General features: G+C 40.9%; 46 protein-coding genes and 4 pseudogenes (1 of these 50 only partly in view). 27 read left to right on the top strand and 23 right to left on the bottom strand.

What is annotated here, in order from left to right; genetic code table 11:
• Nucleotides 1-65: 65 nt before the first annotated feature.
• The 3 genes from PNK_RS06200 to PNK_RS14090 form a co-directional block, all read right to left on the bottom strand.
• Nucleotides 66-1,106, bottom strand: a complete 1,041-nt coding sequence (locus tag PNK_RS06200) for a tetratricopeptide repeat protein (protein ID WP_059060981.1) — start codon at nt 1,104-1,106, stop codon at nt 66-68.
• A gap of 453 nt (nt 1,107-1,559) precedes the next feature.
• Nucleotides 1,560-2,360, bottom strand: coding sequence for an IS1 family transposase (locus tag PNK_RS06195; protein WP_269446530.1), 801 nt, complete (start codon nt 2,358-2,360; stop codon nt 1,560-1,562).
• A 13-nt stretch (nt 2,361-2,373) separates the two neighbouring features.
• Nucleotides 2,374-2,505, bottom strand: coding sequence for an IS1/IS1595 family N-terminal zinc-binding domain-containing protein (locus PNK_RS14090; protein ID WP_478209998.1), 132 nt, complete (start codon nt 2,503-2,505; stop codon nt 2,374-2,376).
• Between the two features lie 346 nt (nt 2,506-2,851).
• Between PNK_RS14090 and PNK_RS06190 the strand changes: the two genes are divergently transcribed.
• The 3 genes and pseudogenes from PNK_RS06190 to PNK_RS06180 all read left to right on the top strand — a co-directional run bounded on the left by PNK_RS06190 (nt 2,852) and on the right by PNK_RS06180 (nt 4,850).
• Nucleotides 2,852-3,397, top strand: coding sequence for a CPBP family intramembrane glutamic endopeptidase (locus tag PNK_RS06190; protein ID WP_059060979.1), 546 nt, complete (start codon nt 2,852-2,854; stop codon nt 3,395-3,397).
• A 271-nt stretch (nt 3,398-3,668) separates the two neighbouring features.
• Nucleotides 3,669-3,959, top strand: a pseudogene (locus PNK_RS13060) (IS1 family transposase); the annotation flags it as partial.
• Between the two features lie 246 nt (nt 3,960-4,205).
• Nucleotides 4,206-4,850 carry a hypothetical protein gene (locus tag PNK_RS06180; protein WP_059060977.1) on the top strand — a complete coding sequence of 215 codons (645 nt, stop codon included), beginning with the start codon at nt 4,206-4,208 and terminating at the stop codon, nt 4,848-4,850.
• 459 nt (nt 4,851-5,309) lie between these two features.
• Here the strand turns inward: PNK_RS06180 and PNK_RS13055 are convergent.
• Nucleotides 5,310-6,072 (bottom strand): annotated as a pseudogene (locus PNK_RS13055) (IS1 family transposase).
• 321 nt (nt 6,073-6,393) lie between these two features.
• A complete protein-coding gene (locus PNK_RS13385) occupies nt 6,394-6,561 on the bottom strand; it encodes a hypothetical protein (RefSeq protein WP_158021725.1) in 168 nt (55 codons plus the stop codon).
• 486 nt (nt 6,562-7,047) lie between these two features.
• Between PNK_RS13385 and PNK_RS06165 the strand changes: the two genes are divergently transcribed.
• Nucleotides 7,048-8,250, top strand: a complete 1,203-nt coding sequence (locus PNK_RS06165) for a hypothetical protein (RefSeq protein WP_059060976.1) — start codon at nt 7,048-7,050, stop codon at nt 8,248-8,250.
• Nucleotides 8,220-9,230 carry a hypothetical protein gene (locus tag PNK_RS06160; RefSeq protein ID WP_059060975.1) on the top strand — a complete coding sequence of 337 codons (1,011 nt, stop codon included), beginning with the start codon at nt 8,220-8,222 and terminating at the stop codon, nt 9,228-9,230. The genes PNK_RS06165 and PNK_RS06160 overlap by 31 nt, the downstream gene beginning before the upstream one ends.
• Before the next feature lie 90 nt (nt 9,231-9,320).
• Here PNK_RS06160 and PNK_RS06155 read toward each other — a convergent pair whose 3' ends face one another.
• A complete protein-coding gene (locus PNK_RS06155; RefSeq protein WP_032125641.1) occupies nt 9,321-9,503 on the bottom strand; it encodes a hypothetical protein in 183 nt (60 codons plus the stop codon).
• 312 nt (nt 9,504-9,815) lie between these two features.
• Between PNK_RS06155 and PNK_RS06150 the strand changes: the two genes are divergently transcribed.
• Complete coding sequence (locus PNK_RS06150) at nt 9,816-10,466, top strand: hypothetical protein (protein ID WP_059060974.1); 651 nt, start codon at nt 9,816-9,818, stop codon at nt 10,464-10,466.
• Nucleotides 10,467-10,592: 126 nt separating this feature from the next.
• Nucleotides 10,593-11,957: a magnesium transporter gene (gene mgtE, locus PNK_RS06145; protein WP_059060973.1), complete on the top strand. Its 1,365-nt coding sequence runs from the start codon at nt 10,593-10,595 to the stop codon at nt 11,955-11,957.
• Here mgtE and PNK_RS06140 read toward each other — a convergent pair.
• Together PNK_RS06140 and PNK_RS06135 are read right to left on the bottom strand one after the other, a co-directional pair.
• Complete coding sequence (locus tag PNK_RS06140; protein WP_162264036.1) at nt 11,912-13,042, bottom strand: hypothetical protein; 1,131 nt, start codon at nt 13,040-13,042, stop codon at nt 11,912-11,914. The genes mgtE and PNK_RS06140 overlap by 46 nt on opposite strands.
• A gap of 112 nt (nt 13,043-13,154) precedes the next feature.
• A complete protein-coding gene (locus tag PNK_RS06135) occupies nt 13,155-15,086 on the bottom strand; it encodes an MASE1 domain-containing protein (RefSeq protein ID WP_059060972.1) in 1,932 nt (643 codons plus the stop codon).
• Between the two features lie 431 nt (nt 15,087-15,517).
• Here PNK_RS06135 and PNK_RS06130 point away from each other — a divergent pair, with 431 nt between their 5' ends.
• The 12 genes from PNK_RS06130 to PNK_RS06075 all read left to right on the top strand — a co-directional run bounded on the left by PNK_RS06130 (nt 15,518) and on the right by PNK_RS06075 (nt 29,491).
• A complete protein-coding gene (locus PNK_RS06130) occupies nt 15,518-16,909 on the top strand; it encodes an L-serine ammonia-lyase (RefSeq protein ID WP_059060971.1) in 1,392 nt (463 codons plus the stop codon).
• Between the two features lie 148 nt (nt 16,910-17,057).
• The gene (locus tag PNK_RS06125) at nt 17,058-17,852 is read left to right on the top strand and encodes an alpha/beta hydrolase family protein (protein ID WP_032125635.1); all 795 of its coding nucleotides are present in this window, start codon (nt 17,058-17,060) and stop codon (nt 17,850-17,852) included.
• An 11-nt stretch (nt 17,853-17,863) separates the two neighbouring features.
• Nucleotides 17,864-19,534 (top strand): diphosphate--fructose-6-phosphate 1-phosphotransferase, encoded by a 1,671-nt coding sequence (locus PNK_RS06120; RefSeq protein ID WP_059060969.1) that lies wholly within the window; start codon nt 17,864-17,866, stop codon nt 19,532-19,534.
• 238 nt (nt 19,535-19,772) lie between these two features.
• Complete coding sequence (locus PNK_RS06115; protein ID WP_059060967.1) at nt 19,773-20,381, top strand: hypothetical protein; 609 nt, start codon at nt 19,773-19,775, stop codon at nt 20,379-20,381.
• A 152-nt stretch (nt 20,382-20,533) separates the two neighbouring features.
• Nucleotides 20,534-23,344 carry a 3-phosphoshikimate 1-carboxyvinyltransferase gene (gene aroA, locus PNK_RS13050; protein ID WP_079992833.1) on the top strand — a complete coding sequence of 937 codons (2,811 nt, stop codon included), beginning with the start codon at nt 20,534-20,536 and terminating at the stop codon, nt 23,342-23,344.
• Nucleotides 23,334-23,882: a shikimate kinase gene (locus tag PNK_RS06105; protein ID WP_059060965.1), complete on the top strand. Its 549-nt coding sequence runs from the start codon at nt 23,334-23,336 to the stop codon at nt 23,880-23,882. The genes aroA and PNK_RS06105 overlap by 11 nt, the downstream gene beginning before the upstream one ends.
• Before the next feature lie 13 nt (nt 23,883-23,895).
• Nucleotides 23,896-25,005: a chorismate synthase gene (aroC, locus tag PNK_RS06100; protein WP_059060963.1), complete on the top strand. Its 1,110-nt coding sequence runs from the start codon at nt 23,896-23,898 to the stop codon at nt 25,003-25,005.
• 210 nt (nt 25,006-25,215) lie between these two features.
• Complete coding sequence (locus PNK_RS06095; protein ID WP_059060961.1) at nt 25,216-25,968, top strand: caspase family protein; 753 nt, start codon at nt 25,216-25,218, stop codon at nt 25,966-25,968.
• A gap of 54 nt (nt 25,969-26,022) precedes the next feature.
• Nucleotides 26,023-26,724, top strand: coding sequence for a hypothetical protein (locus PNK_RS06090; RefSeq protein WP_059060959.1), 702 nt, complete (start codon nt 26,023-26,025; stop codon nt 26,722-26,724).
• Nucleotides 26,725-26,991: 267 nt separating this feature from the next.
• Nucleotides 26,992-27,402: a hypothetical protein gene (locus PNK_RS06085; RefSeq protein WP_059060955.1), complete on the top strand. Its 411-nt coding sequence runs from the start codon at nt 26,992-26,994 to the stop codon at nt 27,400-27,402.
• Nucleotides 27,403-27,685: 283 nt separating this feature from the next.
• Entirely contained in the window at nt 27,686-28,867 is a 1,182-nt protein-coding gene (locus PNK_RS06080) for a cation:dicarboxylate symporter family transporter (protein ID WP_079992832.1), read from the top strand.
• Between the two features lie 213 nt (nt 28,868-29,080).
• A complete protein-coding gene (locus PNK_RS06075) occupies nt 29,081-29,491 on the top strand; it encodes a hypothetical protein (RefSeq protein ID WP_059060953.1) in 411 nt (136 codons plus the stop codon).
• A 64-nt stretch (nt 29,492-29,555) separates the two neighbouring features.
• Here PNK_RS06075 and ribH read toward each other — a convergent pair whose 3' ends face one another.
• The 4 genes from ribH to mutM form a co-directional block, all read right to left on the bottom strand.
• A complete protein-coding gene (gene ribH / locus PNK_RS06070; RefSeq protein WP_059060952.1) occupies nt 29,556-30,098 on the bottom strand; it encodes a 6,7-dimethyl-8-ribityllumazine synthase in 543 nt (180 codons plus the stop codon).
• 26 nt (nt 30,099-30,124) lie between these two features.
• The gene (locus tag PNK_RS06065; protein ID WP_059060951.1) at nt 30,125-31,351 is read right to left on the bottom strand and encodes a bifunctional 3,4-dihydroxy-2-butanone-4-phosphate synthase/GTP cyclohydrolase II; all 1,227 of its coding nucleotides are present in this window, start codon (nt 31,349-31,351) and stop codon (nt 30,125-30,127) included.
• On the bottom strand, nt 31,348-31,971 hold the full coding sequence (locus tag PNK_RS06060; protein WP_032125626.1) for a riboflavin synthase: 624 nt from the start codon (nt 31,969-31,971) through the stop codon (nt 31,348-31,350). The genes PNK_RS06065 and PNK_RS06060 overlap by 4 nt, the downstream gene beginning before the upstream one ends.
• A gap of 215 nt (nt 31,972-32,186) precedes the next feature.
• A complete protein-coding gene (gene mutM, locus PNK_RS06055; RefSeq protein WP_059060950.1) occupies nt 32,187-33,044 on the bottom strand; it encodes a DNA-formamidopyrimidine glycosylase in 858 nt (285 codons plus the stop codon).
• A gap of 443 nt (nt 33,045-33,487) precedes the next feature.
• Between mutM and PNK_RS06050 the strand changes: the two genes are divergently transcribed.
• Complete coding sequence (locus tag PNK_RS06050; protein ID WP_059060949.1) at nt 33,488-33,814, top strand: RNA recognition motif domain-containing protein; 327 nt, start codon at nt 33,488-33,490, stop codon at nt 33,812-33,814.
• Between the two features lie 1,284 nt (nt 33,815-35,098).
• Here PNK_RS06050 and PNK_RS13985 read toward each other — a convergent pair.
• The gene (locus PNK_RS13985) at nt 35,099-35,323 is read right to left on the bottom strand and encodes a Tn3 family transposase (protein ID WP_420885360.1); all 225 of its coding nucleotides are present in this window, start codon (nt 35,321-35,323) and stop codon (nt 35,099-35,101) included.
• 107 nt (nt 35,324-35,430) lie between these two features.
• Between PNK_RS13985 and crcB the strand changes: the two genes are divergently transcribed.
• Nucleotides 35,431-35,820: a fluoride efflux transporter CrcB gene (gene crcB, locus PNK_RS06045; RefSeq protein ID WP_059060946.1), complete on the top strand. Its 390-nt coding sequence runs from the start codon at nt 35,431-35,433 to the stop codon at nt 35,818-35,820.
• Complete coding sequence (locus PNK_RS06040) at nt 35,821-36,144, top strand: DUF190 domain-containing protein (protein ID WP_059060944.1); 324 nt, start codon at nt 35,821-35,823, stop codon at nt 36,142-36,144. It begins immediately after the preceding gene.
• Between the two features lie 8 nt (nt 36,145-36,152).
• Here PNK_RS06040 and PNK_RS13045 read toward each other — a convergent pair.
• A pseudogene (locus PNK_RS13045) lies at nt 36,153-36,329 on the bottom strand (DUF4158 domain-containing protein); the annotation flags it as partial.
• Nucleotides 36,330-36,463: 134 nt separating this feature from the next.
• Between PNK_RS13045 and PNK_RS06035 the strand changes: the two are divergent.
• Nucleotides 36,464-36,682 (top strand): annotated as a pseudogene (locus PNK_RS06035) (DUF2608 domain-containing protein); the annotation flags it as partial.
• Nucleotides 36,683-37,080: 398 nt separating this feature from the next.
• The gene (locus PNK_RS06030; RefSeq protein WP_059060942.1) at nt 37,081-37,506 is read left to right on the top strand and encodes a hypothetical protein; all 426 of its coding nucleotides are present in this window, start codon (nt 37,081-37,083) and stop codon (nt 37,504-37,506) included.
• A gap of 65 nt (nt 37,507-37,571) precedes the next feature.
• Here PNK_RS06030 and PNK_RS06025 read toward each other — a convergent pair whose 3' ends face one another.
• The 6 genes from PNK_RS06025 to PNK_RS05995 form a co-directional block, all read right to left on the bottom strand.
• Nucleotides 37,572-41,597, bottom strand: a complete 4,026-nt coding sequence (locus PNK_RS06025; RefSeq protein ID WP_158021723.1) for a hypothetical protein — start codon at nt 41,595-41,597, stop codon at nt 37,572-37,574.
• A gap of 250 nt (nt 41,598-41,847) precedes the next feature.
• Entirely contained in the window at nt 41,848-42,231 is a 384-nt protein-coding gene (locus PNK_RS06020; RefSeq protein ID WP_032125619.1) for a hypothetical protein, read from the bottom strand.
• Between the two features lie 98 nt (nt 42,232-42,329).
• Nucleotides 42,330-42,623 carry a hypothetical protein gene (locus PNK_RS06015; RefSeq protein WP_059060937.1) on the bottom strand — a complete coding sequence of 98 codons (294 nt, stop codon included), beginning with the start codon at nt 42,621-42,623 and terminating at the stop codon, nt 42,330-42,332.
• A 459-nt stretch (nt 42,624-43,082) separates the two neighbouring features.
• Nucleotides 43,083-44,717, bottom strand: coding sequence for an efflux transporter outer membrane subunit (locus PNK_RS06005; protein WP_059060933.1), 1,635 nt, complete (start codon nt 44,715-44,717; stop codon nt 43,083-43,085).
• Between the two features lie 395 nt (nt 44,718-45,112).
• The gene (locus PNK_RS06000) at nt 45,113-46,528 is read right to left on the bottom strand and encodes an ATP-binding cassette domain-containing protein (protein WP_059060931.1); all 1,416 of its coding nucleotides are present in this window, start codon (nt 46,526-46,528) and stop codon (nt 45,113-45,115) included.
• Between the two features lie 295 nt (nt 46,529-46,823).
• A complete protein-coding gene (locus PNK_RS05995) occupies nt 46,824-48,830 on the bottom strand; it encodes a hypothetical protein (protein WP_059060929.1) in 2,007 nt (668 codons plus the stop codon).
• Between the two features lie 494 nt (nt 48,831-49,324).
• Here PNK_RS05995 and PNK_RS05990 point away from each other — a divergent pair, with 494 nt between their 5' ends.
• The gene (locus tag PNK_RS05990) at nt 49,325-50,956 is read left to right on the top strand and encodes a hypothetical protein (protein WP_059060926.1); all 1,632 of its coding nucleotides are present in this window, start codon (nt 49,325-49,327) and stop codon (nt 50,954-50,956) included.
• Between the two features lie 211 nt (nt 50,957-51,167).
• Here PNK_RS05990 and PNK_RS05985 read toward each other — a convergent pair whose 3' ends face one another.
• Nucleotides 51,168-52,499, bottom strand: coding sequence for a YihY/virulence factor BrkB family protein (locus tag PNK_RS05985; protein WP_051981977.1), 1,332 nt, complete (start codon nt 52,497-52,499; stop codon nt 51,168-51,170).
• Between the two features lie 187 nt (nt 52,500-52,686).
• Complete coding sequence (locus PNK_RS05980; RefSeq protein WP_059060925.1) at nt 52,687-55,263, bottom strand: hypothetical protein; 2,577 nt, start codon at nt 55,261-55,263, stop codon at nt 52,687-52,689.
• Nucleotides 55,264-55,576: 313 nt separating this feature from the next.
• Here PNK_RS05980 and PNK_RS05975 point away from each other — a divergent pair, with 313 nt between their 5' ends.
• Together PNK_RS05975 and PNK_RS05970 are read left to right on the top strand one after the other, a co-directional pair.
• Entirely contained in the window at nt 55,577-56,191 is a 615-nt protein-coding gene (locus tag PNK_RS05975; RefSeq protein ID WP_032125613.1) for a LemA family protein, read from the top strand.
• Nucleotides 56,192-56,290: 99 nt separating this feature from the next.
• Nucleotides 56,291-57,307, top strand: a complete 1,017-nt coding sequence (locus tag PNK_RS05970) for a M48 family metallopeptidase (protein WP_231909307.1) — start codon at nt 56,291-56,293, stop codon at nt 57,305-57,307.
• A 5-nt stretch (nt 57,308-57,312) separates the two neighbouring features.
• Here PNK_RS05970 and PNK_RS05965 read toward each other — a convergent pair whose 3' ends face one another.
• Nucleotides 57,313-57,671, bottom strand: the 3' portion of a protein-coding gene (locus PNK_RS05965; RefSeq protein WP_158021722.1) for a hypothetical protein. 52 nt of this gene lie beyond the right edge of the window; only the last 359 of its 411 coding nucleotides appear in the window; its start codon lies off the right edge, out of view; it ends in the stop codon at nt 57,313-57,315.

The raw sequence follows: 57,671 nt of genomic DNA, 5'->3' as shown, positions 1-57,671 counted from the left end.
ACTAGACCGTTATCTCTCGATAGGATTGGCCAAAAACGCCGATCCAAAGTTATCAGCGTGAAATGTTAGATAGCTTGTCCCCAATTCGGATCTTCGCATAAGTTATAGCCGTCCAGCGCTTCTTTATGGCTTGGTTCGATATCTAGCACAGCTTGAAATTTAACTCGCGCTCCAGGCAGACGACCTAGCATGCATAAGCATCTGGCAGCTCCTAGGAACCGGCTGATTTTTTGCGGTTCATCTGTCAAGGCTTTTTCAAAATGAGGAAGGGCCTCCTCTGGCCTATCCAGGCAACGAAGAGTTTCTGCGTATTCTCCTAATGTTTCTGAGTCCGGATCAAGGGCAACCGACTTCTCTAGCCAGACCAACGATTGAGCAAGCTTGCCTTCCAAACGAAAGAGCACACCATAGCCTGTCAGGGCAAATGTATTTTCTTCATTAAGCTGCAAGACTTCAGAAAACAGACGTGTAGCTTCTTGGATGTTGCCTTGATCCAAATGAACTTGTCCTAAGCAACCTAAGGCAAAATCGTCTTCTGGATCGAGTTTTAGGCAATGATTTAAAACATGGGCAGATTCGTCGAATTTTTTTTGGAATCGGAGAACATCCCCATATGAACTTAACGCAAAAGTGTTGTCAGGATAAAGCTCCAGGTGCTTTTTTAGGACTGCAGCGGCTTTATCAAATTGATACAACATGCGTAAAGAGTCACCATATGAGGCTAGCGCAAAGCGATGGGTAGGATCAATGCTTAGTACTTTTTCAAATACATCCGCCGCCTCAAATTGTTTCTTTTGATTTCTTAAAATGTCACCAAGCCAGCTTAAAATTTCCGCATCATCAGGTATGTTTTCTAAGTACTTTCTTAAAACGGCTGCGGCTTCAGCATTTTTATCCTGATTGCATAAGAGTTTCACATAATGAGTGACTGCAAAAAGTCTAGTGGGATTAATGTCCAGGGATTTCTCGAACTCTGCAGCCGCCTCATCTAACTTGCCTTGCATATGGAGGATTTGTGCATAGGAGGCTAAAACATAGTCATTTCTTGGATCGAGAGTTAAACATTCGTGAAAGACCTCTATTGACTGGTCTAATTTTCCTAGCACCCGAAGAGTTTCTCCGTAAATTCCTAATAATAGATTTCTAGAGTCGGTAGCCAAAGCTAACTCGATTTCTACTAATGCTTCTTCAGGCTTACCCTGTTTATTTAACTCGCTTGCTTTGTTCCATACATTTACGGCTTCGTTATTTGCAAGAGAGGGGAAAGGATTCTGGAGAAAATCTGGCTCAGATGTTTGACGTCTTTCAGCTTCGTTGCTTGGAGTGAAAGGTTGTAAACGGCTTGAAAGAGGCTGTTGGCTTAAAGTTGAATGTGAGAATAGCAGCCTTTAACTTGCGATAACAAAAGATGAGCCCATAAACTGCTGCTACACCTACAAGGGCAGTCGATGCAATCTGGCAGATTAATTTTTGCTGAGGACTTAGGGATTCAATTAATTTATCTTTAAATCCATGAAAGAATTGTGTGCTAAAAAAAATGGGAAATTTGCATGTAGCCTTTAAATTATGTTAAAATTAATATAAATTTTAAGATAATAAGTCTTTTTTTTTATTAATTGGAATATTAAAATTAATGACGTTTGAATGAAACTATCTCGATAATATTTTAAGCTTTGTTTTATCCAGAAGAAGATAAGACTAAAAGTTAAAAAGTCTTTCGAATAGCAAAGACGTCTTTCCCAGCAAACAACAAGTCGCCTAAATTTTCTTTGCAACCAAGAAATAGCCCTCTCAACTTTCCACCTAAATTTGGCTAAGCTGCAAATAATTTTCTCAGCTTTTTTTGCCGCGCCTATTCTTCTATAAGGGATAAAAGGAAAAATTTTTCTCTCAAGTAATTTATCTCTAAGCTCTTCAGCATCATATCCTTTATCTGTTTCAAAAATAGGAATCAATCCGTTTAGCACATATCTTTGTCTGAGAGAGTTATTAAATCTTTGAATGTAACTTGTCTCCCCAGACTCTTTCCCCACAGGAGAATGCTTGGTAAATGGAATAACTTGATAGTAAACTGAGAACCTATCTGTACAAAAGTCTGCTTTTTTTAGGTCTTTAGGGAGTTTATTCATCAATGCCTCTCCAGAAGCTTTATTTCTTTTTCCAACGTGAAATGCCAAAATTTGTCTGGTTCTTCTATGCATCACGAGCCACAGCCATTGATCATTTGTTTTATTCCCTACAAAACTCCACATCTCATCTACCTCAAGAATAACAGCTTCGAAAGTGTGCTGCATAAACTCAAGTAGCCATGGCATGCTTACATCAAAAATTCTACAAATACCATCTAGAGATACCCTTATCTATAAGAGATCTTCAAATTCTCTCTTTGGAGTCTTGTGAAATAATTTTATTTTGAGGATCTTCGACAAATTGCTTTAAACAAGAAGGACATTGAAATTTCTGTTTTCTTTGAGAAGTGGATCCATTTTTCGAGCTGTGAGTGATTGGCAGTGAGGACAGATAATCTTCATAAATGCTCCGATCGTAGAGCTATATTTTACGCGCCTAACGTCTTAAAATCACAACCTATTTAAGACTACCAAAAATTCTCACATCTTATCTTCATCCATTTACTCAAAATCAAGTTAATGATTCTATCAATCATTCCAGATTTACTGTTCTCAACAATATAACAATAAAAACTTTTATGGTTTTGTTAAAAATGAATGTTTTATTGTTTTGTTTATAAAAGAATGCTTATCTTTTTATAGTTAAAATGCTTTATAATATTTTTATATGGTGATGTTTTTAGTTTTGAAATACAACTAACTTTATAAAAATAGAGGTAATTATGTCACCTTTATCAGAGTCTCTTTCAAATGTTGCTTCGGTTGTGGGTGGTGGAGTTATTGGTGGTTTAGGAGCTCAAATTGGTAGCTTTTTAGCAAGACCTGTAACGGTACTAACAAGTCTCTTGGATAGAGCTCTTCCCAGAGATGCAGTGCAGTGGCCTCTTTATAATGCGGCTAAAGTTGTAGGTGGAATTTCTAACATTCTTCATGGTCCATTAGTTAATCGTGGTATCTTCACAGAGAAACAGTATTCAAATTTTGTAGCGCCAATTACAGAAGAAATTGTATTTAGAGCAATCATACAAGAAGGTTCATCCTATCTTTTACAATCGGCTGGAGTTCCTTCCACCTTATCCAAGGTCATCAGTATTGCAGCCACAACCTTTCTATTTGCTGAGGCTCATAACCCTATTATTGAATCAGAACAGTTTGCAAGTGTAGGTTTACAGGGAACTGCTTTTGGTATAACACAAGCAGTGGCTGGAACGCCGGCAGCAATAGTAGCACATGGAGTTAGCAATATAATAACAAACTCAAGGAATTGACTATAGAATCCTTCTGGAAAAATGTGCGTTGAAACGGATTCGTATCATTTCATTGATGAATAAAAGCTGTATTTGGTAAGCCTTGCTATTAACCTGAGTTTCGAGTGCATCTTTTAGAAAGAGAAGGTATCGTTTAGATTTACGCACTTAGTCTTCAAATCGATATCTTTGAAGAGTAAATGCTGGACAATTTCAAAGAGGTGAAGTCAAAATTCAGGTTAATAAGTAGGTCATTTTTGCAAGACCATTTAGAAAAATTACCTGAAGACCTAAAAAAGCCATCTTTTATACAGATAAATTCTCAGTGTATGACGAAGTCATTCCTTGGAAGCAACATCGCCCTGCCGGAAAGGAATCGAGAAAAATGAGTTGCATTGAAAGATTTAATAACACTCTCAGACAAAGATGCTCAAGACTTGTGAGAAAAACCCTTTCGTTCTCAAAGAAGTTAGCCAATCATATTGGAATGATAAAATATTTTATTTGTGACTATAACCAGAGGGGAGTATTACATGTTTATGACTACCGATATTTTCTGAATTATACAAACGAAAGTCGATAAATATTCTAATAGTTTTTTATATATTAAGTCATTAATGCTGAAATTCTGTTTCATAACATTTTACTGTTTGATATGCATAGATGAAAAAAGTAGGGTTTTGAAAGTTGGTAATTAATGATTAGGATAAATTATATTGTTAAATAACTTGGTTGTTTGATTAAATGTTTTAATGAGGTTGAGTGACACTCGACTGATAGGTCAATGTTTATTAATGTTGAAGTTAAAAACAAATTATAAGGAATGTAAATGAATTATTTATCTTTTTTATCCAATATAAATTTATTTAATCTTTTTACATCTAATCAAGTAGAAGATATTATGCAAGTTACTCCCTCTTTTGGTCCCACAGACTGGCAGAAACTGGGTGTGGAATTAAAATCTACTCCAGAAATTCCCGAAAAAATAAGCGATTATTTAGAAACAGCATGTCCTTTTTGGAATAATAAACTTGTCAAAGAAACACATTTTCTTTGTTTAGTCCCCGATACAGTGACATTAAGTAAATTATATGAACTAATGGGATTTAATTCTAATTCTCCTTATCTAACTGAAGCAAACGATTATGCTGAAAATCCATATTGGATTCTAATTACTAAAAAAGCAATACCGGATACCCGTGGCCAAAGTTTTGATAATCAAAAAAGCTTAATTTCTAACTATAATTATAAAATACCAAGTCCATTAGAAGCTGGAATAGCTGTTATATGCACAAAATTAAATGGTGTTTCAATTTATCCACGCCCAGGGCAATTTACTCGTTGTCAAACAGGTCAGGATCAAGCTACCATTTCAATTGGCAGCGATGGAAGAGCCCCATTTTCTATCACTTCAAACGACTGTAACGCACCCAATGGTGTAGCTGGTGTTTATAAATGTTCGGTGACTGATTAGGAGGTCTAGACAATTTCTAATTGCTAATGCCTGTCTCTAAATTCGAGTTCTTTTTTTTGGAACTCGAATTTAGGTTGCGCTCGACCCTTTATTTTTACCTACTTTTTAACCTCGGATTAACATATTTTGAAGCAAAAATGAGGTAGTGATGCAAGAATGACCCAGCCTTTCATTCTAATTACCAATTCATATATACCTGATTTTTAAGTTTCTCTTCTTGAAAGTGAGAGTTATTGCGCTTTAGGGTTCATTCATTTACTCTTCAAATTATATCAAATCGATATCTTTGAAGAGTAAATGAATGAAGGTAAGATGCGAGAATCTCTCACTTTCAAGAAGAGAAACTTAAAAATCAGGTTATATAAAGATTAAGTGATGTCTATCAACCGATCTTTAGTGTTTTAGGTTTGAGAGTGTAGTAAAATCGATGGGTTTTCTATGCATAAAATATTAATAAGTTCATGACATTGAATTAAATTGCTTTAATATATTAAAATCAGGTGATGCTTGTAGCATAAGATTATAATGGCAAATAAAATATTTGATCATTCCAATATGATTGGCTAACTTCTTTGAGAACGAAAGGGTTTTTCTCACAAGTTCTGAGCATCTTTCTCTGAGAATGTTATTAAATCTTTCAATGTAACTCGTTTTTCCCGATTCCTTTCCGACAGGGCGGTGTTGCTTCCAAGGAATGACTTCGTCATACACTGAGAATTTATCTGTATAAAAGATGGCTTTTTTTTAAGTCTTCAGGTAATTGTTCCAATAAACATTCTGCTCCTTGTTTTGTTCGCTTACCAATATGCACTCCCAAAATCTGCTGTTTTGCAGAATGAAAAACAAGCCATAACGATTGCTGATTATCTTTTTTTTCAACGTAACTCGATTGCTCATCTAACTCAACAACAGACACTTCAAACTCTTCAGCCCTTGTTATTGTCGCATTCAGATTTTCTGGCAGCTCTTCGACTATGTCATTAATAAACTGTAAAAGCCATGGCATACTAACATTAAAAATTCGACAGACGCCTTCAAGTGAAACCCGTTCAAGATGTCCTTGGCAAATTAGCGATCTCTTCTCTTCATTAATTACTTTATTTTAAGGGTCGATGACAAACTGTCGCCCACAATTAAGGCATTGATGATTTTGCTTTCCATTATGAATATGGCCATTTTTTTTGATAATCGATGAGCTGCACGTTAGGCACGTCAATGTCATTTCAGGTCTCCTTTGGGTAAAGCCCAATAAGAAAACCTAAAAGACCAGAAAAGTCAAATCAAAGTTTTTAGATAGCATTACATGTTTAGGACTACCGATTAATATAATGTTTTAGGTATTAGGTAGATATTTGGTTAATGATAATATTTTATTTTTGAATTAAAACAAATTAAAATCTTGTTTGTTTGAAACGATTTAATTTTTAGACAGATAAGAATTGAGGCGAGTAAATATGGGGAAAATTAAAACTGAGGATTAAGAAATTAAAGAAAGCGAACCTTAGAAATGATTAATTATTTTTAAGGTTCGCAACAGAAATGATTATTTACGGCGGCATTTTTTGCATTTATAATCGCAATCGCAATCCATGCTTGTTTGGACGGAAAAATGCTTGTCACCTTGACAAGGGCACTTTCCGATTAATGGAGTAGCAGCCAGAAAATTGGCAGCTAGTAAAGATGCGCCTAAAAAACCGAATAACGTTTTCATTTTAAATTCTCCTCTTTAGATGTTCTTTTTTTCATGTTCTGGAAATGGAAACATTCCCATGTTAAAAAACGATGTTATAAGTGCAAAATAATGAGCCTAAAGCCCATAGGTTGCTAATCTCTAAATTATAGGTCTCAGGCCTAAATGAAGGCGACAGTTTTTTGATTGTATTGTTAAGTCATTAATAATGAGTCGATAGAAATCGATTTTTTGGAAATGGCGAAGACGGGGTCAAGAATAATCAGCCATTAATCTCCACCACTAGATCGCAATGGCACAAATTTTTGCTTCTTATGACCTGCCACCCCTCTTGTATCTAAACTCACTCTACTTTGAATTTAAAATGAAAGTTAAAGCGGTATATTTGAATTTAAAAACAAATTAACGATTTATGATCATATTAACTTTCCTTATTGAGTCCTTAATAATTAAAAATTAAGTGTCATATAATATGGTGTAAATTAGTAATAAAGAAAAAGAGGTTATATGATTAATCCGTCAGCTAATCCAGTCCACAATCATTTCAAGCCGGGTATTGGAGAAAATGCACCAGACATGCAGGGAAATTCGAGTCTTCCCATCTTGAGAGAGTGGGGAGTGCAGCACAAGGTCAACAAGCATGAGGGAATTGGATTGCTAGCCCATCTAGTCCGTAAGGTTGGGTTGATTGCTAGCCTAGTGCTCGCTATTCCAATCGGATTAATTTTGGGAGCCTATAATTTGGCTGCTTCTATAAGAGAAAAATATATCATTCGTTATAAGCCGACTCATGTCTTGCCGGCTATCCGAGAGATGAAGCAGAAGGAAGAAACGGATAAATTGGATACGATGAAGCAGGTGCTGAGCGATCCTCGATTTGGTGGACTCGCAGAATTAACGGCTGCCGATGGCGCCAAGGAATTGGTAAAAGAGCTGGCTGTAAGGCTGCAAGATCCGGCCATTGCACAAAATAAGCGTGTACGCCTTATTTTGCGCGAATTAAGCCGTCAAGATGCTTTTGATCCAGCTTGGATTGAAGTGTTAAAAGATCCGGCTGTTATAGAATCTTTAATGCCTGAATCTGGAGCTGCTCCTGAAGATGCCTTTACAGTTGTTATTGAAGAGCGGTACCCTGAGCGGTTGGGAGATGTGGCTGTCCTGGATTGGGCAAAAATCAATGCCAAAATTGAAAAAGATTCGGTTCCGCAAGATGCAATTGAAAAAGAGGTAGTACGCTTTGAAAAATCCTTAAAAGAGCTGCTGGATATCTTAAAACAACCATCGAATCCAAGTACTGCTAATCCTCAATTCATCCAAGCGTTTAGAAGAACTTTGAATAGTCCCGTTTATCAAGCTCTTAAAGAAGATGTGTCCAATCCTTCGATTCAGTTGCTTCATCGTTTTGCAAGCGATATGTGGAATAAAGCCCCTTCGATGGATGCTTATCAGGCTGTTGGAACAAGCGTCCTCAATCAAATGGGCGAGCAGGCAAGGGCTCAGCCTTTAAATGGAGGGCAGATTGCTGAGCGTTTAGAGCATTCCCATTCGCTCATGGAAACACTTCACTACAGTGCTCACGGGCTGGGCGTTGTTGCCTATTCCTTGACTCATCCGGTTCAGACGTTGGGGGCATTGGCGAGCGAAGGGGAGCGGCGCGTCATATTCCAGGAATGTTCAATATGGACGTTTATGATTCACATGGAACGCTAGCTAATAATCCTTCTTTACAGGGCGTGACCACAGTTGATTGGGAAACGGCCGATGGAAGAGAGTGCCAAGTTGACGTGCATAACTGTTATGGAGGGTCCCCAACAGTTGGCGATCATGAAATCGCACCTGAATTTGAAGCCGTTATTTTGGCTGCAGAAAATAACCAGTTGGCTCCAGAGGAAGGGCGCGATCCTTCGATCCCAATGATGATTAATTACAACAACTTGCAAAATCTGGATAAGGTCCATGGAGAAGGGGCCCGCAGCCGCACAATCATGCTCCTCAATCAAAAGTATCCTCTTTCTTTTAGGGGAACTACATTTGCTAAGGACTCGGACTTTTATATGATGCGCACTCCTGAAAGCGTCGTTTGGACGACCCCTCGCGAGTTTGGAGATAAAATGCTTGGGCAACTCTTAAAAAGCTTCGACCCACAAGAAACCGGGCATGGCTTTTATTTCCATGGATCAGCCGATAGGTGGCAGCCCATTTTTGAAGAGGTACTGAGCAATGCAACGGAACATTTCGAGCACTTTAGAGAGTCGGATCCTGCCGCCTACCAAGCGATGACTCCAAGAGAGCTTCAAGGTGCCTATCAAGAGTATGCCTACTCCATGCTCAATTCTGTTATTGAAATGGAAGCGATTCAAACTATGAGTGGGCGCGGAATCGATCGCTTTAAGATTATGAATGTCTCTGCCTGCAAAGAAAATATCGATCGGGGCGGCATGGAAAATACGAAGTATTTGTATACAAGGCTTCCTGAGACTGATCAACGGCTGCCACTATTAATGGGGGCCATGCATAGCCGAGCCCTCTCAGCCCGCGACAGGGTCATATTAAAAAGCCGCATGCCGCAAATTTTAAGCTTCATGGAGACAACGGGCGCTGAAACGTTCCGAAATAATCAAATGAATCTATTTAGAGAATTGGGCTATGGCATTCAAACAGCCTCTTTTCGTCCAAGCATCGCTGAATAAATAAAAAGCATAAAAAAATAAGCCTTAGAAATAGTTAGCTCTATTCTAAGGCTTATTTTTATGCCGCTTAAGTCTTCATCTTGCGATTAACTAATGCGGGTAAGGATTCTGCTGAATCTGCTTTTCAGTTAAATTCTCATGAAAATCTTCTTCTTGATTTTCATCTTCTTCTTCCATGACTTTATTTAAACTATACAGTTGTTGATAGTTACAAGTACAAGCAATGCAATCTGTAAAAAGTGTCAAAAACAAAAAGAAAAGCTTCTTTTTCATAGATTCCTTTTGGTTGAAGAGAAATAATTTAAGAAAATTCCCTTTATTTTACAACAAAAGTTTTTTGATTTTTTCTATGACAAAAAAACTCTTTGCTCTTTTTGTAAGTTACTGTAAATTAATTGGTTGTGTTTTGTTGGAAACGGTTTGAAAATGCAAGGAAAGGTGGCAGTTTGAGCGATATGTTTAAACTGTTTTTATTTGTTTTTGTGTGTGGGTTTTTATTGGCTCTTTAAATAAATTGAATTTAATTTGTTTGTGCTAGATTATCGAATGAATAATGATTTTTTTTATTACTCATAAGGAGGTTGTGTGTTTAAAAGCCTTATTCAGAAAACCTATCTGATTATTATACTATCTGTATTTTCTTTTTCGTTTAGTCATGCAAAAGATGATTATCGAGTCGAATCACAAGTTATTGTTTTAGAAAAAGCTTTGCAAATGGAGCCTTTTGGTTTACTCAAGCAAAAAGAGAATGGCTATCTTTACGTGGATGTTTCCAATGATTTCATTGCCGAGATTTTGCCCCTGATTGAAGCGCCTGGAAAGCTTGTTCCTCCAAGCGATTATACGAATAAAAAGGGGATAGGGGCTCATATCAGCGTCATCTACGAACAGGAGCTGATCGAAAATGAAATTTGGCACATTCAAGAGCTTGAACACGTGTTTACTTTTCAAGTTAAGGAGTTGCGTACGGTCAAGCTGAATAAGAATGGGAAGACGAAAAAATTGTGGCTATTAGCTGTCGACGCACCGGATTTGGAAAATTTACGCTTGAGCTACGGGCTTGCTCCCAAGTTGAAAGGGCATGATTTTCATATCACGCTTGGTTATCAAATCCCAGGTAACGCTTGCATCTACGGATTAGGTGAACACTCAAATTATTGGCTCATCAGCGAAGAAGATGGCGATGAGTGGGATAATTCAGGGGATGAGTTAAGCGTTTATCCGGCTGCCGCCTAATTTTTCGATCATGAATGGAGAGGGGAAGTATTTTCCCTTCTCTCTATCTTTTTTCCGCCTGACAAATAAACACGCATTGCATTAGACATAAGAGGAAAGTCTCTAGAGAAGGGGGATTGGAGCCTGATGTGGAATTCTATTGATGAGCTGATTCGCATGCGAGACAATAAAAAGTTAAGCGAGGTCTTGCGCACCTTTTCTGGTTTCGAAGTCGCCGATTTGCTGGCAAATAAATCAGAAGAGCGGCAGCTGCAAATTTTCATGGCTTTGCCGGTGGATTTGGCTTTTGAGGCGTTTGATTTTCTTTCGCCAAAAACGCAGCGCTATCTTCTGCAGTCACTGCCTTCTTCTCAAGCTGCCTATTTGCTCAAGTCCTTATCGCCGGATGACCGGACGGCCTTTTTAGAGGATCTTCCTCGAGAAACGATCGATGCATTTGTCAAACTCCTCCCTGCCAATGAGCGTCTCTTAACCCTAAAGCTATTGGGATATCCGGAAGAGAGTATTGGCCGTTTGATGACGACTGATTACATAGCTGTCATGCGCAATTGGACTGTCGAAAAGGTATTGGATCACATCAAAGCTTACGGGCACGATAGCGAAACGATCGATTATATTTACGTGGTTGATGAAGCAGGCAAGCTCATTGATGACATTAAGTTAAAAGAGTTTTTATTTGTTCCTAGAAGCTTTCATGTGCGAGATATTTCTAAGGGAAAATTTATCGCTCTTTCGGTGACAGAGGATGAAGAAACAGCCATCAATGCCTTTCGCGTCCACAATCGGTCTGCCCTCCCCGTTATTGACGAGGATGGGATTTTGCTTGGGATTGTGACAATTGATGACATTTTGCGCCTTTCAGATGAAGAGGCAACAGAGGATATCCAAAAGATTGGGGGGATGGAGGCCTTGGATGAACCGTACATGCAAGTCTCTTTTCCTGAATTGATCAAAAAACGTGCTGGCTGGCTAGTTATTTTATTTTTAGGGGAAATGATGACTGCAACGGCTCTTGGCTATTTTGAAGGGGAAATAGCCAAGGCGGTTGTATTGGCCCTATTTTTGCCGCTTGTCATTTCTAGTGGAGGCAATGCCGGTTCGCAAGCTGCCACGTTGATCGTGCGCGCCTTAGCCCTCGAAGAGGTCAAGCTGAGGGACTGGTGGAAAATCGTTAAGCGTGAGTTTGCAGCAGGACTGGTCTTAGGATTAATACTCGGATTGATTGGTTTTTTGCGTGTGGTCTTGTGGAGCCAGTTTTCAAATATCTATGGTGAGCATTGGTTCTTGCTTGGCTTAACGATCTATTTTTCTTTAATGGGAGTTGTCTTGTGGGGAACCCTAGCCGGATCGATCCTGCCGCTCATTCTTCGCTATTTCCGCATCGACCCCGCCACATCATCGGCTCCATTTATTGCCACAATGGTCGATGTCGTAGGCCTCATCATTTACTTTTGCGTTGCCATCTTAATCTTAAGCGGAACCTTGCTGTAATTTGCTTGTAGGTAGGTGAGATAGCGATTGAATTTTATGGCGGCTCGCATATTGACAGGGTTAGTCAGAATTTTTTGTGAACGGCTGCAATAATAGGAGGCCACAAAGAAGTAGGGGCGCAGCAACTCTATCAAAGGCTGTGATTGATGCGAGGAAAGCCGCTGAATGCGGGTTAGTGATTGAGTCATTTTCATCATCGCTGTTGGCAACGCATCGAATCCAAAGAAAGTAAGTAATGAAGAAAGAATCACAACTTTGTGAATGCTCTTTTTAGCCTCTTCAAAAAGATCGATTTCACACTTCAACTTGAGTTTATAGAAATTTAAAATATCAGAAATGGTAAAGATACTGCAGGTATCACTGTGAAAGAGTCTCTGAGATGTATAAGCGTAAAGGGAGGTTTGTAAAGGCAGGCGAGACAAACAACTGGCTAAGCATTGCAGTAAAGGAGAGGTAAATTCCCCGTTGCTAGCCTGTAAAAAATTGGTGGCGAGAGAATCTAATACAAGAATCGTTAATCGATCATCTTCTTTACGCACAATTAAAGGTAATAGATGCCATTTTTGCGGATCGGGTTGCAGCACAATTGCTGCCTCAAAAGAGGCTGACTGTGTTAAGATAGGCTCTAAATCGTCAAAATCAGCCGCATGAATGTGCGGGGCTTCTAATGCATCAGATAGCTTGAGCGCGAGCAAAGTGGCGGCTCCCTCTCTGGTAAACATTCCGCTAAAAGCCCACAGGTCAAATAACTCAGCTTGCTTGCCATCTTGAGCTATTACCACCTCTTCAAAAAATGACCAAGCAAGCCGCTTGGATAGGGTTGAGCGATGCTCCAAAAGAGTAGATGTGAGGTCTTTGACTAGGTCTGTCCGCTTCGAAATAAAGGGGAAGGTGGCTATCAAATGCTGTTCCAATTCGATTGGAAGGGCAACTTCCCGATTGGCCTCTGAAACCTTTTCTAAAATGGAATTAAATCGATCAAAATAATTAATGCTCTTCCACGAGCTTTGCATGTAACAGTCGTATTTTAATTGAACTGCTTCATCAATTGCATAATTTAGTATTTGATGAGAGTTTGTTATCATTTTTAATTTTGATGGATTTTAATTGTTTGGTTAATGATAGCTATCTTTGAAGATTTGTGTCTGCATCAAAAGTGGTTTAAAGCGATAGATTGATTGATGTTCAAATGGAGAGCTATTGCTCGGGGGGCTTGGGTAGCAGCAGAGTGAATTCGGCAAATTCACCTTCGACTGATTCGACATGGATTTGCCCTTCAATTTGTGAAATCAAGTCGCGGCTGATGGAGAGGCCAAATCCCACCTCGTCGGGTTTGGTCGTAAAGAAGGGAAGGAACAGTTGATCGCGCAAGGCCGAAGGGATTCCATTGCCATTATCGCGTATCAGGATGGCCACCTGCACGTCTCGATTTTCAGTACGAATTGAAATGGTGGGGTTGTATGCATCTCCTAGATCCTCTTTTTTATGGCTGACTGAGTGAAAGGCATTGTTGAAAATATTAATTAAAGCGCGGCTAACCAGTTGAGGAATGGTTTGAATTTTTTCAATGGTAAGGTCATACGATTTATCGAAATGAATAGTGATGTTGGGATTTTGGGCTTGGAAGCTGTAATAAGCTAAATGGCTAAATTCTTCGACCAGTTCGTTGATATCGACTATTTCAGGCTTTCCAATGCGATTTTGAGCGTGAGCTACCATTTTTTCGACGATGTGATTCACCCCTTTGCCGTGATTTTCTATCTTTTCAGTATTGATTTTGAGGCTTGACAAAAGCAAAAAGGCTTGTTCAAAATCTTCCGGTTTAATGTTTTCTTTTTCAGATTCGAGCCACTCGATCAGTTCAACGATAATGTCTTGATTGAGTTCGGCAAAATTAATGACAAAATTGAGAGGATTGCGCAGCTGGTGGGCAATCCCTACTGTCAACGCTCCCAGGGAAGACAGTTTCTCCTGAGTGATGACTCTATTTTGCAAGAGCTGAAACTTAATCACCATCTGCTCGAGAGCCTGGTTTTGCTCTTGCAGCTTTTGCGTTCGCTCTTGCAACTCTTTCGTGCGCCATTGCAATTCGAGTGTTTGGTTTTGAAGTTGGATGGTCTTGTCCTGTAATTCGATTGTCCGTTCCTGAACAACAACCGTTCGCTGACTTACTTGGCTTTCTAAATTTTCATTGTACGTTTTTAACTGTGCGTTGGCTTGTTTAAGTTGGTTTAAAACGGCAATGAGAGTGAGAGTCATTGCTGAGATTACTCCAATGAAGAGCTGCAGGAGAAGTAAAGAGGTATTTAAATGCTGTTGAAAAAATGGGCCATATCCTTTGGCAGTGCCCAAAATGGCAAAAACTGAAATGATTGCCAATGTGAGCGTTGCTAGATGGGCTCCAAATCTAAAAATGGCCCAAAGGAGGCAGGGAATCAATAAGTATTCGAGAGGATAGGCTTGATGAAGCCATCCAAAGCATAAAAATGTAACGATTCCGAGCACAAGAAAGAACTGAATGCTTTCGAATGCCTGATCCATTGAACGCTGTAAAGAAGGGGGTGGAAACCAGGATAAAATTAAAGGCGTAACGACAAACATTCCGGCAGCATCTCCAAGCCACCAAGTAATCCAATTTTGCCCACTCTGTTCCGGAATGAGATCTGCCATGTTAAGAGATGTGATGGCGATCGTTGAATTGATTAGACAACTCAAGAAAATGACAATAAAGAATAAATAGACATGTTTGTAAGAGTGGAAAAGATTGGATGTGACTTGCAGCCGGTTTAATAGATAGGACGCAGCCATCGACTGCAGCGTAGCTCCCATGCTAATGATCAAAACAAGCAGAAAAAAGGGGAAAGAAAAAGCGAAAAATGGCCATTTTGCCGCTAATGATGCTGCAATCGCCAATGAAGCTCCTAAAAAGATGCCTGGCCAAATGCGATAGCCAAAAAGCAGAAAAATAGTTAGAGCAAATCCCGATGGGGGCCAAACCGCTGTTGCAATGCCTTCAGGTAAGGCCAAATGCTGTCCTAACTGAGCAAAAATAAAATAAATGAAGGCAATCACAAGGATTAAAAAAACATACTGAACAGGATTATTAGATACAAAGATCTTTTTTTCCATCTGCAAGCCGCTCGCTTGATTGACCTACTTCTATTTTAATATAAAATAAATTTTTTAAGGAGCTTAAGCAAGGAATTAATTTTTTCGGAGGAATAAAATCTAATGTAAACGAAGATTTACAAAATCTTAATATAATCTTTATGTTTCAAAACCAAATTCAAAATTATCTATTATAAAATTTATTGTTTTTCTTTGCGTAATGATACCTGATTTGCTAATATCTTTGGTCTTATACGGGAATGGATTCGCAACTTGGTTTGTCAAAAAAAACAAAGGATTTGAGTGAAAATGCCTTAAATTGCTGAATATCAAGATTGTAGTGATGAATCTGTTTTAAGGTGGCCAGGTCAACGTTCGGCACATGAGTGAGTTTGCAAGAATGTGAATTGGAAAAATGATAATTATTAAAATAAGTAAGGATTGGATGGATTATGGCTGTCAGCGTGTTTAATCTTTTTTCGATAGGGATTGGGCCGTCGAGTTCGCATACAGTTGGACCCATGCGCGCAGCAAGGCAATTTGTAATCAATTTACAACAGGGTGGTTTGCTGCCTGGAGTAAAACGGCTAAAAATGGAGCTTTACGGTTCCTTGGCTTTGACAGGGAAGGGACATTCAACAGATATTGCCGTGCTATTAGGGGCTGAAGGCAATGCTCCAGAGGGAGTGAATCCAAGCTTTCTTGAGCCTCGTATCCACGCCATTCGCCAAACCAAAGAATTGTCCTTACTGAATTCTCATGTCATTAAATTTGAAGAGGCTACCGACCTGATCTTCCATTATGATAAGCAGCTTCCTTTTCATCCCAACGGCATGCGATTTACTGTTTTTGGCTTTGACGACAAAGAGCTCTTTCAGCAAGTCTTTTATTCTGTTGGGGGTGGGTTTATTGTTGATCACGAAGCGGCAATGCAAGACCAAACGATCTGTCAAAACGACCATAAACTTCCGTATCCTTTTAAGACGGCTGAGGAATTGCTTGCTCATTGCCGTAGCGAGAACATGTCGATTGCGGAGTTGATGTGGGAGAATGAAAAGTCTTGGCGCAGCGAAGAAGAGATTGAAAAGGGGCTACTCTATATTTGGCAGATCATGCAGGAATGCGTTCAACGCGGTTGCCAGCAGGAGGGAATCCTCCCCGGTGGACTCAACGTGAAGAGACGCGCGGCCGGCATATATCGCTATTTGCAAGAAGAAGAGCGCAAGCCGCTTGAACAGCGCGACCCGGCTGAAGTCATGGATTGGGTTAGCCTTTGGGCATTAGCTGTGAATGAAGAAAATGCGGCAGGTGGGCGCGTCGTTACGGCTCCAACGAATGGAGCATCGGGTGTTATTCCTGCGGTTCTCCATTACTATCAAAAATTTGTCAAAGGAGCGGACTCGAAAGGGATTGTTACTTTTATGCTCGTTGCAGGAGCCATTGGCATTCTGTATAAGGAAGGAGCCTCGATTTCGGCTGCCGAAATGGGATGCATGGGTGAAGTGGGAGTGGCATGCTCGATGGCAGCTGGCGGCTTGGCTGCAGCTCTTGGAGCGAGCAATGAACAAATTGAAAATGCGGCCGAAATTGGCATGGAGCACAACTTGGGGCTTACGTGCGATCCAATTAAAGGATTGGTTCAAATTCCTTGCATCGAGCGCAACACGATGGGAGCCGCTAAAGCCATCAATGCAGAAAGACTTGCGCGATTGCATGGGGATGGAACGCATCGCGTGACGTTAGATCAGGTCATCGCAACAATGAAGCAAACTGGTCATGACATGATGTCCATTTACAAAGAAACTTCACAAGGCGGACTGGCTGTCAATGTGCCTGAGTGCTAAAGTGTTCTCACCCCTCAACGACTGCAAGTTGGGGGTTAAATAAATCCACCTTCTTTCCAAGCTGGTTGAGAAATAATCGGGGATAGAGGCATGATGAATTCGGCGACATGTCCAGGAGTAAAAATTACGTTTCATTTGAAGGTGAAAGATGCAAAAAGTAGAAGAGCGCGAATCGATTACGTTGACGAATCAAGGTGAAAAAATTTTTGCTGTTTTGCACCGACCCCTACAAACTGGAAAGGTTCCGGCCGTTGTGATATGTCCAGGTTTTGCAGGCAATAAGTGTGGAAAATTTCGTCTCTTTGTGAATTTGGCAAAGCAACTTGCTAAAAAGGGGATTGCAGTTTTGCGATTCGATTACAGAGGGGCCGGCGACAGTGAAGGGGACTTTAAAGACATTACACTGGAAGGGAAGTTAAGCGATACCCTTCTATGCTTAAATTTTCTGGCCAAAGATTCTCAAATTGATGCCAGTCGCATCGGTTTACTTGGTCGCTCTCTTGGCGGGGCAATAGCCGTTTTGGCTGCCAGTGAATATCAATCGATTAAAAGTCTTGCTCTTTGGGCCCCCGTCTTTACGAGCGAACCCTGGAAAAAGCTTTGGGATTTGGTTAAATCTAATCCTAACCCATTGGCAATTAAAGAGACGCTTAAGCATGTGCCTGCCAGCGTTCCAAACATGGAATTTCTTAATCAGTTTTTTAAGCTTGACATTGAGCAGAAGTTAGAGAATATAAAGAAAATTCCTCTTTTGCACATTCATGGTGAACAAGATCTCGTTGTTAAAATTGAGCATGCAAAGGCTTATAGAAAGGCTCGTGAACTAGCAGGAAAGACGCATTTTATTTTGCTTCCCAAAAGTGATCACGACTTTTCTGAAGAAGAAGAGCAGGCAATTGCCATTGAGGAAACATGTAATTGGTTTCAACAAACGCTTAACTAGCCGAGGTTAAAATGGCCTCCCTTAGTCCATTGCAACGCTATCGTTTAGGCTATGAGCCTAAGCTGCCTCCTATTTTAGAATCACCCTCATGTCTTGTTCCTCACCCCCAAGAAGGTCTGGAAGCCATCAATCAAGACTTGAGGCAGCAATTTCCTTTTACCGCTGATCAGCCTGTTTTGACTTTTCAGAAAGGGGAGCAGCAACCTTTGCGGCCGCTAAAGGTTGGCGTCGTCTTATCTGGAGGGCAAGCTCCCGGCGGGCATAACGTCATAGCCGGATTATTCGATGCCTTAAAAAAAATTCACTCCAATAGCTCTCTCATTGGTTTTTGTAATGGCCCAAATGGAATTGTGAAGAATCAGTCGATCGAAATAACAGAAGATCTGCTTGCATTGTATCGCAATCAAGGGGGATTTGATCTCATAGGTTCCGGCCGCACCAAAATTGAAACTCCAGAACAGTTCGAGGCTGCAGAGAAAACGGTCACGCGCTTAAGTTTAGATGGTTTGGTTGTGATCGGAGGCGATGATTCTAATACCAATGCTGCGGTTTTGGCTGAATATTTTAAGCAAAGTGGAGTGAAGACCCATGTGGTTGGTGTTCCAAAAACGATTGATGGGGATTTAAAAAATGACTATATCGAAGTCTCCTTCGGCTTTGATACTGCTTGCAAGATCTATTCTGAGATCATTGGTAATATTTTAAAGGATGCATTGTCGGCAAAAAAATACTATCACTTCATTAAGTTGATGGGGCGATCAGCCTCCCATATTGCCTTAGAATGTGCTTTACAGACTCATCCCAATTTAACCCTAATCAGCGAAGAAGTTGCCGATAAGCAATTGTCGCTAAAGCAAATTGTTGGTCAAATCGTGGCCATGATTTGTTCTCGGGCAGACAATGGGTGTCATTATGGAGTTATCTTGGTTCCAGAAGGGATGATTGAATGTATTCCCGAGGTAAAGCGGCTGATTCAGGAGTTAAACCACTTATTAGCTCCGGTCCTGCCTCATGCAAGGCAATTAGAGCAGCTGGAGGAGCATGCTAGTCAATTAGCCTATTTGCAGAAGTATCTTAGCGAATCCTCTATTCAATGCCTGCTCACTCTGCCTGGCTCAATTCAAAGGCAGCTTCTTTTAGACCGCGATCCGCATGGGAATGTACAGGTTTCTAAGATTGAAACAGAGCGCCTCTTGATTGAATTAGTGGACCAAGAGCTTCGCCATCTTAAGCTACAGGGGCGCTATAAAGGAACATTTAATCCACAACCCCAATTTTGTGGCTATGAAGGGCGCTCAGGCCTTCCATCTAATTTTGATTGTCAGTATTGCTATGCGCTTGGCCATGTAGCAGCTCTTTTGCTTAAAGCTGGAGTCACTGGCTATATGAGTTGCGTCAAAAACCTTACGCAGCCCGTTTCGGAATGGGAGGCCTTGGGGGTGCCCATTTATCGCATGCTGTGCCGCGAAATGCGGGAGGGAAAGCAAAAAACAGTCATTCAAAAAGCTTTGGTAGATCTGGAAGCTGCTCCTTTCCAATTCTTTGCGCAAAAAAGAGAGGGGTGGGTTGGCGAAGATGATTACCGCTGTCCGGGGCCCATTCAATTTGAAGGAGCCATTGATATTACTGATTGCTGTCCTCTTTCGCTTAGTTTAGAAAAAAGCATGGCAAGAATTTATTAAAACGCGCAGTGAAGTTTTGAAAAAAGTAATGCAGGCTGCCAATTTTTGAGCGCTGCAGTCAAGCTCTTTGCCGAAATCAAATAATGTTTAAAATTTTATTTTAACCCGCTTGAGAAATAATCTTTCGTATGGGCATTATGAATTTGATAATGCGCTCTGGTGTACGAGAGAGTAAATGCTCTTGACCTTGATTGAGTGAAAATTAAGGGACGGAAAAAGCTAGCAGCTATGAGGTGGTATGTATAAAACGATTATTATGGGAATCTTTATTGCGCTTATGGTAGGCGTAATTTTTTTGGCAACCAATTTAAAAGATGCCTATAAGGTCCTTCCTGGATTTACAACGCCAACAATGACTATCGATCCTCATGCAAGTTGGCGAGATTTTTCGCCTCAATCTGGCGGGTTTAAGGTCTTATTTCCAGCCGTTCCCCAGTTCGCAAAAGAAGCTGTCAACATTCCCAATACAGATAAGAAACGCCGCTATGAAATGTACGCTTCAGAAACAATCAATGGGACTGTTTTTATGGTTAGCGTCATTACATATCCTCAAGACTATGATACGGTGAATAAAACGCAAACGGTTCAATCTGTCGTCGATGAATTAGTTGCAAGCGATCCCGCCAATCATTTGTTAGAAAGCCGGGATGCTGTCTTTTTGGGTTTTCCAGCGGTAGATTTTCACATGGTCAACAAAGAATTCGATATCGAAGGTAAGTCATTCATGAATGACAAAACGGTTTATGTTCTTACCTATGTCGCGAGAAATAAGGATTACAACCGAGAAGACTACGATTACTTCATTAATTCTTTTCATCTGAACTCCCAAGATTCGAATAAGAATTGAAATGTTTATTCTTTGCCATTTAAGCTATTAAATAAAAGTGATACCACTTGGTGTCATTTTTTCTTAAGCGATGAATGATTGATTCTATTTATCACTACCCGAATACTTATCAAACGTATGTCTTAGTAAGCTTGCTCATTTAGGAAAATTGCATGTCCACATCCTCTCATCAATCGCCGCTTTGCCCTATTTGCGTTTCTGTAATGGGGGCAACTTATAGGGATTTAGCCAATCAAATTAGTCACATGCATAGAGGTGCTGATTTAATAGAAATCCGTTTGGATAGGCTTATCAAGATCGATTTTGACGAATTGATGCAGCTTAAGCAAATCACATCACTTCCATTACTGTGGACATTACGCAAGGTTTCCCAAGGAGGGTATTACAAAGGGAGTGGTGCTGAGCAGTTTGCGCTCCTCAGACAATTAGCCACAAAAGGTCCGGATCTTGTCGATGTAGAAGCTGATATGCCGCCTGAATCTATTGAGGAATTGCAAAAGCTTTCACCCAAAACAAAGTGGATTGTTTCCTGGCATGACATGGTCGGGACTCCTGCTGACTTAGAGGAGTGCTTAGATAAACTTTTTGCTATTCGGGGAGGAACCTATTATAAGCTCGCCACTTATGCGCATTCTATCATTGATTCTTTTCGTCTGCTTGAATTGGCGAAGAAGGCTAATATACAAAAGAGCCAGCTTTGCGTCGTTGGCATGGGCGAGCTTGGTCAATGCACCCGCATTTTGGCTCCGCTCGTCGGCCAGCCCTTTACTTTTGCTGCGGCAGATATAGGATTGGAGACGGCTCCGGGACAGCTTTCTATTCAGACTCTTTTGGAAACCTATTCCTTTAGAAAAATAAACCACCAAACGCGCCTATTCGGTTTGATTGGACATCCAGTTGATAAGAGTGTAAGCCATTTGACTCATAACGCTGTTTTTCAAAAATTGCAGCAAAATGCCGTTTATCTCAAATTTAATGTCAAAGAGAGTGAATTGACTGCTTTCTTTCAAAAGATTGCGCTATTTCCAATTGGCGGCCTTAGTGTGACGATGCCGCATAAAGAGCTTGTTCATTCCTCCATCGAGACTTTTTATCCAGAAGAAGCGGCTGTGCAGGCATGCAATACTCTTGTTTTTACTCCAGATGGAATCAGAGGCTATAATACAGATGGGATAGGAGCGCTAAAGACATTGGCGATCACCAATCTAAAAGGCAAAAAAATGGTCATTTTAGGTGCTGGAGGTACGGCACGAGCGATTGCGCACGAAGCAAAAAAAGAGGGGGCTCAATTAACAATATTGAATCGGACATCCAGGCGTGCAGAAATGCTTGCGAAGCAATATAACACTGCTTGGGGGGCATTGGATAAACTCGCCAGCTTGATGGAAGATGGGTATGACGTTTTAGTACAAGCAACTTCTGTTGGAATGGCTCCGCGATTGGACGATATGCCTATTTTGTCCGATTGGATCTTGTCGAATGCTCACGTTTTGGATGTGATCTCTAACCCTCAAGAAACACGCCTTCTTCGCGAGGCCAGGCTAAAAGGCTGTCAGACCTATCGTGGCATTGACCTTTTTGTCCATCAAGCAGTCCAGCAATTCGTTTGCTGGTTTGGCGCAGGGGTCGATCAAAGGGTAATTGAACAAACCATTCGAGACCATTTGCCAATGACTTCTGCCAATAAAAAACATGTCAAAGTTCAAAAAAGTGCTCTAAACGGCTCTCTTTCACTTCCGCCTTCCAAATCACACTCGGTGCGAGCCGTCTTATTGGGTGCTATGGCACAAGGCATTTCGCGGATCGACAATCCTCTCCATTCGCCTGATGTGACCCAAGCGATCTGCGCAGCGATAGAACTTGGAGCCCAAGTCAGGCAAGATGATCAAGGAATGACCATTATTGGAGTAGGCGGGAGGCCGCAAACGCCGGCTGGTATTATCGATTCGGGCAATTCGGGGCAGGTTTTGCGTTTCGTTGGCGCACTCGCAGCATTAAGTTCTGGATACACGGTCATCACGGGTGATCATTCCATTTGTTCCAATCGGCCGGCTCAACCGCTACTAGATGGTTTAAGTCAATTGGGAGTATGGGCTAAATCGACGCGGCAAAATGGCTACGCGCCCTTAATTATTAAGGGGCCCCTTATTCCGGGCAAGGCAGAATTAGATGGCACGGATTCTCAGCCCGTTTCAGCTTTATTGATGGCTGCCGCTTTTGTCGATGGCGTAACAGAAATTTTTGTTCGTAAAGCTGGCGAAAAGCCCTGGATTGCCTTAACGCTTTCATGGCTTGATCGCTTAGGAGTTTCTTATACGCAAGAAAACTTTGAACATTTTGTCGTAAAAGGATGCCGTGAAAGGCCGAGTTTTCACATACAGATTCCAGGTGACTTGAGTTCGGCAGCTTTCCCGATCGTTGCAGCCTTGGTGACGAAGTCTGAGATTACTATCCATCGAGCTGACATGGATGATATACAAGGAGATAAAGAGCTTGTTTATCTCTTGCAATCGATGGGCGCCGCTATTGACATTGACCGCACAGCCGGCTCTTTGCGCGTCTGTAAAGGATCGCTCCTCATTGGAAAAGAAATTGATGTCAATGCATTTATTGACGCAGTCCCTATTTTAGCTGTCTTGGGATGCTTTGCCGAAGGCGAAACGCGTTTAGTCAATGGGGCAATTGCCCGCCACAAGGAAAGCGACCGATTGGCTTGCATCACTAAAGAATTAAAAAAAATGGGGGCTAGGATCGAAGAGACTGCCGATGTGTTGACTATTCATCCGTCGAATTTAAAAGGAGCCCTAGTCCAAAGTTATCAGGACCATCGCATGGCCATGGCATTGATCGTTGCGGGATTGGCTGCAGAGGGAGAAACGATCGTTGAAGGAACGGCATGCATCCAAAAGAGTTATCCTGGATTTATTGAAGATATGAGGAATATGGGGGCTTATGTTGGCTAAGAATGTGATGCTTATTGGCTTTCAAGCCAGTGGAAAAACAACCTTTGGCCGATTGCTTGCCAAGCAGCTTAATCGCCCTTTTATTGACACAGATGACTTGATCCAGCAATACCATCCCTCTTTGTCGTGCAGAGAAATCTACCGTACCTTTAGCAAAGATTACTTTCGTCGCTTGGAAGCAGAGGTCGTGGCGGGGTTGGAGCATACCTTAAGAGGAGCTGTCATTGCAACCGGAGGCGGGTGTTTGATGAATGAGAGCAATGGATACTCTTTAAAAAAACATAGCCATGTTATTTATCTGGAAGTGTCTTTCCAGGTTTTAAAGGAGCGGATTTTGACTCGCACTTCTTTGCCCTCTTATTTAGATAAAGGTGATCCTGAAAATTCATTAAAGCATTTATATGAAGAGAGATCGGCTATCTACGAAAAATGGGCGGATCAGATTTTGACGATCCAGCAAGAAGATATGACGCAGACCTTAAAACGTCTCTATGAGATGTCGTTAAGTCTGCAAGATGCGCTCAACTATCAAGGATGAGAAGAGGTTTTAGGTGGCGTCGAATAGTTTTGGAAATATATTTAAAATTGTGACTTGGGGCGAGTCGCACGGTAAGGCCATTGGAGTAGTTGTCGATGGGTGTCCAGCCGGCCTAGCCTTGAGCGAGGATGATATTAACGCTGAATTATTTTGGCGGATGCCGGGACGAAATGCCTTTACTTCTCCTAGGCAGGAAAAAGATTGCGTTGAAATTTTATCCGGGGTTTTTGAAGGGGCGACAACCGGAGCTCCCATTTCACTGATCATCTGGAATCTGGATGCACGATCGCAGTCATATGAATCCATGCAAACTTTATTAAGGCCGGGACATGCCAACTATACCTACTTGCAAAAGTATGGCAGCTTCGATCATCGAGGTGGCGGGCGAGCCTCTGCAAGAGAGACGGCTTGCAGGGTAGCAGCCGGCGCTATTGCTAAAAAGATATTATCAGTCATTGGTGTGAAAGTCGTCGCTTTCTTGCGGTCGGCAGGGGCTATAAAAGGAGACTTTGATTTATCGTACTTTAGCAGCGATACGAGCCTTTTGCATGTACGCATAAGAGAAAGCGCAGTTTTTTGTCCCGATTCTGCAACGGCCCAGCAGATAGAGGCTGCCATTGATATGGCTAAGAAAGAAAAAGATTCGGTCGGCGGCATTGTCGAAGCTGCTGCTTTCAATGTCCCTGTAGGCTTCGGAGACCCGGTCTACGAAAAATTAGAGGCCAATTTAGCCAAAGCCATGCTTTCCATACCAGCTTCTAAAGGATTTGAGATAGGATGTGGATTCATGGCAGCCGGCATGAAAGGTTCGGAACATAATGATCCTTTCGCCATTGAAAACCAAAAAATTATTTTGACGAGCAACCATGCAGGCGGGACTCTTGGCGGAATTTCAAATGGCATGCCAATTGTGGTCCGTGTTCCCTTTAAACCAACCTCTACCATTGGGCAGGATCAAAAGACTGCCTCGATCGAAGGGGAATCGAAAAATCTAAAATTGCCGGAAGGCTCACGCCACGATCCTTGCGTAGCGATTAGAGCCGTTCCTGTGGTTGAGGCTATGTTTGCCCTTGTCCTAGTCGATGCGATGCTCATGAATCGAAGCATTGGCTTGAATGTTTGATTGCTTCTCTCCCTATCGCCGTTTTCACTAAAAGATTCATCCACCTTCCCTAAATTTTTTACGAACGATCAATAGATCGTTTCTTACACCTATTTTTATATATAATTAAAAAGTGAAATTGATCCTCAGAATGCCTTGTGAGGGTAATAGATTGCGTATAATTCAGCGCTTAACTAGAATTACCTCCTTCCCACTATTTTAAGGGCACTCATGAATAAAGTTTCCATTTACATTGTTTTATTAATTGGCTTGATTCTTCCAAGCCAAACCATCATGGCCAAGACGCTACATGCCATTCTTGTGGCTGATACGGTCCATGACATCAGTTCGATTACAAGACCAGATCTTGCCAAGTGGCAGCAAGAGTTGAGAGTGATCTCCAAACACACGCAGATGACGCTGAAAGAAAAGAGCTTTTCGGGACGAGAGTTTCAAAAAGATGTCGTTTCCAATTACATAAAGGATCTGGCAGTTGGCGCTGATGATGCTGTAGTCTTTTTCTTTTCAGGACATGGTTATAGAACGGCTCAAAAAAATACGCCTTGTCCTTTTTTGATGTTTGAATTCTATAAGCAAGGGATCGATTTAAAATGGGTCTCGGATACGATTAGTGATAAAAAGCCTAGATTTGCCTTAATTATGTCCGATTGTTGCAATAACTACGTTGAAAGGGGATTTACGAACGAAGGAAAAAATATCCAGGTTAACCTCTCCACAATTCAACCCAACAATCGGGGATACAGGCAGCTTTTTTGCAATGCAAAAGGGTGTATCCTGATTTCTAGCTGCAGTCCGGGGCAATTCTCTTATGGTTCTCGCTTTGGAGGCCTCTATACCCAGTGCTTTTTTGCTAGTTTGAATAAAGAACTATCTGAAAAGACTCCTAGCTGGAAAAACCTTCTCCAGCGCGCTAATGGCTATATTAATCACATCCAAAAGCCTGTTTGCCAAATCTCCCGTTGATTACAAATTCTTGATGCATTAAATTTTTTATTTAATGCATCAAGGAGTAAACATATGCAAAAGATTGCCGGAATTTGCTTAGCTGCGTTTTTTTCATTGTCAGTTATTTATAGCGGTTTTGCTCATGCACAGACTGGCCCAGGCGGATCGAGAATGGAGTCGCTTCCCCCCATGCACGCTAACCGCCCCAATGTGTCCATTACTCCGGGTGTACTACAGCCTAAGCCTATGGCTGTCCAGCCTCTGGTTCCGCAACAAGCGAGCTACTTACACCCAGGGGTCATTGTTTTTCGCAATAATACATGGGAAGGTGGGGACCATTTGCTGAATCTTACCAATAACATTGGGATTTACGTCACGATCGTCAAGCCTGAAGGGGATCAATTGGATGTGACTGAAGATCAACTCAAGAAGCTTGTCGAAGAGATTTTTAGAAGCGTTAATATTAATCCAGTCACTTTAGCTCCAGCTGGGCAACCACCTCTACCTGCTTTCCAAATTCAAGTCTTGGCTTATCCCATCGATAAAGGCTATGTAGCAGCTTGTGAAGGAAGATTGTTTGAATCTGTAACTTTACAACGTTTTATCTTAGACCCGGCCATGGCCTTCCAAGCCATAACATGGGAGAAAAAGAGTTTGCAAGTCGGTCCGACTACTAAAATTGCAGAGCAAATTCAAAGTAGCGTTGCCGAAATTGCGCAGTCTTTTGCTGAGCGTTTCGATGCTTACGAAAGACGCAAAAGAGAAATGAGATAGTCATTTTTTAGGAAGTCTCCACGGTGCTTAGAAGCTTGGGAGACTTCCACATTTTTTATTCGTAGTTTTTCTATCCAATCGATCCTATTATAACTCATTTCAGCCCCGTTGAATTCTTGAATTTAAAATTATTTTATTTTACCTTTATTCGTTCTTTATAAGTTTAATTTAAAAATAGGATTCGTTTTTAAAAGACGAACTAAGTGTAAATAACAATTAAAGAAGAGCTTGTGAACTCATGGGGATGCACTCTTTAAAGGATTAAAAATGATTGATACAATGACACGTGCTGTTTATTCTTACGTAGACCAAATGCCTCACAATGTGCTTGATTCAGCATTGAAAAGCGGCATTTACTCATTTGCGCTAAACTCGGCTTTCTCTGGCAGTTTCGAGGTCGGAGCTGTTATAGGAGGGATTGCTGCTACAGTTTCGCTTGTGCATGCATTGACAACTCCGCTTTTTAAAAGAATGGTTGGCGGAGATGTCGTTCAGTGGCCACAGCGCGCCTGCCATTTACTTGTCAACCTCGCTCTTACTCAAGTCGCAGTCAATGCTGTGACTGCATTGCGCGTTAATTTAATTAGCAGTGCCGCGCTTATAATTGGAGTTTCTTTTTTATTCTCTGGCACGCAAGAGACGAACTTGAATCGCGGCGGCTTGTATATATTTATCTAAATCAAGCCTTTGCGATCTTGATAAACACCCCTCTTTATTTAAGAAAATAAAGAGGGGTGTTTATCACCATTAATTGCTTGAATTATAATTTCAGATTCTTAAAATAGAGATGTATTCAAATTAACTATGTGAATACAAAGAATCAAAAACTCAGGCTTATATGTTAGCTTCTGGCTTAATAACACCTACCTTTTTCTTTCGTACGGCCGTCAAGGGCCGATAATCACTCGCGTTCCGATTTACTTTTAATTTTTAACATAAAATTTCAGACTGGAGAAAAGGTATGTTCCGGAAAATGCCCTTCATTTTATTGGCCATGATTGTGCTGGCTGCGGTCTCTCATTCTTGGCTTCCATTGGCTTTTAAATCATTTTTATATGCTTTAAGCTTGTCTCTTAAGAGCATCATCGTTTTTTGCTTGCCGTTTCTAATTTTTGGATTATTGTTTAAAACAGCTTCTCAGTTGGCAAAAAAAGCTTCTAAAGTTGTTTTTTTCTTGTTGATAGCCGTCTGTGCCTCCAATTTTTTATCTACGCTCATCAGCTATTCTGTCGGGCATTTTGCCTATCAATTTGATCTGTCGATGTCGCTGCCTGAAGAGGGTGTTTCCCTACTTCCGATGTGGCAATTTTCGCTTTCAAAGTGGTTTGAAAACAGCACAGCGATGTTTTCTGGATTGTTTTTAGGGATAGTTATTGGACGCTGGAAGCCTGCCTTGTCGGAGAGTGTTTCTTCTTCGCTCGAAAAGGTCATCGCTCTCTTTTTGAAAGGGTTTCTTTGTGTGCTTCCAGCCTTTATCTTGGGATTTGTGATAAAGATGAATCATGATCAGTTGATGGCTCATATTTTGCGCAACTACGCCCTGGTTTTTACTTTGATTGCTTGCGCCGTCTTTTCCTACATAGTTCTCATTTACTTAGTAGCCAATCGCTTTCAAGCCAGTGCTTGCGTGCGCAGTTTAAAAAACATGCTTCCAGCGGCAATAGCAGGCTTCGGCAGCATGTCGAGCGCTGCAGCCATGCCGCTTAGTATTTTGGGCGCTGAAAAAAATGCTCAGAATCCAGATCTTCCCCGCTTTATTATTCCAGCGGCTGTCAATATCCACCTCATTGGAGACTGCTTTGCGATTCCCATTTTTGCCTTTACCGTACTTAAAAACTTTGGGGTTGCTGAACCGTCTCTTTTAGTTTACCTAAGCTTTGCTAGCTATTTTGTATTGGCAAAATTTTCAGTGGCAGCAGTACCGGGCGGCGGAATCCTCGTGATGCTGCCCATTCTAGAAAGTGCACTTGGATTCAACGCGGAGATGCTCTCTTTAATTACTGCTCTTTACATCCTTTTCGATCCCATCATCACTTGTGCCAATGTGCTCGGCAATGGCGGCTTTGCCATGGTCATGGAAAAATGCCTCGCGAATGGAGATGTTCGGCAGGTTGAAGCACCCATCTTAAAAAAAGCGCTTTGATGTCAATGGAGCAGCAAGCAATGCTGCTCCAGCCCTCTTAAATTCATGCAGATTCTGGCTATCATATAATTATAAAAGTTAAATTAAATGCATTAGGTGTTTTTGTTTGATTATTTTTTTATAATTGATTGAGAATAGTAGTTGTTGAATTAAAATCTATATTTTATTAGGATTGTTTGAAATAGTGTAGTTTATTAAAAAAAGGAAGATAAAATGTTAGATGCTATTCGTTCATATTCAAATCAGTTACCGAGAGACATTTCTGGTGGTATGTTAAAAAGCGGAATCGTTTCTTTTGTTGTCGGTAGTTTGGTAACGCAGAATGTGCAAGCTGGGGTGATATTAGGTGGTGCAGCGATGACAGCTTCTTTGATTCATGGACTCACGACGCCTTTCTTTCGCAAGTTTTTTTCGACTGGGCAAACGATGGGGCAAATTAAGTGGTATCAAACAGCTATTCAAATGACGGTGAGTTTGGGATTGACTCAGGCGATTATGAATTCCTTCACTCATTTTCGCACAAATGTGATGGCAGGAGCTCTCTTTTCAATCGGATTGAGTCTTGCTTTCGAAGGTTTTAGAGATCGTCCTATTAACAAGCCGACCACGTACTGGGTCTTCTAATGGCTTCTTTCGAGGATTAAAGTTAGCCCCCAAATGAGCATGCTTGTTTGAGGGCTTTTTAATTTTAGACTTTAACTTGGGAGAGATTGCCTTCTTTTACCGACATACAGGCTGTTTGTAAAGAGGGAGGGAAGTTGCAGGAGAGTTGGAGCTGCCTTAGCAAATCGATCATTTCAAGCGCTGCGAGAGCAGCATCACTACCCTTATTGCCAGCTTTGGTGCCGGCCCTTTCGATGGCTTGCTCGATCGTGTCTGTTGTGAGGACTCCAAAAATAACAGGCAAGTTTGTTTCTAAAGAGAGGTTAGCTACGCCGGATGCCGCTTGTCCAGCGACATAGTCGAAATGGGGGGTTGCGCCACGGATGACAGCACCAAGGCAGATGATTGCATCAAATTGTCCTGAATGGGCCATTTTCTTGGCAATTAGGGGGATTTCAAAAGCTCCTGGAACCCATGCAACAGAAATAGATTGAGAGGAGATCCCGTGGCGCTCGAGCGTATCCAGGGCTCCTTGTAATAAGCTGTGTGTAATCATATCATTAAAGCGCGCCACCACGATTCCTATGCGGACATTAGAATTGGTTAACTTGCCTTTATATTCTTTCATGGTAATCTCCACTCTCTTTATTTCTTCTACGAGGCGGCTTCTGCATCGATGATATCGAGCAAATGGCCGAGTTTATCTTTCTTAGTTTTTAAATAGCGTTTATTTTCTTCGGTCGAGCAAACGACGAGGGGGACTCTCTCTACAATTTCTAAATCATAGCCAGCAAGCCCGCTGTACTTGGATGGGTTGTTGGTTAACAGTCGAATGGTTGTCAAGCCTAAATCGACCAGCATTTGGGCGCCAATTCCATATTCGCGCGAGTCAGCCGGCAAACCAAGCTCAAGATTGGCCTCTACCGTGTCTCTGCCCAAATCTTGCAGATGATAAGCGCGCAGCTTATGTCCAAGTCCGATTCCCCGCCCTTCGTGGCCTCGCAAATAAATAATGGCTCCATGTCCTTCTTGATTGATTTTTTCCATTGCTTGTCGCAATTGGGGGCCGCAATCACAGCGCCTCGATCCAAACACATCGCCTGTTAAGCACTCGGAATGGACTCGAACGAGTACGTTCGCTCGATTGCGTATTTCGCCTTTGACTAAAGCAATGTGCTGGATTCCATCCAACTGCGATTCGTACACATAGGCGGTAAACTCGCCAAACTCTGTCGGAATCTTTGCTTGGGAGACACAATGGACAAGCTTTTCACGGCGTCTGCGATGGCGAATGATTTCGGTAATGGTAATGATGGGGATGCTGTGCTCTTTGGCAAATTTTTCAAGATCGGGCAGGCGCATCATCGTTCCATCATCATTGATGAGCTCTGCAAGCACACCAGCCGGGTAAAGTCCTGCTAAGGCGGTGAGATCGACGGCAGCTTCTGTATGACCTGCTCGCTTGAGGACCCCGCCTTCTTTATAGCGCAAGGGGAAAATGTGGCCTGGGCGACAGAGATCTTCGGGCTTTGTCTGTTCATCAACCATCGAAAGAATCGTTTTAGCCCGGTCTGAGGCAGACACACCGGTTGTTACTCCACCATGCCGGTAATCAACAGAGACCGTAAAAGCTGTTTGCTTGCGGTCAGTATTGTCCGCAACCATTTGAGGCAAACGAAGCTCGTCGAGGCGTTGGCCATGCATGGCAAGGCAGACAATTCCGGTTGTATTGCGGATCATGAAACCCAAAGAGGCTGCGGTTGTTTTATCGGCGGCTAAAATGAGGTCCCCCTCGTTTTCCCGATTTTCGTCATCTGTGACGATGACAAATTTGCCTTGAGAGAGTGCAGAAAGTGCTTCTTCTATTGAGCTTGTTTTCATGATGTTGTCCTTGCAGAATAATCGGTTTGATAAGGAGTAATTAACCGTTCAATATATTTTGCCATCAAATCAACTTCTAAGTTAACTAAGCTGCCAACGCCCTTGATTCCAAACGTTGTGGCTTGGGCAGTGTGGGGAATCATGGCAAAAGAAAAGTGATGATGGTCAATTTCAGCCACCGTTAAACTGACCCCATCGATGGCAATCGAACCTTTATGGACGATGTACCGCATCAAAGAGGGGGGAGCCTGGATGGTTACCCACCACGATCCATCTTTTAAAGGCTTTTTGCAAGTCATTTGTCCAATCTCGTCAATATGCCCTTGCACGAGATGGCCGCCTAAACGATCCTGATATTTAATCGCTCGCTCTAGGTTGACATGATCGCCTGCTTGAAGGGTGCGAAAATAAGTGCGATTCAGCGTTTCTTCAACGAGATCGCAGCACCAGCCTTGCGCATGGTGGTCGACAATCGTAAGGCAACAGCCATTGACGCTAATAGAATCGCCTTGCTTGGCATCTGATAAAACTTTGCTAGCCTGAATGTGAAAACGAGCTCCTTCAGATTTCCAGTCGATGGCCGTAATGCTGCCGAGCTCCTCTACAATTCCTGTAAACATGAAATATTCCTTTGTGCCCTTTAAAGCTTGTTTGACATGAATCAAAAGCTGCAAAAATCACTTATTGCTTAACTATTAAGCCCTTAATAGTACTTGGTTAGCGAATAAAAATTAAACATAATTGTAGGGTTGAATCCGGAGATTAAATGCTAAAAAAATGAAAGGCTTGCTCAACAATCCATTAATTCTTGATCTTCAATAAGTAAAGTGTATTTTTACAAAAGCTGTTTAAAGACATTTATTTTTTGCTGCTGGCAATTTGGGCAAATATGGGTACTCCTTTGAGCGACAACACCTCTTTCGATAGTGTGTCCGCAGCGCGGGCATGGCTGGCCTGTGCGTCGAAAAACGTTGAGTTGGTTTTGATGATGCCCTCTCGATCCATCTAACCGGTAATAGTTTGTTCGCCCGCTTCCAAGAGTCGTTCCTTGCGCATCGATGCCTTTTTGTAGCACGAGCCGGATGCTATGATAAAGCCTTACCACTTCTTTTTGAGAGAGTTGATTGGCTGGCTGCAAAGGATGCAGGCAGGCCTCCCAAAGGGCTTCGTCGACGTAAATATTGCCTAATCCAGCCAAAAAGGTCTGATCCAGCAAGAGAGGTTTTAAAGCCCTCTTTCGGCTTTTTAATAGAGTGGAGAAGTTTTTAAGAGAAAAGGATGAGTGCAAAGGTTCTGGGCCGATGCGGCCCAAGATCTCTTCAATGTCTTTAACTAAGTACCAGCGTCCAAATTTGCGCGTATCGTGATAGAGAAGCTGCTTATCATGGCTTAAATTAAGCTGTAGGCGTATATAGGGGGAGTGCTGAGCCTCTTTCAAACCGAGTAGAAGCTTTCCTGTCATTCTTAGATGGACGATGAGAAACAAATGATTGGTGAGATGAAAGACGATATACTTTCCTCGCCGCTCAATTGCCGTAATCGTCTGGTTGGGGAGTTGTTTGTAAAAAGCCTCTATGGATGGTGTGTGAACAATTTTATTCCAAAATACTTTAACCTGCTCAATTTTTTGTCCAATCAAGCCAGCTTGCTTTAAATCTTGCAAAATTGTATGCACTTCGGGGAGTTCTGGCATTTGCATCCTGTATAAATAGGTGGTTTAGAATAGAAATCTCTTCTATTTTATTTCAAATAAGCCTAAAAACAGAATCTTTTTTTACATTGTGCTAGACTAAAAAGAAAAATATGCTACAATTAAATTAGTACATGAGTTGAGGTAGCCAGCCAATTTTACACACACCCTTTACGCATACAGTTAGTGTAGCGAAAAGAGGTTCATACGTATACTTTTTGAGGCCTGTTAGGACCAGTAGCGAGATCGTCGTTTACTCTTTTTCAAACCTATCACACCTATTGAACTCAAAGTTAGATACCTTGTTTCCCCTTGCTTCATACACCCTGAATGAGTAAAACTCCTTTTGTGAATGCAAAAGGAAAAAAATGTCCTTGTTCAGAGTCGAGGGGAGCTGAATAAGCACAAATTAGACCCCTTGTTAACTTAATCCTATGGAGAATTTTATGAAGAAAATATTTGTTGGTAATCTTTCTTGGAAAACAAGCGAAGATCAACTGAAAGCTCATTTCGAAGCTTTCGGTAAAGTTGTTAGCGCCAAGATTGTTACTGATCAAATGACAGGCAAATCTAAAGGCTTCGGTTTTGTAGAAATGGAAAATGCTACAGATGCAGAAACAGCTATCCGCGAATTGAATGGCAAGCCTTTAGTCGACCGCAACCTCCGCGTCAGCTTGGCTCAAGAAAGAGACCGTAGCGAAAGAAGAGATCCGCGTTCTTTTGGCGATAGACCTTCTTTCGGCGGCGACAGACGTTCTAACTACCGTTCGTAATCGACTTTGACAGAAACGTTTAGTCTCAAAGGCAAGAGTTTAGTTTAAACTCTTGCCTTTTTTTATTTTCCTACTTTTTTTCCAATTACTTTCCGCAAAAACACGATAAAATAACCCTCTAGATTATCAGACCTTTATTTACAAAGCCTTCTTTTTTTTAGCATATATTATCAGACGTTAAAAGGAGCGCTTGCTCCACTTTGGCTAGAAAGAGGGCGGTAGGGGGATATGCTTTTTGCATGCATTCATTGGGTGGAGAGCGTTAAGCGATTAGATTTGAATAATAGATAAGCGTTTGCATCACCCTTACGCACATATTTAAACATGGCTCCTAATGAGGGTCTTTCTACATCCTACTCGATATAAATGTATTCAAAGATTAACTGTTTAAAAGTTAATTGAAAAATTAAAAGAGTGTTTTTATGCCATCTATTAATAAAAACCAACGATTTAATTGAATTGTTTTGCTGAAATAAATGGAGGAAAATTGACGTTTGGGGCGCAAGATTCTCCTCCAACTCAGGAAGTTACCCTTCAAACACGAGAGCTAAGCTGGTTTTCTAGGTGTGTTAAAAAATAAATGAGAACACATCTCTCGTCGGTAGAATTGGTAGGCCTGTTTAACTTTTATCTTAGCGGTTAGCTTGGTGGGTATCCCTGTTCTGATTTTATGGAAAAAGGAAAATGATCTATCGAAGGCAACTTTAGGTCATTCTGACAGTTGCCCAAGCGTACAAATTTTTTCCGTTTTCTTTGGCAATTCCCTATATGGAACTTGTTCTTTCATAACCCATCGCATGCTGCCGGTTTTGGCGAGCTTCTTTTTCCAGATGGGCTCAGTCTAATTTACACCCTTTTTAGATTAATAATTATTCTCTTTCAAACACATGAGGAAAGTGATTGTTAACTATATATTATCAGACGTTTGAGAAGGAAAGTTTTTCTGTTTCCTCGCGAAAGCTAAAAAGGTTTGTGTTTAAAGATTATCAGACGTTAATGCGGAGGATGTACATTCTTCATTTGGGATGGTGTTACCAATTGGAGAAAAAAATTTACCTTTTATTTAGTTATATTTGGAGGCTTGGTAGGCAGACTAGAGGCCATAGCGAGCGCTCGGTGAACTGTAGGGTAATGGAGTAAAAATAATAGGCGCTCGTGACTGATCAGAAGTTGTCAAAAAAATCTATCAAATGTTCTCATAAGACTGAAGAGAGAGGGGTAGATGTTTTTCTTTTTGAATTCGGGGTTTGGGGAGCAATGGAACAGAAAACCGGCTTAAGGATTTTATTTGCCTAAAGAATCATGTAGAAGTCTCAAGCCCCCGTTGAAGACTGAGTCAGGTATATCAAATGAATAACGACCTAACATGTTAACATGATCGTAGACTAATAGGGATAGCCTAGCTATATTTTCATCTCGAACTGATTTTCCATTCTTTCGAAGTTCTTGAATAACAGCATCTATATAATCCGACGAAAAGGGCTTGATGTAATTTTGCATTAATCTAATAGATGTAAAAGTGTCTTACATCTATCTAATCTTAATTTGCAGGAAAAAAGAAGATTTCGTAAACAGAAAAGAAATGAAAAATAATACCTTTAATAATTGGGGAAAGTGTGCAATCACTGATTAGCATAGGAATAGGAGCCATTTTTGGAGCTTTATTAAGATGGAAACTTGGAGAAAGCTATAATCATGTTTTCCCAACACTACCTATAGGGACGCTTATTGCAAATTTGTTGGGCTCATTTTTAATGGGGATGCTCATTTTTCTTACAACAGACCATTCTTTTTTGTCACAAGAGGTCCGACTGGGAATTATTACTGGGTTTTTAGGAAGTTTAACAACTTTTTCAACCTTTTCAGGTGAAGCGTTAATGCTTTTTTCACGACAAGAATACTTATGGCTTTTTGCTTTAGTTGGATTGCATGTTGGGGGATCCCTAATAATGGTTTGCATGGGATATTTAATCTTAAAATTTATTCATCAATCAATAGGGGTTTAGATGAACGGATATCAACTGAAATTTTATATGCATGAAAATAGAAAGCACAGAGGGATTCTTCTTTATGAATGGTTAATTGAAAAAGCCAAAGAAATGGGAATACATGGCGGCTCTGTATTTAGAGCAATAGCTGGATTTGGTAGACATGGGATCATTCATGAAGAGCATTTTTTTGAGTTAGCCTCAAATATTCCTGTAGAAACTGTTTTTATATTAACCGAGGAAGAATGTTCTAATTTTATCTCTATTCTAAAAAGTGAGAAATTAAATATTTTTTTTGTGAAGATTCCTGTTGAATTTGGCGTTTTAAATGGGAATGAATAAGACGCATTTCAAGTGTAAGACAGTCTTACATCTTCAAATAACGGAGTATGGAGTGTTGTAAGTTGTAGGGCAAATCCAAGCTTATTGTGAATGCCACGACGACGAGCAATCAATAAACGGTCATCATCGCTAATATAGAAATAACGTGCGAGATCATCCGACGATGGCGACATAACGTAACGACCATAGCTTTCACGTTAAGCTTCTGTGAGAAAAATTAGAGGTACCTAAACTCCCTTTCACAAGCCTATCAATAGACTAAACTTGATAGATTGGCACGATCAATCTCTGACCTAATGATAATTATACAAAATTTCAACCAAAGACTATTGTCTTTGTGGATGATAAAAGAGAGAATCTCCACTCTGTCGAAGAAGTATGTGCAGAGCTTGGCATCGATTTCATCGGCTACGAATTTACAGGAGCTTACTCTCTCCATCAGCCAGAACTCAATGATGCGGACGAACAATTGCGCGTTCAAGTGCTTGGAAAAGAGCTGCATTGGTTAACAGATGCAGAATTAAAGGCACGAAACTAAAAAGGATTTACGATGATTCAATATGGCTTTACAGTCATTATAGTAAGCAGCTCAGAAAACATCTAAAGTATCATTCTCCTAGGCTAAATTAATTGCCATTATTCATTGGTTTGTCAGATAAAAATCCTTAAGTCGGTTTTCTGTTCCATTGCTCTCCAGACCCCAATTCTTATTCAGCTATTAGCTGAACATTGAGGTGTAAAAGGGGATAAATGAAATAATTAAAATTAAGACTTGAAGTATGCGCTTGCATTCTCTATAAATTAAAAAGTTTAAACCATAGAGGTAACCCTATTGAAAGAAACGGTTTCTTGGTTTACTAGAAATTTAGTTGAGCACCCTGGAAAAAAAACTGGGGAAATAAAATTAAAATTTTGACCAAAAAAGGAGAATTGATAATGAGAAAGTTACTTTTTGCCGCTATGATGGTATTCAGCAGCGTTGGACTTGTTCATGCAGACTCTAGTCACTCGGATTTCCATCATCACCATTCCGATTTATTTGACGCCAGCCAGAGCTCTCAAACTTACCGCGTAAGAGGATTTAATCCATTTACCCAAACAACCTATACAGGTATCGTCACGCTAACACGGGCTGGAGAGATTTTTGCTGCAAATTGGCTTTTCGATGACGGTACAAGCGAAATTGGAACAGGCTTCTTAGAAAATGGGCAATTATCCTTCGTCTTTTCAGATGCTGTCAATCCGCTTTCAGAATTGCCAGGAGTTCAAGTTTATGAAATTCATCGCAGGCATTTAAAAGGGCATTGGACAATTTTAGGGCAAGCTTTAGTTGGGGAAGAAACTTTAACTAGAATCGATTAGAGATAGGACTGGCTGGTTATGGGATTTTCCCATAACCAGCCAGACTTCGAAAGTTTCAAACAAGATTATTTGATTAATTTCTCCAGAAGTCCAGATGCGCCTTCTTCCAACCCTTTAATCAAGTCATTAGCGTTCAAATCTTTAAGCTTTTTCTTCTTTTCTTTTACAGACTTGATGTTTTCGGAAGAATTGTCTTTTTCACCTTGCGGAACACTTAATTCAGCTGCTGACTCTTGCTCGCTTGTAGAATCTTTGAACTCATGAATCCAAGGGAATGGCTGAGTCGTTGGAGCTGGAGGTGTTGGATCAAATTGATTAGACATTGCTGCTTCAAGAACATTACCAAGCAATTTAGCTTTGGGGTCACCATGTAGTTGAGCGACTAAAGCGCTAATGCGGCCAGCTGCTCGCTTTTTATCGATTTCAATGTGCCCTTTGCGGCCTTTAATCGGAATCTGTAAAAAATAATTTTGATCCAAACCTTGAATGTTGAATGCATAGCGCAGCGACTGTGCGCTCAGCCCCAAAACAAGATTCATTTTTTGCGTGTTCAAGTCAATATCGCCCCAACTAGCCAGTGTATATTGGTTAGCGACAAGCAGGTCGAGCCGTTTAAGAGATAATTGCCCCTTATTGAGCTGAAAATAAAGAGGAGTAAACCAGATTGTAAATTGATCTTCTGCAATGGGGCGAATGAAACTCAAGATGGAGCGTAGCTCTCCTTCGTTGCGGAAGCGGATTTTTCCAAGATCGATTATTCCTTTTTCGATCGATAACTTGCTGAACTCGAAGGGGAGCAGTTGGCATGAAAACCCAGCAGGGTCGATATAGAGTGTGAGGGGTTTTTCCGAATCAATGGCTGTACTCAAAATCGGCATGCTTCCTTCCAGCATTGAGCGGCCTAATAGGGGAGTGACTCGTATTTGCCATTCCAAAGGATCTTGGAGAGTCAATATTCCTTGTTTGAACATTCCATTGATCTTCGCATAGCCATTAACTCCTGAAATATGCCCCTGAACCGGACCAGACAATTGCTGTAGTTGAATATTGAAATCGGCCTCAATTGTATCGCCAAGCAAGGCTTGAATGCGGTTTAAATCTTTTTCGTTTAAAAAGAGCAATGTTTGCACCCACTGAGCTGGAAGTTTGCGCGCTTGAACATTTGTCATCAAGGAGGCCTGCTGCCAGTTCCGCAACTTACCGTTTGCATCAAAAAACTGTGCCAATTTTCCATCGATAGAAACAGATGAGTCTTTAGAGGAAGAGCGGAGTGAAAAGAGAAACTCTTCTGCTAAGTTACTGCTTTCTACTTTGCCCTCAACTTTGACAGGAGAAAGCATGGGAAGCTCTTTCCACTGAATTGGTGTTGTATTGAATTGAAAAGCTATCTGGCCCTTTTCTGCAGCAGCTAAAGAAAAGGGAAGTGGAATGTATAAATTAGTTAAACTTCCAACTAGGCTGACAGGTTCTGCAAGAGTCAGTTGTGTTTTGCTTTCTGAAGCAAGGAGCGAATAAAGGTAGCGATAGCCTTCAGGGGTTAATGTCCAACGCATTTCACCAGACGGATTGGTCGATTCATACAAAGTAATAGCACGGTCGATTTTTAAGCGGGTTTTAGCGTGGAAAAAGCCACTGTCGATATACATATCCCAATAAGCTGGCGCCTGTTGATCGCGATCAATCAGAGTCTTTAAGTCTAAGTCAATACTTGGACCAATCAAAGGACTCAAATCCTTCTGATTGAAAACAAGACTGACAAAGGCGGTGGGAAGCTGCTTAAAATCGGTTGCAATTTCAGCTTTTGCATGCTCAAAATTGACTTGGTATTCAGTAGAAAGCCAATGATTTAAATGAAGTTTAGCATTAATTTGACTTGGTTTTTGGCGATTAGAGTCGGCATATGCCAAAGTCTTTAAGTCAAACAAAGCGCTATTTTGGCTCGCATTTACAGACCAATTCAATATTAGCTGTTCAAATGTCAATAAGGCATTGTTCTTTTGCGCTTCAACTCGATCAACTGTAAATCGTCCCTTAGCAATTAGAGAAGCTAGATTCTGGGTCTTCAAGTCAAACTGAGTCGGTTCAGTTATAAAATTGACGGTAGATGGAATTTGCAGCGTAGGCAGATCGAGATTATAGGACAAATTGAGTTCTTGCAAGGCTTCCGGAGTCATCTGATATTGCATCTGGAAAGGCCGGCTCAAAACGAAAATGCGCTGATTGGTCAAACGCCCTTCTAACTCCGTTTTAAAGCTGGAATTTTGCATTTGCAAAGAAATGGATGGGAAGTCCACGCGCTCATCGGCATCAATTTTGATCGTTGAAGCAAGATTAAACTGAACAGGGCGATTGAGTAAGGGAGAATAGAAACCATCGCTTTTTAAAAAGGAGAGCTGTGAGGTTAATTGAGTTTGAAATTCAGATAAACTCTCTCCATCAATTTTTAAAAGGATATCTTTTAATTGAACACTTCCCAAAGAGGTAAGATGAGAGAATTGAACGAGCTTAACAGTCGACTCAATTTGTATGCGTCCTTTGCTCTGAACATCTAAAGGTAATTGTAAGCGACGAACAGTCAATAAAACGGGGCAAGGTTCATCCAATGCAAATTGATCGGAAGAAAACAGCGTTTGAAGGCAATCTGGTGCAAAAATCCAGCTTAAGTTAAGGGGGGCCATTAAAGTTAATCCATTCCCAATTTTAAACTGCGCTTGATTGAGAACGATTTGAGGCGTATGCATCGATACAGTTAAAGCTAAATCATCCATCCCTTTTTGTTTAAGAGAAAGCTGGAGATCGGCAAATGATCCTGCTTGCTTGATAATACTTGGATAGTTCTCAAGAGCCGAAATCAATTTCAAAGGCAGATGCGAAGCCTTTAGCGACAATTCCATGTTTTGGCGCAACTGATCTTTTAAATTGCGTGCATGCGTTGGCTTACTAAATAGGGATTCAAAATGAATGTTAAACTTTTCCTGCTCCTGCTGACCTTGGCCGATGACTTGAACGCTGATCGTTGAATGGCAAAGAGGAGACTCTAAGAGTGTCTTCAGCGATAGAATTTTTACCTCTCCAACAGGAGGGATTTCTAACATCGCAGGTAGCAATTCAGCTTGCGCCTTAAAGCCAAATTGGCACGAATCTATTTGAGCTTCACTATCTAAGAAGGCGAGTGGTAAATGAATGTCTTGAAATAAAAACTTAAGCGTGGTTGCCTCAGACAGCTCAAAGTGATAATGAGTGAAAGGGGTAATAGCATCAGGTTTTAAGCCGAAATTAAAGGCTGCGGGCTCCTGTAGGGTGAAAATACCTTTGGAGATTTTCCCCTTCACGTCGCCTTGCATAAGCGGCGACGAAGCATTTAAATTAAAAGCTAACCCTTCTTGGCTCGGCACCTTATTAATGACTAAATTCAGTCTGTCACCAAAGAGAGAATGAAAAAGGGTATTAAGGTCAGGCCTTTTTAACGCGAGTAAACGGTCGAGCAAATCAACTGGAAAATTGACAATTTTTGCATGCATGTTGGCATCTTTACTTCCATCGATGCTTAAATATTTTTGAGCATCATGCGTCAATTCTTCCCAATTATTGGCATAGAGCCCTGGAAGAGTAATGTCAACTTCAAAGTTTCCTGCTAAGTGATCTTGACGTGTCGTACCAGTCAAGCGAGCCGCAAGCGGATTGCCATCGGCAAACAAGGCGATTGTGCCATTGACGTCTGAAAGCAAAATGGTGGATGGGGGAAGGCGGGGATGATCACCCTCTTTATCCAATCCAAGGGCTCTTTGGAGATTGCTAATCCCTCTATCATCAGCTACGATGGCTGCGTTTAATTCCTGTAAATGCGTATATCCGAGGCGCGTGCTCTTGCGCAAGAGCTGCAAAAGGGTCGCATCTGTTGTAAATTTTTCTATTCCTAAAACAGACTGCCCTTCAGGATCCTTTAATAAAATCCCTTCTAAGACTTGCCCTTTTCCCCAATGTAGGTTGAGGGAGCGGATCTCAATCTGTCCTGGTATGGAACGATTAATCCACGCAACAACCTGCTTTCTTCCCCATTCCGTACTCACCACCGAGGGGAGTGCTGCCATGAAAATTGCAATTAAGAAACAAAGAAATGCAAAAAAAATGAACAAACGAGAAGAGAAAAAGGATCGCATGCTCTCCTAACCTTTTATGAATATCGAGTAATTTAATTTAATTTAAAAAATGTTAATTGTCAAACGATATAAAGGACTTGTTAGTAAGCTAGTTACATCCGATTAAGCGTCCCCTACCTGGATGGAAACTCCACGAGTCAAGAAGAGGTCTAAAGCCCCATGACGAGTTGACAAATTGTTCTTATTGTACAGCCAATCTGGGGTGATTTTCAGTATCAGCATAAACCATCCATTTTTCCCCCCTTAAATCGTATGGCAAACAAGTCACCAAACTTACAAAAGGAACAATCTCTAAGAAAGCTCTTCCCATGTTCAAACACCCATGCACGGCATATTCGAGAGATTTAACCGTTCTCGACTCTAAGTTGCGTTGTCTTTCTTCATTCTCTGCAAAGACAGCGCCAACGTAGTTGATTGCCGCTATGGCAATCGCCATCGTGAATTGCAGTTCGCCAAAACTATAACGTGCACAACCTGATAGGGTCCCCACAACTGGAATATATCCCATCCAATTTAAACATTTTTCAACTGTTTCAAAAGCATTGTTTAAATTTTGTAATGTCATAAAATTATTACTCCAATTAAATATTTATTATTGTAATAAAATCATTTAATGTAGTCAATTAAATTTTGTTTTTACTTTAATTGCTTTTAAACCATAATTTATGGATTATTGGTTTGAGAAGGGATATAATTTTTAAAAACAATTTGCTTAGATGAGACGGTTGAATTGTCGCTTGCTATTTTCTTAGGCTTAGGTATTTTACTTAGGCAATTTTTTCCGCTGATTGTGTAGTTTTTAATACTGGAGTGGCGGCGCGTGCTGTCATTGATCTTTTTATAGGTTGTCCCTTGGATGAGACGCCCATTCTCGAATTGTCCGGTGTAAGTCAATCCATTTCTGCAGGTGTAAACACCATCAAAGATTTGGTCATCTTTAAAGATTCCCTTAAACATATCCCCATTTTTGTAATGAAAGACTCCTCGGCCCTCTTTTTTTAAGTGTAAGGAATCCGCCGAAATAAAGTCCTTCGGAAGTTTGTAGCTGTATCTTAACACAGTCTGACTCAACTAAAAAAAGGGATGGCATTCGGATGGGAGGAGAATCAACGAGGGAATTTAAAATAAAAGATAGGGAGAGTCTGGCATCGTTTTTCAGCGGTTTGAAAGGATGCCTGATCCGTGAAAAATTGGAAGACTGCGTTCTTTGTTGACTTTGAGAAGAAGAATCGGAAAGAGGAAAGTTGTTGGTAAGAATAGGAAAATCCTTTATCGAATAGGGCATTATGACTCCAAAAAATAAAAAAAGGTTTTGGTGTTATTAATTTAAAAAATTAAACAAAGCCTGAAAAAATAAGAGCATTATTAATTAGTTGAACAAAATTTGATTTGAAAGATTTTGGTTAAGCTTAGGGGTTAATCAGTCTCCCAACACCTTGGATAATAAGAAATCTCACCCCAGCCGCCGCCTAGAGCTTTGATTAGCCGCACCGTTGCGACGTAGCGATCGCCTAAAACGATAGCAGAATTTTGCTCTGTTTCTAGGAGGGTTCGCTCTGCATCGACCACGTCTAAATAATTAACAAGGCCTCGATCATAGCGCATTTGTGAAAGATTGAGGGTTTCTTTGGCAGCCGTGACGGCGGTTTCAAGAGCTTGTCCTTGAATAGCGCGTTGGCGTATGCTGACGAGCGAGTCTTCGACATCTTGAAAAGCTGTTAAGACGCGTTCCTGATAGTTAGCTAGCGTTTCTCGAAAAACAGACTTGGTGTAGGCCAGGTTGGCGCAATTGCGTCCTCCGTCAAAAACACTTTGCATGACATTCAAGCCAACTTCCCACAGCCTTGCTTTCCATGAAAAGAGTGAATGTGCAAAAGGGCTTTCTAATCCAAGTGTTGCATTTAAATTGAGTGAAGGAAAAAAAGAGGCATAGGCCACTCCAATTTGGGAGTAGGCTGAGGCTAAGCTGCGTTCGGCCTCGGCAATGTCTGGGCGGCGATAAAGCAAATCAGAGGGAAGGCCTGCAGGAATTGTTGGAGGAGGCTTTTTCAAAGGATTAAAGGTAACCGTAAAGACGGGGGCTGGAACGCCAACTAGAGAAGCCAGTATATTCACTTGCAAGGCGCGCAAACGCTGGACATCTGCCAGGTCGGCCTGTGCACGTGCAAGTTCCACTTCTGCACGGCTGACGTCAAGATAAACAATCAAACCTGCTTTGAAGCGCGTTCGATTGATATCTAAAGCCTTTTGCCTTGCCTCAATCGTTTTTTTCAAAATCACTTGTTGCGTATCTAAATCGCGCAGCTGAAAGTAATTGGAAGCAATATCAGCCGTCAAGGTCAGTAAAACGCTGAGATAAGCCTGTGCTGCCGCTTGGGAGCTGTAAACAGCCGCATTATAACTGTTCGTTAATTGATACCATAGGTCGAGTTCATAATTTAAGTCGAAAGGAAGCATGTATTGCGTTTGTACTGCTCGAAAGGAGGATGGAACAGAAGTTGAAGCACCTGCTGCGCCAGAACTTGATCCGGCATTGACCTGACCTTGGTTCTGTTGAGAAGAGAGAAGCCCGGCAAAGATATTTTCAAGGAGCATTCCACTGCGGCTATAGGAAGGGGCAAAGTTAATGGAAGGCATGAGAGCTGCACGGTCAACGCGGGCAACGGCACGCGCCTGAATCACTCTTTCTAATGCAGCCCATAAAGTATAGCTAGAGTCTAATGCTTGTTTTTCTAGTTCGCTTAAGGTGGAGTCTTCAAATACTTCCCACCAATACTCAAATTCTTTCTTACATTCTTCAAAATTCAATTCCTTCTGTTCAGGCATTTCATTAGACAGAGCCCGATCAGTATCTGCCTCTTTTGATGGCTCTTCTGTTTTCCAACTGTCTGGAAAATTTGAAGAAGGGGTGTTTTTCCAGGCAAGCGGGGTCGGAGTGCAAGGAGTTTGGTAGGGTGCGATCAGTTGACAGCCTTGGCAACTCAATCCAAGAAAGGCTGTAAAGAGGATTCGATTGATCGTGCGCTGTGGAAAGAAGAGCTTATTCTGCATGCAGAGTCCTGTCAGATAAAGCAGATTGAACATCGGTTTTTATAGATTGAGCATTTTCTGCAAGCTGCTTTGTGAAGACGCACAACTTGACACACCTAGATATAAAGGAAAAGTGGGTTGCCGGTCAAAGACATAATCACTTGGCAAACGGGGATTTCCATCTCTTCATTGCTATCTGCATTCAAAGATTCTTGTGGCATTAACTAGGGGATCCTTTTATCGAATCGCCAAGCGGTTATAAGCCATGCATTATTTTTTAAAGAAGAAGCCCAAAACCGCATAACCTTTTGCTTTAGCGACAAATTGTTGGGCAGCAGACACAATGAAAATGATTTTTTCAAAATAGTATTCTCTCATTTTTAAATTGAGGGAATACTATCCAATAGAGCTGGATTTTAACGATGGCGAACTTCGATGACGCATTTTTTTGCCGCGCATTCATCGATTAAAGCTGAAAGGATCTCTCGATTATCTTTATCTAAATTAGCATCCCACTCATCCAGCAATAGTACGTCCACATCTACCTTATCAATGATCTCTAAGATGCGATTTCGCAAGGATTCACCAGTCGAATACTTATTGGTTTCCGAAATAAAGCTTAGTTGATTTTGGGTTGGAAGGAAAAAGGCTCGATCACACAACTCATTTTTGATCAGCATGAGCAAGGTTGATTTGCCAGCTCCATTTTCTCCGCGTACTGTGATACGTCCAGAGCTCTTAGTGTATGTCAAAAGGTCCTGGTAAGAGGTTAAAAAAGAAGGGGCGGCTAAAGATGTATGGACGTCTGATTTTGCAGGAGACAAAACGAATTGAATTTTGCCCCACTTCACTTTCTTTTCCATGGCGAAGTAAGCGTCTGATGTAGGTTGAATCGCTTTATAGATGGAAAGCAGCTTGCTCTTGTGCATCGTCCAGCGAAAAATGAGGCTAAGCGTTAGATAGGTATATGATAAGATGGTAAAAAGAATGGGAAGGGTGACTAAAAAGGCTGTTAAATTAGCCGCACTAAAGCGATTGGCGTAGATATAGTACACAACAACAAGTAAAGAAGGAATGCAGGTTAATAGCGAAATGACAATGGCTAATACTTGATCAAACCGTTCCAGGTCTACATTCTTTTGCAAACAGCGATTGAGCCTCTGCGTCGTTTTGTCTTCCCATAATTTAAAATTATACCGGTTTCCAAGCAAAACATTGTCCCAGGCTGCTAGCAGCGATTGATAAAGATCAATCCGTGCTGTTAAAGCTTTCTTGGTCAAACGTCTTTGTAGACGGCGTTTAATCTTCATCACCATAATCACCATTAAGACGCTAACAGCATAGGCTAATCCAAACAAGGGCTCGACGACGACCGATAAGGCAAAGATATTAAAAAAAACACTAATGACATAACTATAAAGATCGTAGACATAATCGATCAGTGCTTGCAAGGCACTCGGCGCTTCGGCCGTTAAAATCGATAACTTCTCTTCGCGAATCCCCTTATTGCTCCATTCGCCGATCTGATTGCGATTAGATGACACAAAAGCATTAATAAAGGAGCGCTGCGCTTCTTGGCGCCATGAGATTTTGATAATGTTCGCAAAACATCCAGGAATATAGGGGAAGACGAGAGTTGCCAAATAAATGAAAAGATAAGGGAAAAAATTTTCTCCCGCAGTAATCTTTTTCACCATCGTGACTAACCAAACCGTGGCTGAGGCTTCGATCAGTTGTTGGAATGTAAGCAAGGCAAAACAACTGAATGCCCACCGATTCGTTAGAAGACTCCAAAACTGTTTCAGAGTCTTTGGCGTAGAACTATTAAACATATAATGTTTGTCTAACCATCAAAAAATTTGGCTCTTATTTACTTGATTGTAATTACCGCTAAAAGAACATCGCAAATATTCTATCATCGAAACAACTTATCAACAAGTGATGAATTTAATTTATAATTATCTGTAAATCAACCGCTTATATTTACCCGTTGAGGGGCTGGAAAATAAAATTCGGCTTCCTCTGATTAGATTTTCTGCATTAGCGTAAGAAAAAGGCAGATAGTCCTAATAGACTATCTGCGCAAAGGGAGTATCGGTTTTCAGTAAGATCAGTTCCAATGGATCGCTAGATTATATTTAAAAAGTTTCTTTTTTCGCCAATTGCTTGAACCTCTTGAATAAGGTGTCCATTCTGCTTTTTGAATAGTTGGGCAGCAGAAGAGTGCAGGCCATCCAAAAATGAGATAACGAGCTTTTTCAACTCTTTTTGAATGATTTCAAAATCATCATCTAGATAGCGCCCTTTTAGATAAGTGACTTTTTTTTCTAACTGCTCAGCCAGGGCTTCGTATTTACTTTTGAGTTCTTCGTTATTGAAAGAGCGTGGAGTTGTAAGTGATTGCAGCTCTGAGAGTATTGAATTGACGTTAACTATCAGCTCGCTATAGGTGGTCATCCATTGTGCATTGAAGGTATTGATTCGAAGAGCCGCTTGGCTTGCCTCTTCATTTTTTTCCGTTTCGCTATTGAATTTCTCTAGTGTAAAGAGGGGCTCAATTCGTTTTTTTTCGAGACAATCTAATTCTTCAACTGTTTTTTTAACAAGTTCTTGGAACCGGTCAAACATGTTGGGATTGAGAGTCCTTGCCTGAACCAGCAGTAGTCTTTTCAGATTTTGAAGATTAGCCTCGATGAGATCCATTCTTGCGCATGCCTCTTCCAAATCACAAATTTTAGTAAAGAGTACTTGATATCCCTTGGCTCTTTGCTTTTGGGGCAATTCTGCTAATTTTTTGATTGCCTTGACCATTTTAGGGTGGTTTGTGCTTAGCTCTCTACCCTCAGTCGGATCGAGATTGAGGAGAGTATTATTGAGAGATAGAGTCTGAATTTTAAATTCACCTGTGTCTTTCAATTCTTCATCATCCAATTGATCCAAAAATTGGGTCAATTGATTTTCGTCCAAAAGGCAAAAACTCTTCGAAAGCAAGGAGGTGCTCTCCATAACTGTTTTGAAATCGTTAGTCAAACGACGCAATTTATAGGTTGTACCAACCTCTAGTGTACTGATAATCAATTGGTAGAGTTCAGGCAGCTGCTCCAAATTGGTTTTCAATTGCATTAAAAATGTAGGTTGCCGTGCAATCAATGAAAATAAAATGTTGGATTGCTCGAGCTGCTGATTTTTTTGACAGGCTTCTTGAATGAGTTGTCTGATAGTTTTTCGCACTGCTTTGCAGAGGGCTCGAAGCAAAAAACGTTTCACTTGTTCCTGAGCTTGCTGATTAAGCGCCTCTTTCTGATCAGAAATCAAGGCTTGCATTGCCTCATCCACAACTTTTACAATCTCTGTTCTAACCGGACGATGAAACTTATTGAGAAGAAGTTGATCGACTTTTTTGTGCAAGTTATCTTCTAAAACAGGAAAAACAGGCTGCAAATGCGAATCATTTATTTGCAGCTTAAGCTCCTCTAAAAAACTTGGCATTTGAACCAAATTGGAAAGAGATAAATGGTTTCTTACTAAGCATAGCTTGGTTTGGATAACATTTTGAATGGTTTTATCAATGGTCTTATTTAAGGCAATACCAACTCTTTCTTGGCAATTCAGTGGGCTTTGGTTCATTTCCTTCGCTGTTTCTTCAACGATTTTTACAACATGCTCTGCCGTAGCCGGTGAAATGATTTTGACGAGCTGATTCAATAAAAAAGGCTGTAGCTTGATCCAGATTTCCTTATTTGGGAGTTTTTGCTTCAAAGCACATAAAAATGTTTTTGTTTGAATAGCACTGATAAAATCGATCTCTTGCCCATAAGGGGCAGCTCCCATCTCTTTTTTTTGCTCTTGCATAAGGGTTTGTGCAGACTTTGTAAAAGCATCTCTTAAACACTCTTTCATAGCTTTGTACAACTTCTTTTCTTCTAATCGGCCAAGATAACTTTTTTTAAATTCTTCGAAAGTAAGTTTAACAACCTGGGAAATTTCATTTTCAACCTGCTTTGGGATCTTATGCAGTCTTAGCTTAACTTTGAGTTCGCTTAAAAAATTGGGCCTTGGTGAATTCAAAGGTCTTGATGAATTCAACTGTGAAGATGAATGAGAAGTGACTGTAGTAAGGTTTAAGTTAAACATGCGCCTCCTGAGAACCAGTTTGAATAATATTTTTCATTCGTAAAGAAAATGACGTGTTGAAGTGCTTTGGAAATCGTTGTTTAATGTGTAAGCACAACAAAAGTGAAATGATTATTTCGATCAACAGTCAAAATTAATAACCATTTTAAAGGAGATTGATTTTGTGAATTTATTGCACGTTTTATTTTAATAATAAGTCTACATCTAACTACTCCTTTCTTTTTTATTTATTGCAGCCATTTTCCCATCCGGGAAATTCATCTTAGCTGCTTTAAAAATTGTGATCCAGTGGAATTATTTCGAATTGATTAATTAATAAAAAGCATGAGTTGAATTTTCAATAATATTGATAATCAATGAATTTATAAAATAAATTGGCTAATCCAGAGCTTTTTTAATTACATGTTAACGTTACATTTAACATATCTTTACATTTTTCAGTTATTTTCTTTTTGATATTTTAATACAATTTTATTGTTAAAAGGGAAAATAATATGAATTTATGGAATTGGGTGCCGATGAATAATTCTATTTTTACAGATAAACTGTTGGAAATAGAAAAGGGGTTGCATGCAGTAAAATCGGAATTAAAGTACGAAAATAAGTTTTCTCAGAAAACAAGAAGAAATTTTGAGTCTACATTGGAAAAGATAAAAACTTTAGTTGCCGAAGCCAGGCCATATTTACTAGAAACATCTTCTCAAGATTATCTCAAAGCATCAACTCGTGCTATTCAATTAGAAAAAATTGAGAATAAATTAACTAAAATTAAAGACTTAATCAATGCTGTTACTGGTAAATATTTATTTTTTAAGGTCATTAACAAAGGTGTGATACCCACAATCCAACGGATGAGAAGCGAGATGTTTGGTGATATCAAGCGGGCCCATCGTTTGCCATTTCAGCCTGGCCATGTTTGGGAACGTTACCGCCTCCGGGTAGAGAACGAATTGAATTCTGACCTTTTAGAGACTGATCTAAGCCAGCAAATTGAGGGTATTCAAATTTTGCAAAAGGATATCTTTCATCTTCTTGCAGACCAATTTCAAAGGGAAGAGTTGAATCAATTAGATACAGTTAGTCTGGGAGGTAGTTTTGAGCTTCAAGCCTTGCTGAGCCATTCCCAAATTTTATCTCTACTGATTCAAACGGTGGATGACGAGTCGCGGCTTAAAGTGTTGAATACTCTACTGGCGCAGTTAAATGGTGCTCTAGAGATCGCTTTAAAAACGACGTATACTTATCGCACGCATGTAAACCAGCCATGGGATACGCTCCACCTTTACCTGAAGAAGTTAGCTGAGATTGAAAACTTGCATGCTTCAGGGAAAAAGACTTTAGCCTCAAAAGCAGAAACCGAGTTTAAGCAGTCTTATTCTTTGTCGTTAAGCAGTTGTGACATTCCTAAAGACATCCTTGTGAATGACATTTGCCATGATATTCTAGATAAAATTCGGAAAATAGCTCCCGGCGAGTTAGAGATATTCAACCTTGGAACAGCTAGTCATAGCGTACTTATTCAAGTCAAAAATCAAGGGAAAGGTAACTATCAATATACCATTTTTAATACGGGTGATGGAATTGATAACCATAGCTGGTTAAGAAATGAAAGCAATATTAAAATCGTAAAGCCCTTAGTTATTGATAACCTGAGTTTAAATGCTTTAAGTTACGAATTTATTGAAAAGCTGGTTAAATTCTCGGTGACTCGTTATACCAGGGTAGATGACTTTTACGAGCTTCATATTGATCATTTAATCAAAAAGAGCGGGGGGATCAGGAAAATCGAAGCAAAGGGCATTCCGCAGCAAAAGAGTGTTACCTGCAGCTACTCTGTGGTTGAGGGTTGGATCAACACCCATTTAACCCAGGACGAAATACTTAAGAAAGAGGAGCTAAAGGTTTCTTTGGCAATAAAAAAGCAAGATCGCATCATTGAAGTTCTAGAAAGTGGAGAAAAAAATCAATCGCGGATGAGCTTGTTAATTAAAACGTCCAATAAGGTTAGTCAATTGCGCCCTCTCTACTTCTCGCCGAAAAAAAGACTTCTGTTGGAAAGTAAAAAGCTAAAAGAATTGACCGAATCCTATCAAGAGAAACTCACCAAGCAAAAAGAGGTCGATTAAGACTCTAACAAGTCCCTAAACGTTCTTTAGGGACTTGTTGACAGAGTCCTTCAAAAGACAAATGAGAATATTTTTCTAAGCAAGGAAGAGTAAGAGTAAATTCTGTGCCAGGTACGATATTCTCTCTTCCAACCAGAAACGTTTAAAACGAGCATTGACAAGGTGAAGCCTCGCAATTGAAAGACTACCTTTTTCCTTTTGAATGTCTTAATTATTCTGATTCTCTAGTTTTTTGACTTGGAATTGGCGTAGAAATGAAAGCGTAAAGCGGTTGATTGTCTTTGGACTCTTTTTGCATTTCGTCGACCTCATTCAAATAGGTCGTGATTTTATTCATTTGAGGAGATTCTCGCACAGAAGCCATTAATCGCTCGCTCCTCTCGACGGCATCGCAAACTTTTTTCATCGTAATACTATCGATTGCGCGAGCAGGTTGGTAGCCTATGGTTTTGTCGTGAAATGAGACGGCAGATAAAATGCGATCGCTTTGCAAGGCTTCCAGTACCAGCTGCAAATGATTAAGAGACATCCCGAGCTCATGCGAGAGCGCCCGGTCTGTCAATGGACTTTCACCTTTGACAAATGCCTCGACACATCGATAGGTGATGAGCAGGGCAATGGCTTTATTAGAAATAGGAGTTAAACGTCTTGCAGGGATAAACAAGTCATTTTCAATTTCAAAGGCCATTTCAGCGCCTGCAAGCAAAATATTCCAGCTGAATTGAAGCCATATGAGAAATAAGGGCAGGGCTGCAAAGCTTCCATAGATCGCGCCATAGCTAGCCACGCCGATTTGAAATTTAATGTAAATCCACTGCCAGATTTGAAAGGCTGTTCCTGCTATAACGCCTGCAATTAGCGCAGAGCGCAAGTAAACCTTGGTATTGGGCATGAACAAATAAATGAATGTAAAAAGAACCCAGCTTAAAAAGTAAGGGAATAGCTTTAATAGTGCGATAAGGACTGGGCTGACGGCTTCGACTAAAATGTTATTTTGGGCTGTCTGAGTGATTTGCGTGCTGATAAAAACGTTGATGCTACTCGATGTCACTAAAAAAAGGGGGCTGACTAACATGGTTGCCAAGTAGTCACTGATCTTTCGGCTATAAGGGCGTGCATTGCGCGTTTTCCATATCGCATTCAGAGCCGTTTCAATGTTGTTCAAGAGTCCAAACACTGTCCACAAAAGAGTAAGTGTACCAATACCCGCAATGAGGCCGCCTTGAACTGTCTGCAGCCATGAATAGGCAAACTCAATGAGTTTGGCAACAAGCTCTTTTTGCTCAGAAAACTGCTGATTAATTTCAGACTCGAGTGCTTTTTCAAAGCCGAATCCCTTGGCTATTCCAAACAAGACGGCTAGAACAGGCACAATTGATAGGAGTGAATAAAAAGTTAGCGCAGAGGCTTTGGCATAGCAATCATCTTCAATAAACCCCTTGCCTGTATTGACCAATACTCGGAAGCACCGCTTAATAAACGACGGAGAAACCGATTGTTCCGGTTGAGGGGGAGGCAAGATTTTTTCAGCCGTTTCGCTCATACTTTCACTTTACTTTGATGGGCTTGCATTTACAACATACGCTATGCGATCTTGTAAAGTTAGCAAATTACGTTATTTATCAAAAATAAAGTTGTAATGCAGTGGAGCGTTTTACTTCTAGCAAATTTCATATAAGTAAAAGAATGAGACCAGAAAGGCCAAAATGCCTTTCCGGTTTTAAAGAGATTTAAGAGACGAGGCTCTTGCGTAACTCTTCGAAGTGAAGAGGGTAGTCCAAAATAAGATCAATCAAGTGAGTGTGTATCGGCTGCTCCATTTTAACAGAATGCATTTCAATGACTTTGAATGGGCACAATAGAGAGGCTATTGCCTTTCCGCCTATAAGCATGCTGTTAGCCGTCTTGTAAAAATCTTCTCTATTACTATCGTTCAGTTCGTTTAAATTGAGGCCATCTTCAGGCGCCCAAACCTTATGAAGAGTCGTCCATAGAAGAGAAACTAAGTCAATAGCCAAGGCACGATCGGCTGGGTTAGGAATCGCTTGGATAGCTTGAATCAAAGACTCTTTTGAATCCGATTGCTGGCACCCCTCAAAAATTGCTTTTTGTTCTGCTGGAAAATTCATTAAAAAGGTCTTAAGAACGGCATAATAATCGTAAATGCTAAGTTTTTTAAAACTCTGGTCATGAAAGTGGAATTTCTCTAAGTTTTGAGAAGTCTGCGCGGAGTTGCTTTGTCGCATGAGCCGCTCTTGCGTTCTTCCTTCCGATTTTTCATCATCGTCTAAATGATGCTTGGCTATGATGTATTGGATTAAGAAACGACAATTTTCCGATAACTTTTGCTTGCGATAGTCTTCTTTTATCCACCAACGGACAATCAATTCATTCAGGCGCTTTTCCACAGACGAGAGCGTTGTACCTTTATCTTTAATGAGATCCCTTTCGACCATTTTCTGCAAGTTGCCTCTTAGAGCATAAAGAGGTGCAAAGTAGAATTTTTCAAAAGCCTTTCCATCTAATTTCTTTTGCAAGAAATCAATAAACTTTGAATCAATGCTCGTTTTTTTAGAGGCTTTAAAATTAATAGTGCCCTTTTTCTCATCAACTTTTAACTCAAAAGATTGATTGAAATCGATATTTCTCTCTGTTAACCAACTAAACTCGGTATTAGTCAATGAAGAGGGGCGTTTTTCAGGAGTATTAAATTCGATATCCGCAATTTGAGTAGACTTTATCACCCCCAAGTCCAGGAAAGTCGTCGTTAACTTAGCAGGTGTGTGAGGAATCGTTTGCTCAGGCAATACGCCTAAAGGAGTTGCGTCTGTTACGGCTGTCTGGTCATGACTTGTGACATCCACGCTATCCGTTGTAACAACTTCTCCCTCTTCATTATCTGATTCCACTGCTCCCAAATCGATTTCTTCGATTGGTTTGGATGAAGAATTGGAAAAGAATAAGTCCATTAAACCACTGTCACTTTGCTCATGATCAGAGTGCGAGGAAGAATCTTCCTCCTGAAATAGTCCATCTAGGTCTGAATGAGCATCAACCTCCTTTTCCTCCAAAGGAGAATTAGTTGGAGTAGGAGTTGAGTTATCAAAAAGCGTTTGCGTGGGCAATTCGAATGGAGTAAGCATCAAAACAACTGCTTCTTGGGTAACAGATGGATCCTCAGGAATGTGCACCTGTTTTCCAATCCCTTTCATGGGAGTCTGATGCAACTGTCGCTTTCTTTCTTGCTCGATTTCTTGGCGTGCGTCAAGTTTCTGTAGGGGTGATGTTTGTTGTTGCAATTGTGTCAGGCGATTTTGAATACCACTGCTTGGCGTTTTATGCGATGAAGAAGGGGTAAGCTTAATGGGCGTGACAGTGATCGTTTTGACAGGGGAAACTGGACTCAAGCTTAATGGAGAAGAGCTTTCTGGTAATTTAATGGCAAGCTCTGCAAGCAACTTTTCTTCATCCTTAGGTGGAGAATGTATTGGAGTCGATGTCTCAGTCTGCACCTCTTCTACAGTCTCTGGAATTGAAATCGAAGCTGTTTGATCCATAAGCTCTGATTCATTTTTCTCATCGCAAGGCGTAAAGAGATCTGCCTTAGGAGAAATGGCAGGAGTTCTTGGAGATGTCTTCAAAGGAGAAGGAATAGTAGTAATTGGCTTAAGGGGGGTCTTGCGATTTTTTGGAGAAACTGGAATTGGGCTAGAAGTCTCCTCCTCTTTTCTCTCTTGCAACTCTTTAACAGGATGCAAAAGAGGGATCTCTGGTTGCAGCAGAAAAGGTGAAGGTATGGGATCAACAGATGGACCTGAATAAGGAGATTTCGAAGGCCTAAGGAAAGGGGAATTGGAATGCTTAGCCGAATAAGAATCCTCATCAAAAGTGTCTCGCGGACTTTCATCAAACAGCGATTGATTGTTTAATGTATCCACAGGAACAAAAGTAAAGGGCTTTTCAGGCATTTTGGATTCTTCTTGAAGAGGAACGATTAAACCTGAAAGCCTATGATAATCCAGATTGCCTTTTGGATTCTTAAAACCATAGTATGGGGCAAACAAAACATTCCAAGCGAGCATAACTGTTTTGCCTGCTGTATTTAGGATCGAAAAAGAGCCTTGCTCTTCATCGCCTTTTCGAGCCGATCTAAAGCAAATACGCCCAACCATCGAAAGGCAACCTGCTGCCTCGAAGACAGGAAGAAGAAGAGCCGAAAAGCGTGCTTTATTATTCTCGCCGCGAGAGATATGGCTTTGAATGCGATCCATCCAAGCTTGTAAGGGGAACAATCCAGGAATATGCATGTGTTTAGCTCCTCATAGGAATTAAAAATTCTGTTGGCAAAGGAGTATAGGGGATTTTTTGGAGAAAAGTCAAACTCTCTTTAATTAAATGAAAATATTAATAAGAGTCTGTGAATCAGCATATTATATAAGTCTGATAATATATGTTATGTTGCAAACTCATTCTATTTACCGCGCCTCTGAATTTTAATCACCTCTTGGATTGATAAATTATTTTTTAAAACACAGTGCGGTGTAGTTATTTAAAATTCAAAAGAGTACAATGAGAATTAGGGATTAAATTTAACTGAATGGCATTTCATAGGAGTGTTCTATGTCTACTGCAGCTACTATCATCTTAGTGCTCTTAGGACTCGTCGTACTAGGAGTTTTATGGGGTATTGGGATCTATAACACGCTAGTTCGCCTGCGCAATCAGGTCAATAATGCTTGGAGCCAAATCGACGTGCAACTCCAGCGCCGCTATGACCTCATTCCAAATCTCGTAGAAGCCGTCAAAGGCTATATGAGCTATGAAAAAGGTACGCTTGAATCGGTCATTAATGCTCGCAATCAGGCACAATCAGCCCGCTCTCAAATTCAGCAAAGCGGTGGTCCAACGGAAAGTTCATCCAACGCCATTAAAGATCTGGCTACTGCAGATGCGGCTGTCAGAGGTGCCGTTACAAATATCATGGCCCTCGCCGAAAATTATCCACAGTTAAGAGCTAGCGAAAACATGCAGCAATTGCAAGAAGAGCTTAGCTCTACAGAAAACAAAGTGGCTTTTGCTCGCCAAGCTTACAATGACAATGTTATGCTTTATAACACGACCCAGCAAGAGTTTCCAGCCGTTCTTTTCGCGGCTGCCTTGGGGCACCACCCTGTTGAACTCTTTCAAGTAGACGATCAACAAGCCAAAAAGGCACCTAAAGTCTCTTTTACTTAAATAAAAGAAACACGTTACCTAAGTTTGGCGTAATCGATCGAGATTGCTTTCAAACTTAGGCTTTATGATTGAGATGAGCATAGAATCAAGGAATCGACTATGGCCATGAATTTTTGGGAAGCTCAGCGAGAGGCTAAATCTAAGACTGCTTGGTATCTAACGGTGTTTTTCATCCTAACGATTACGACTGCGGTTTTGGCCGAGTTGGCCATGAGGACATTTGCGGCGGATGGCTACCAAGGTGAATTCCCCTACATTGGCCTAGCCTTTTTAACAATCATCTTGGGTGCTGCGGGCTTCAATTACATGAATTACCTCCAAGCTGGAGGCAGCTACGTTGCAGAATCTGTCGGAGCTCAACTCGTGGAGCGCGACACCATGAATCCAAAAGAGAGGCAGTTGCTCAATATTGTGGAAGAAATTGCTTTGGCAACCTCCTTACCAGTTCCTCCAGTTTACATTCTCGAAGCTCAAGAGATCAATGCATTTGCAGCCGGTACATCCTATGATAATGCTGCGATTACAGTGACTCGTGGCTGCTTAATGGCACTTAAGCGCGATGAATTGCAAGGCGTTCTCGCGCACGAATTTGGACATATCTATAACCGGGATATGCTGATTGGAATGCGTGTCGCAGCCATGATCATGGGATTTTTTATCGTCTCCTACATTGGACTGAGGATGTTGCAAGGACTTTCTTACACCTCGCGCCGCGATGACGAAGATCGCAAAGGCGGAAATCCAATCGCTGCTGTAGCAGTTATTTTTTTATTAGCAGGCACAATCATGTGGTTTTTTGGTTCGATTTTGCAGGCCATGGTAAGCCGGCAAAGAGAATTTCTGGCTGACGCCAGCTCTGTCCAATTTACTCGCAATCCAGATGGAATCGCCAATGCCTTACGAAAAATCCAGCACTACAATATTTCAGACATGCCAAAAAGCGGACAAGCCTTTTCCCACCTATACTTTAATGAACATACCTCATTCTGGCAGCGCCTATTTGCCTCTCACCCTCCAATTGAAGAGCGCATTGCTGCAATTGAGGGAGGAAAGTATACTGATTTAACAGATCTTTCCATGCGCTCCACCCAACGCCCTTCACCGCCTCAGTCCTAACAAAGTCACAAGCTCTTTAAAAGGTCTGTAGAGCTATTTTCTTCATACAGCTCTTTATGAGCCACTGAAGCAATGATATTGAGAATTTGCCACTTAGCATCTGTGTTTCCGTCTTCAGGAAGAGCCCGAACTTTTCTGCTAATTGCTATGCCGCAACGGTTACAAAAAACTTTCTGTCTAATCAGAGGGGTCTTAGTAGCCATACAAGTCAGACATCCCTCTGGCAATGTCATGGTATTTTTCCTCGCCTTATGACCGGCTTTCTTTTTTGATTTTTCTTTTGTAATGTCGCTCTGTTTATAAGGGTTAAGAATTTCATTTGATTGAAAAGACGATAAAGAAAAGTGAGTCATAAAACCTGCTA

Source organism: Candidatus Protochlamydia naegleriophila (assembly GCF_001499655.1).
Taxonomy (GTDB): Bacteria; Chlamydiota; Chlamydiia; order Chlamydiales; family Parachlamydiaceae; genus Protochlamydia; species Protochlamydia naegleriophila.
Note: the sequence above shows the minus strand (reverse complement) of the source record. Positions and strands in the feature narration are given on the sequence as shown.

What these genes read in the sequence shown, in the direction of transcription:
- PNK_RS06190 (WP_059060979.1), top strand. Translation starts at nt 2,852, where the DNA reads ATGTCACCTTTATCAGAGTCTCTTTCAAATGTTGCTTCGGTTGTGGGT.
- PNK_RS06180 (WP_059060977.1), top strand. Translation starts at nt 4,206, where the DNA reads ATGAATTATTTATCTTTTTTATCCAATATAAATTTATTTAATCTTTTT.
- PNK_RS13385 (WP_158021725.1), bottom strand. Translation starts at nt 6,561, where the DNA reads ATGAAAACGTTATTCGGTTTTTTAGGCGCATCTTTACTAGCTGCCAAT.
- PNK_RS06165 (WP_059060976.1), top strand. Translation starts at nt 7,048, where the DNA reads ATGATTAATCCGTCAGCTAATCCAGTCCACAATCATTTCAAGCCGGGT.
- PNK_RS06160 (WP_059060975.1), top strand. Translation starts at nt 8,220, where the DNA reads ATGGACGTTTATGATTCACATGGAACGCTAGCTAATAATCCTTCTTTA.
- PNK_RS06155 (WP_032125641.1), bottom strand. Translation starts at nt 9,503, where the DNA reads ATGAAAAAGAAGCTTTTCTTTTTGTTTTTGACACTTTTTACAGATTGC.
- mgtE (WP_059060973.1), top strand. Translation starts at nt 10,593, where the DNA reads ATGTGGAATTCTATTGATGAGCTGATTCGCATGCGAGACAATAAAAAG.
- PNK_RS06140 (WP_162264036.1), bottom strand. Translation starts at nt 13,042, where the DNA reads ATGATAACAAACTCTCATCAAATACTAAATTATGCAATTGATGAAGCA.
- PNK_RS06135 (WP_059060972.1), bottom strand. Translation starts at nt 15,086, where the DNA reads ATGGAAAAAAAGATCTTTGTATCTAATAATCCTGTTCAGTATGTTTTT.
- PNK_RS06130 (WP_059060971.1), top strand. Translation starts at nt 15,518, where the DNA reads ATGGCTGTCAGCGTGTTTAATCTTTTTTCGATAGGGATTGGGCCGTCG.
- PNK_RS06125 (WP_032125635.1), top strand. Translation starts at nt 17,058, where the DNA reads ATGCAAAAAGTAGAAGAGCGCGAATCGATTACGTTGACGAATCAAGGT.
- PNK_RS06120 (WP_059060969.1), top strand. Translation starts at nt 17,864, where the DNA reads ATGGCCTCCCTTAGTCCATTGCAACGCTATCGTTTAGGCTATGAGCCT.
- PNK_RS06115 (WP_059060967.1), top strand. Translation starts at nt 19,773, where the DNA reads ATGTATAAAACGATTATTATGGGAATCTTTATTGCGCTTATGGTAGGC.
- aroA (WP_079992833.1), top strand. Translation starts at nt 20,534, where the DNA reads ATGTCCACATCCTCTCATCAATCGCCGCTTTGCCCTATTTGCGTTTCT.
- PNK_RS06105 (WP_059060965.1), top strand. Translation starts at nt 23,334, where the DNA reads ATGTTGGCTAAGAATGTGATGCTTATTGGCTTTCAAGCCAGTGGAAAA.
- PNK_RS06095 (WP_059060961.1), top strand. Translation starts at nt 25,216, where the DNA reads ATGAATAAAGTTTCCATTTACATTGTTTTATTAATTGGCTTGATTCTT.
- PNK_RS06090 (WP_059060959.1), top strand. Translation starts at nt 26,023, where the DNA reads ATGCAAAAGATTGCCGGAATTTGCTTAGCTGCGTTTTTTTCATTGTCA.
- PNK_RS06085 (WP_059060955.1), top strand. Translation starts at nt 26,992, where the DNA reads ATGATTGATACAATGACACGTGCTGTTTATTCTTACGTAGACCAAATG.
- PNK_RS06080 (WP_079992832.1), top strand. Translation starts at nt 27,686, where the DNA reads ATGTTCCGGAAAATGCCCTTCATTTTATTGGCCATGATTGTGCTGGCT.
- PNK_RS06075 (WP_059060953.1), top strand. Translation starts at nt 29,081, where the DNA reads ATGTTAGATGCTATTCGTTCATATTCAAATCAGTTACCGAGAGACATT.
- ribH (WP_059060952.1), bottom strand. Translation starts at nt 30,098, where the DNA reads ATGAAAGAATATAAAGGCAAGTTAACCAATTCTAATGTCCGCATAGGA.
- PNK_RS06065 (WP_059060951.1), bottom strand. Translation starts at nt 31,351, where the DNA reads ATGAAAACAAGCTCAATAGAAGAAGCACTTTCTGCACTCTCTCAAGGC.
- PNK_RS06060 (WP_032125626.1), bottom strand. Translation starts at nt 31,971, where the DNA reads ATGTTTACAGGAATTGTAGAGGAGCTCGGCAGCATTACGGCCATCGAC.
- mutM (WP_059060950.1), bottom strand. Translation starts at nt 33,044, where the DNA reads ATGCCAGAACTCCCCGAAGTGCATACAATTTTGCAAGATTTAAAGCAA.
- PNK_RS06050 (WP_059060949.1), top strand. Translation starts at nt 33,488, where the DNA reads ATGAAGAAAATATTTGTTGGTAATCTTTCTTGGAAAACAAGCGAAGAT.
- PNK_RS06040 (WP_059060944.1), top strand. Translation starts at nt 35,821, where the DNA reads ATGAACGGATATCAACTGAAATTTTATATGCATGAAAATAGAAAGCAC.
- PNK_RS06030 (WP_059060942.1), top strand. Translation starts at nt 37,081, where the DNA reads ATGAGAAAGTTACTTTTTGCCGCTATGATGGTATTCAGCAGCGTTGGA.
- PNK_RS06025 (WP_158021723.1), bottom strand. Translation starts at nt 41,597, where the DNA reads ATGGCAGCACTCCCCTCGGTGGTGAGTACGGAATGGGGAAGAAAGCAG.
- PNK_RS06020 (WP_032125619.1), bottom strand. Translation starts at nt 42,231, where the DNA reads ATGACATTACAAAATTTAAACAATGCTTTTGAAACAGTTGAAAAATGT.
- PNK_RS06015 (WP_059060937.1), bottom strand. Translation starts at nt 42,623, where the DNA reads ATGTTTAAGGGAATCTTTAAAGATGACCAAATCTTTGATGGTGTTTAC.
- PNK_RS06005 (WP_059060933.1), bottom strand. Translation starts at nt 44,717, where the DNA reads ATGCAGAATAAGCTCTTCTTTCCACAGCGCACGATCAATCGAATCCTC.
- PNK_RS06000 (WP_059060931.1), bottom strand. Translation starts at nt 46,528, where the DNA reads ATGTTTAATAGTTCTACGCCAAAGACTCTGAAACAGTTTTGGAGTCTT.
- PNK_RS05995 (WP_059060929.1), bottom strand. Translation starts at nt 48,830, where the DNA reads ATGTTTAACTTAAACCTTACTACAGTCACTTCTCATTCATCTTCACAG.
- PNK_RS05990 (WP_059060926.1), top strand. Translation starts at nt 49,325, where the DNA reads ATGAATTTATGGAATTGGGTGCCGATGAATAATTCTATTTTTACAGAT.
- PNK_RS05985 (WP_051981977.1), bottom strand. Translation starts at nt 52,499, where the DNA reads ATGAGCGAAACGGCTGAAAAAATCTTGCCTCCCCCTCAACCGGAACAA.
- PNK_RS05980 (WP_059060925.1), bottom strand. Translation starts at nt 55,263, where the DNA reads ATGCATATTCCTGGATTGTTCCCCTTACAAGCTTGGATGGATCGCATT.
- PNK_RS05975 (WP_032125613.1), top strand. Translation starts at nt 55,577, where the DNA reads ATGTCTACTGCAGCTACTATCATCTTAGTGCTCTTAGGACTCGTCGTA.
- PNK_RS05970 (WP_231909307.1), top strand. Translation starts at nt 56,291, where the DNA reads ATGGCCATGAATTTTTGGGAAGCTCAGCGAGAGGCTAAATCTAAGACT.